Source organism: Plectonema cf. radiosum LEGE 06105 (assembly GCF_015207665.1).
Lineage (GTDB): Bacteria > Cyanobacteriota > Cyanobacteriia > Cyanobacteriales > Nostocaceae > Rivularia > Rivularia radiosa_A.
The window spans coordinates 1-57,671 of record NZ_JADEWL010000018.1 but is presented as its reverse complement, the minus strand read 5'-3'; the positions used below and the strand labels follow the sequence as shown (position 1 = coordinate 57,671).

The window sequence follows — 57,671 nt, the reverse complement described above, 5'->3', positions numbered from 1 at the left end:
CGAATTGCGAGAATTTGTTGAATCTTTCATTTTGTCAGTCATGTGTTGTCTCCCGGTGAATGAATTAGCGGTATTGACAGCTACAGCACCCAATATCTGGTTTCCGCAAACTGAAATTTTCTTTTATCTACAGTTATAACTTTTTGATTTGACGTAGCGACGTAGAGTCTATGTTAATAGTTAAAAGAGGAATAGTACCCATTTGATAAACATCTAATTTTCAATCCGAAATTCCCAAGTTTGACTTTTAGTGCTACCAAACTTTAAATGCATTCCCGATTCTAAAGGTACTTCGCCTCTGTAGATTTGTTGCCAGCCACCGGAGCGTAAAATCCAAGTCGTACCATAGGTGGATAAATCTTGTAAATAGTAAGTTTGCACTTGAGTATTACCTACTAAACTATTGCGACATAAAATTTCAGCATGACGCTTTGAAACTGAAGGTTCTCGGATTACAATATCATTTTCTCTAGTGCGACCGATGCGAGTAACTCCGGGTTTCAATAACCAAATTTTACCTCCTGGTTGCAAAGAACGTAAGGAAACATTTGCACTACCAGGAATAAAAGTTGTGGGTATTTCTGTAGCACCTTCTTCAAAACTCTTGAGCAATTCACCGTCGAAGTGGGGATGTAAGTAAAGAACTGGTAAAGTCCAAGCAGGCTGGTTGAAATGATAAATTGTTAATAATCTTTTTCTACCTTCGGCAACAGCTTCGTCAATGGGTTTGCGACTACGTAAAGCTAAAGCAAAAGTTTGAATAAAACTGTGACTTTCCTCATCAGTAATTTCATCGCGCATTCCCAGTACTGCGGGAACCCCTTGACGTATCAATACTTCTGCTAAACTACTGTGAGCAATAGCCCGGTTTTTATTAGAGAAAGGTTGCGCTCCCCAACAAGCATTGAAAACTGCCAATTTGACATCACTACGGGTTAAAGCTTGTGCCAGTTCCATACCATTAAGAGTCATCTCATTTTGTAAAAATAGAAACCCCCCGTCCGGACCTGGCAACCCATGACCGGCGTAAAAGAAAACATTGTAAGCTTTAGTATCTAATTCCGAAATGAGCTGTTCTGGAGTTGGTTTTACCAGGGTATTTACCATGCAAGGCGCGTATCCGGCAGAGGTACTACCCAGCGAATGACTCCCAGAAAGAGTTTGCTCTAAAATAGCTGCTTCTTTTTCGAGTTGTAGGTTTTCATCTTCTCCTAAAACTAACAAGATATTTAAAGCGTGATCGGTTCCTGAACAAGAAAGCGGTTCAACTTGAGAAGTAGTGCGACTAAACAACAGATGTTGCGAAAGCGACATTGCAGGTTGTCCGGGTTCGCGCTGCATAATTTCCCAAGGAAGAGCAATTAAATCTGGGTCGCGGATTTCCAAACGAAAGCGCAAGCGTGTATGCTGACCCATAGCAATACCGCGACTCCGTTCCAAGCTGCCAAGAATTTCTCCCTCGAATGTCCAACGCCATAAACTAACTCCCATATATTGCATCAAACGGCTGCTATAGCTAGTTTTTTGACCAGAAACGGATGGTAGGGAATTCAACGGAAGTGGATTTATGGTTTCTGATTTATTTTTTGGCGATATATCCAAGCGCGAATGTCCGGCAAACATTTGTTGCCATTCCAGCCAAGCTTGATTTAGCTCTTGCGACCATACACAATCATGTAATACATAACCACTCGGATAGGGAGCATTCACCACCCAAATTGCAAAATTGTCAGTGCCTGTATGAACGAGACGGGCGATCGCCAGGTTAAGGGATGGCATGGATTCTTTAAAAAAGGCTAAATTTTTTTCAAGCAAAATGTTTGCCCAAAAATTATCTTTTCAGGCGATTACCTGTATTATTTTAGTTTCTTATAGTTTATCGAGTTTTGGAATCAGTGCTGTTACCCGTTTGGGGTAATGTTGTTTTATCTCTGATACTATCAGGACTGTTGGGGTTTTGCGAGTCTTCAACAGGCGATGCAGTGGAAGGATCTTCAATTTTGGGAGCTGAACTATCTGCTGTAGAACAGTCCTTGGGTGCCGTCGTTGGGTTGGAAATTGCGACATTTGACGTTGTAAGTTCAGAACGTTTAAGCCATAATTCTTCGCCCGGTTTAGGTAAGGTGGTGTTGGCGGTAGGGGTTAGTGTTGGAGTCGGCAAATCTTTTACCCCCTTTGCATCTCCAACTGAGCATACCTTAATCTGTAACCAATAGTCTTGTGATGAAGGAATCTGCTCTTTTTGCACTACCTGTAATAAACTCGCTGGTGGTGCATAAATTGGTACTGGCTGTTGGGAAGTTGTACTCTTATCAGTAGGCGTTGTTTTACTTCTAATCAGATTAATTTCTGTTTTAGTATTGATTAACCAATTTTGGTCTATTTTGGCGAGTCTTTGGGAATTATCATCAATTAAAGTTTGGGGACTGTTGGGGGTTCTTGTATTTGTTGATGCTACTGGTGTTGACTCAACATTTCTGCTTAATAATGTTTGCCTCCAGAAGTATCCTAATGCACTACCCAGAATCGTTAGTAAAGCAATTATTCCTAACATTAGGGGTAATTTAGAAACTTGAGGAACAACTTTTTTAGTAATTACTTGGGTTTTCTGATTGGAAACATTTTGTGTTGCCCCAGCTATACGGGAAGAATCAACTGCCGGAATTAACGAAATATCCGCAAGACTTGCTTCTAATGGTGACTTTGGCTCGGAATATTTAGTTTGGCAATGCATTAAGCCAATAGTCACATTGTCATGACCATTTTGATTGTTAGCAATCTCTAACATTTGCTTGGTAACGCTAACTACATCACCCTTGTTGTTGAGTAATGGCAAAATTTCCGTTTCCCAGTATTGTTCGATACGGTCAAAATCACTTAACCCGTCGGAACACAATAGAAAAACACAATCTTCATCAAGGATAAACCGCTGTGCTGTTGGGTGTAAAGCACTACTTGCATTCATCCCTAATGCTTGTACTAATGAACCAGAAGCAGCTTGCTGTACAGCATCGCGATAAATCGCGTAGCCCAATCGTACTTCGCGGGAAGCCACATCATCGTCAAGAGTTATTTGGTGACAGTTATTGCGGGTAATTAAGTAAGCGCGACTGTCCCCAACGTGAGTAATATACATGGAATGGGCAACTGGTAATGCTATGACTACAGTGGTTCCCATACGTTGTCGTCCTTGACGATTTTCGCTGTCGTTACGCTGGCTAATTTTATCGTTAGCAGCAGCAGCAGCCCGTTCTAAGTCCGTAAGTAGGGCAGCCGAATTAATATGATCTCCTGGTAAATTTGCTAGTTGACTTACCTGCTGTTGAATCGTCTCAATCGCTAAATTAGAAGCTACATTGCCTCCTTCATGTCCACCGATACCATCACAAACAATAGTTAAAGCCGACTTTGATGGTGGTTTGGAGATAGTAGTACCACTTTGGGGGTAACAAGCATCTTCATTCCGTTGACGGCTAGTTCCTTTATCAGTCACCGTAAACACTTTGATGGTAGAATCGTGGGATTGGCTTAATGATGTTAATCCCCGGTCTAAAAGACCAACTAACTGTTCGCTCGAATGTATTTTCCCTTCAATTAACAAACCACAAACTTCCCCCAGAAAATTGCGAATCGCAGGTTGTGCTTGTGCAAGTAACTGTTGTTGCCAAAACTCTCCTAAAGCTGACAAGGCTGGTGTACTTTCCCCATCAGAACTTAATTCTAATAACCTGACTATCGAACCTTCTACCCGAACCAAATTTTTTGCCAGTAAGCTAGAACCAACACCAAAACTTACCAAAGGTTGCCATAATTGGGCTATTTGCCACAGCCAATTAAGTTGCCGTAGGGACGTTGCATTCTTCCAAGCATCTGTCAATTTGCCACACAATTTTACTTTGAGCGGCGCTTCACTCAAAATAACCGGGGGTTTCTCTAAAAGTAATATTTCTGTAGAGGTGTTACCGACATTTAAAGTCAACAGCCCGTAAACTTGAGGAACGTGTAAGCGATAGGGAATTAATCTCAGATAAGATTTAATCTCATCCAACCTTTGTTGTTCAGGTATTTCTGGCAGAATTCCTGGTTTGGTATCTAATAAAACATTATCTTCAATAATTAAATAACGCTCTTGTAACAATTCCCCAGAATTACCCAAAATCGAATTATCCGCCACAGCCCAGAGATAACGTTTGGGCAGAGGTGTGGAGCATTGCTGGCAAAACTTGTGGGTAAGGGGGTTAGCAGCTTGACAAAGTTCATTTGGACAGTAGAGCGTTGCCGCGTCATTTTCCATAGTTTCCCACCGAGAAGGCGATTGGCAAGTTATTGTTTATTCATAGAGAATGGCTATATGACCATTCGTATTTATATAAAACGATATATTACATTTTGACCGGGGAATGCCGATCAGCTTACTGCCCGCCGTTGCACGGCAGTGTACCGCTGATTCGCAACTTAGAACAGACACGAGAGTAAATAGTATAGCAATTTATAAATTTCGTCCTTGTAATTAGCCATAATAATAAGCCTTTTAAAGAAAGTATATAAAAAATTACCAACTCTGGCATGATGCTCATACCATTTTGTAGGCAAACATTCTCTCAGAAAGAATCTTGCCATACACTTTATTGAATATTATTTCTTAATTATTTATTTGTTTTCTACATATATTTCTACTTTACAAATCATTAGACATTTAAAAAAATAAATATTTATATTTTTTTAGTTATCTAAATATATCGTCCTAATAAGCAGTTCGTCTCTCATTTATTACCTTAGGGTTTGCTCCCCCAAAGTGAGGTTTTGTTTAAATATGTTTAAGTTTATACAATTTTAACAATCTGCTGATGCCAATAAAGATGAATTCCAGTGCAACTTTCCGCCGATGCCTTATCATCACAAAGCATTCGGCAGAAAGGATTATCAACTATACAAAAATTATCTCGGAGCAATCCTTGGATTTTAAGGACTTAAGCATTAATTAAAATTTGTGTACAGTCTCAGTAAACAAGCAATTCTAATTATTTTCATCCGCTGCGAGTCGGGGAAGCCCCATACTGTAATTGCTGACTCGTCCGGATATGTTGTAGCTAATTGAGCCAAGTTGTAGAAGCGAACGCACAAAATGCTCTAAATCCGAGCCAATACGACGTAAATTATAATCAGTTAAGTCCGCACCGCTGTTAGCTTCGACTAATTCATCAAATTTACGATATACAACCTGTAAACTGTCCTCACTCCAGGTGAATTCATTATCTGGGTCAACATCTAAAGTTAACACCTGATTGCTAGGAATTAATTCACCATCTTCAACTTCTGCCGCAAAAATACGGATATGGCGAGTTGTTGATTTGAGCAGCATCTGCTTATCCATAGGAGCTTTTTTTAATAAAGGTTAAGTAACACTGCAATTATTGTAGACTCTAAATTCTTGCTTGAAACCTCAACTACAGCAGTAGCCAAAATAGGACATTTCCCTGTTAAGAGTTAAGACTTGCGGCTAGCCTGTTCCCTTAATCTGGATTTCTCACAAGTAAGTGGTAAGCGTTGAGTGACCGATTGATTTTCCCACTACTCACTACTCACTCTTACTACTACTTCCAACTTCCTTCTTGTTTGTGAGAAATGTGGGTTAAGAACAAAATATGATGTCTTAACCAATATGACCATTGCGATACGATCGCAGATTGTTCAGTCAACAAACCCGTTACCATCATAGACTTTAATCCAAATATTAAATAAACGCCGATGATTGTTTTAATTCCATTGGCTTAAAAGAGCTGGTGTTTTGATCAATTGGGGAACCAGGAATTGAACATAAAAGTCACTCTGGTAAGCTTGAATCGCCGCTTGTTGTAAAGGGATTACAATTACTTAGCCCTCTTATTGATCAAAAATAATTTAGGAGTGGTGTTAATTGATGCTCCTTTACTAAAATTACCCTCAAAATTTTTGGTCTTAACGGTCAATTGTATTTTTTTGATGAATAAAACATACATATAGTAGTTTCACGGAATTGCTAAACAACAACATTAGGCTATAGTCTAATAAAATGATTTCAGCGTTTTTACTTACGTAGTATTACTCTTATTTTAGTTAAAAGTAAAACTGTTGTTGACGTGGAGATAAGTTTGATGTAAAAACCTTTAAAAAGCTCTAGCAAGTTCTTACAGAAACTTCATTGTATAGAAGTTTAAAAACTGAATAATAGTTTATGGTTTGCTAGAACTGTAAGGAGCGCATGAACATCAAAATTATAGACAATCAAAGTCTACTTAAAAACCACCAACCGGAGAGTGAAATGCAACACAAATAAAAATGGATAATTTTTCTTCTTGCAAAGTCAGACACTACTTTCGATTTCAAACAAAATATAAAGAACTTTTGCTTGAGATAAAACTCCTCAACCCTTATGAACAACGAGTAAAGGAATCGTAACAATTATGAACTCGAAAGCATTACCACGCCAAATAAACAACGTCGAAGTAGGTGTTTATGAGTGCGAAATCAATCTCAAATTTCGGCTGATTGAGGAAAAGAGTTTACTGCGCGATCGCGAACAACTCTTGCAAGTACTGCTAGAAGCACTAACTGAAGGCTCCGACGACTTTTTAGAGATATTGCAGCAGGCTGTTAAACTTCATGAGACAACTGAGTTGAAAGCTTCACCGCAAATGCGACGACAGTTAATGCGGTTGCGTAATTCCAACGAAATCAATCAATAGCTAACATTGCTGTACAGAGTAGCGGTAAATTGTGTAGCTAAGAAAGAGAAAAGTTTTGGTAAATGTTTAAGTTTAAATCCGGAACTTAATTTTTTCCCACAACAAACAAACTGGTATCACTCAAGGCTACTGTTGTTAACCTGGGTTTTGCCGAATCATTCTCGAAAGCGTCTACCCAGCATCTACTTTGTTTGTTACGGGGTTGCGTCTACAAGTAACCTCAATGTTGGTGAAAGTAATGTATGGAAGTAATTGGGTGCCTACTAATCATCATTCTGGTCTTGCTTCAAGGCAGGGTTACAATCTACGAAGAATATTGACATACCAGGGAAGAAGATATTTAATCGGCATTGCACGAAAACTGTAGTATTCGTACCCTCCTTTAAGAAGGAATAAAATAACATAGGCAATTCCAGCATACGTTACCTCGAAAAGCATCTCCTAATTTTTGCTCTTTTCTTCATGGCATCAAGATAATAGTTCCCCAATTAAGCTTACCTAGAGTTGAAATAGAAGTAGTGCATGGGATGAGTCAGCATGAGTAAACTTTCATCCCATACATACTTTGATTTATCGACTAGATGACTTTGTTTTGTTTAGATACACGGAGGAAAGATTTTTTCTACTGGATACGTTTAATTTATACGTAAGGTTTGATTAGTTTTAAATTCTCGGTATAAATCATCTTCCCTTTACAGTTCACTACTTAATGATTACCTATCTTTTAATACCTGTAAATACGGTAAATTACTTAACTTTAATTCAGCTTAATTCAAGTAAATCCTTTTAAAATCAAATACAGGGATTTAATTTCAATAATATAAAGGTTAAAAATTTATCTGTTGACACAGGGAAAGCAAAAAGAAGCAGAAAAAAACTGAAAGTTACATTTATTGCTTGAGTAAATACTGAAAATCGAAATTGGTTTGATTAATTAGCTAAACCATGTTCTAAAGCAAACCGCACTAACTCAGTACGGCTATTAGTCCCGGTTTTACTAAACAAACGGCTAACATACTTTTCTACATTGCGAACGCTTGTCTCTAAACGTCTAGCAATTTCTTTATTCATTAATCCTTCAGCAACCAGATTTAAAACACTTTGTTCTCTGGGAGTTAAGTCAATATTGAAAGGTGGACTTGATTGAGTAATGCCAGTTTTTTGAGTCAGTAGAGCCTTGATTTGGGCTATCTGAGAAGCTAGTTCGGCTAAGTCTGGCGTTTCTCCTTCCTCCCCACCAGAGCTTGTTTTGGCAATGCGACGAGCAAGCAAATTCTCTACTATTGCCACTAACTCATCTGGATCGAAAGGTTTGGGTAAATAAGCATCAACACCAGCTTGATAACCTTGAATGCGATCGCCAGTCATTCCTTTTGCAGTTAAAAATATCACTGGTAATGTTTTAAACCGAGTATCATCTCGGAGTTGCTTGAGAAATTGATAACCATCCACTTGAGGCATCATAATATCGGAGATTACCAAATCTGGTGTATTTTGTTGCATCCAATCCCAAGCATCACGGGCGTTACTGGCAACCTGAACTTTGAAATTACTCGCTTCTAAGTAATCTTTCACGGCTTCGCGCAATCCGGGTTCATCATCTACCAGTAACAGTTGTGGTGTCATCTCGATTGTCCTGTATTGTACTTTTCTCAATTTAGCGAAATTTGGCAACAGTTATCAGTGAACAGTTATCTATTATTCATTCTTCAAAGCCATTCAATTTTCTCGGCTTGAGCAGGTAATTGCGCTTGCTGCTGTCCTAAGTAACGCGCTCTGGCTGTCAACAAACCAATTGGTGTGTTTACTAAGTCTACAAGGCTAGCTTTACCAAATAATGCTTTTAAACTGTTTTTAGGTACTTCTTTAACTAACCAACGCGCTAAGCCATAGTAACATTCATTAAGTGTGATCTCTCGCATCAATTCTACGCCGTGTAGCTCATGGAGATAGCTGTTTGAACGCCCATAACGTCGCCATTGACTCTTAAGTTCCTTTAATGTGGTTCGATGACGGTGCTGGACGATTGCTGTGGGCGCAAATTCTAAACTTCCCATCTCAAGCTGCAAAATTCGCCAACATATATCAGCATCACCTCCAGTTGTCAGGTAGGGACGGAATAATCCTGCTTTTTCTAGCCCTAACCGACGAATTGCTAAATTTGCTGTTTGTCCGTAGGCACAAAATTTATTTGCTAATGTATGTTTTTGCGATAAAGTTTCTTGCCGGTCTGCGTATTTCTCCAATAAGCTATTACCAGGTAACGCTGTAATTTCACCAGCGACAATTAGCACATTTTTATTGACAAAAGGCTGAATCAATGCATCTAACCACTGTGGTTGAGGACGGCAATCAGCGTCAGTAAAGGCGATAATTTCCCCTAGGGCTTGACGAATACCCGTGTTGCGTGCAGCGTAAGAACTTTGGATATTGTTTTCACTCAAAGCCCGAATTTTAATTGGGCAATTTTCTAACTGGAGTTTTAATAATTCAGATGTACCATCGCTACTGTTATTGTCTACCAATAAATACTCTACCCGTTGTTTTGGATAAGTTTGAGCGCCGAGACAATTAATTAATTCTGGTATATCTGCCGTACCATTATAAATAGGAACTACTACCGATACCTGCGGTTTAAAACTATTGGTAGCGGTTGTGTTTAATGACTCGTTGTTCATGAATTGAATTTTTTTAAATAGGAATTATTAGTCAAGGAGGAAATAATTACTAATCCTCTAGTTTCAAGTATTCCCAATCAAAAAACCATTATCTATCAATTTTAATAAATCGAGAATGTTCTAGTACTCCACGACATAAGTTTTGAGGGGTTTGTTCGTCTATCGACGTGCTGTAGAGACGTTATACATAACGTCTCTAGACAATTTTGGGAAAAACTAACCATTAATTATGAATGGTTAGCGAGGGTGCGTTCACGTACTTATAGGGGTATCCGATAGAACAGTGAAAATCCCCACGCTTTTAAGCGCAGGGAGTGTCAAATAAATAACCATCTTTAATATGGCAGCAGAAAGCTACCCAAAAAAGTCTAACAATGGGTAGCTTTGACCAGAAATTAAATTACAGTTTTATATCCACTACCAAAGCCTCTAAGACAAATAACCGATAGCTAATAAATTATTTAAGGCTTAGGTAACACCACAGATTTGCGAGAAAGTTGATTTTGCTCCCCAGATGCAAAATAGTTGTTTGATAAAATCGACAGCGCACGGGCATAATGAGGGTCTTGATTTGTTCCCAGCAATTTAGGATCGGAAGCAAGTTGACGTTCCTGCGATGCTGTCAAATCCATTTGTATATCGGGTGTAATTCCCTTTTTATTGATATCAGTTCCTTTAGGAGTATAGTAATGAGCAATGGTAATTGCTACACCAGAACCATCTGCTAGTTGATGGACTGATTGTACTAATGCTTTTCCAAAAGTTTTAGAACCAATTACTGTTGCTCGCTTGTTATCTTTTAGTGCGCCTGTAAGAATTTCACTGGCACTAGCTGAATTGCCATCTACTAAGACTACTAGCGGAAGATTTGTCAAAGCTGTACTGTTAGCTTTGGTCAATTCACTTCCACCTTTACGGTCTTCTGTACGAACAATATCACCTTTATCAAGCCACATCCGAGCAATTTCAATGCTTGCATTTAACAAACCACCTGGGTTTCCTCGCAAGTCTAGCACGAAGCCATCAACGTTACTCGCGTTCAATTGACGGATAGCACGCTGCATTTGCTCTGCTGCATGAGCGCTAAATTCCCGCAAACGAATATAACCAACCTGCCGATTACCTTCTTTTCTAAGGGTATACATCACAGTTGGTACTTCAATAGTCGATCGCGTCAACTTGATATCAAATGGTTTTTGAGTAGGTCTTCCTAAGCGCAAATTGATCGATGTACCCACCTTACCTCGAATTAATTCCGAGGCATCCTCTATTTTCATATTTTTGGTGGTTTTTCCGTCAATAGCCAAAATCACATCACCTGCTTTGATACCCGCTTTTAATGCCGGAGAGTTTTCTAAAGCCTCTACAACTGTTAAAAGCTGGGTTTGTTGATCTACCTCCATGCGAATACCAATCCCGGAAACTTCCCCAGAAGTCTGAGAAGTCAGAGTTTGATAATCTTGGGGATCCATAAAACGAGTGTATGGATCATTCAATTTTTTCAAAGTTTGACGAATTGCACTATAAGCTTGCTCGCGATTAGTATAGTTATTTTTTAACAAAGTCTTTCTGGTAGCTATCCAGTCTTGGTTGTTAAATGAGCCATCCACATATTCGCGATTTACTAATTGCCATACTTGGTCAACAATGGCTTTAGGGCTATCCTGTAGAGCAGCTTGAACGGAACGACACCAAACTGGACCAAATACAGACACTGCTGCTGTGGTGGCTATTGCTCCACTCATCAAAGCCGATTGCAGCGGTGAGTAACGTTTCGCTGATTGTTTCATTTATGTTTGCACGAATGATTGTGTTTTTGACAGTTTAGCAATCAGATAATCCTGAAACTGATAAGTTTTGCCATGAGGAATCTGACTTTTTGAGGCTTATTCTTGAAGTTTTTCTCAAAACACGCTTGTTAGCTCTCAATGCCGGTTTTTTAACTTAGTCGTCGGTACTCCGCCTTTCTTCGACGGAGCCTGCAACAACCGGCGTTCTCCGGTCAATTTCCTCCGCAAGCTTAATTCATTCCTATGCCACTTTCATCAGTGTCATACTAGCACTGAATTTTACTTTGTTTAATAGAGACTATCACTTAGCTATATAAGTTACATTTACTATGGAATTTACCAAAACTACAACAGACTATTTTATTCGGGTTTACCATGAATCGTAAAGTAAAAAATGACCGATTTTTTCAAGTTAGAAGACAATTTCAAAAATGGTGGCGTTTTTTACAAAGATTTACGATTGTTATGAGCTTGATAGTTACTATTTGGTTATTTTTTACTAGTATAACTGTATTTTTTGCCTCTTCCAAGCCAGTAGATGCTTTTTTCGTTTTGGGTGGTAGCATCAAACGAGAGATATATGTTGCCCAATTAGCAGAAAAATATCCGCAAATCCCCATTTTAATTTCTAGTGGTTCTCTCGATCCTTGTATTTGGCTGATTTTTCAACGGCAAGCTGCACCTATGAGTAATGTTTGGTTAGAAAAATGTGCTGACTCCACTTTTGATAACTTTTACTATAGTATTCCAATTTTGCAGAATTGGGGCGTGCATAAGGTGAAATTAATTACTTCTATGACACATTTACCAAGAGCTAAATGGATAGCACAAATACTTTTAGGCGCTCACGGAATGTGGGTAGAACCTGACATAATTCAAGAACAAGGTATTCCAGGAAATCGGGAACATTGGTTGAAAACTGGTTTAGATGTTACTCGTAGCTTAGTTTGGGCAGGATTAAGTCAAATCATCAAACCGCAATGTTCTCATGTCATACAGTTAAATAAAGTTAATTTACAAGAATGGCAAAGTCGTGGTTTTAAATGCGAACGTCAAGGAAATTTGAAAGTTACAACATTTTAGATTTTAGATTTTAGATTTTAGATTTTGGATTTTGGATTGAGAGTTAGGAGTTACTACTACCGGAGTTTGCAGTATTACCCCCAACCCTATTCCCTATCAATTGATAATTGATGATTGATATCGGTACTTTATTGAAATAATGTTTTTGAAATTCTTCTTCCCGTATTGCTGCAATAAATTTTTCGATGGCATCTGTTGTTTTATCAGTAGAATTTTTCTCATCTTTATGGCTAAATATCAAGTAATTATCTTCTGCTTTGATTGTATATCCTAAATTTTTTAAAGCTTGAAAACCTAAATGTAAGGTTTGGTTACTCATTGATAATTTTTCTAATATTTTTATGCGGGTAACGGCTTGATTAGTACGACACAAATATTTAGCTATTCCTACAAGTTTAAACCAAATTTCTTCTGGTGGTTGGGGATTAGTTTTTGACCACGCTAATGCTAAGGGTTGTTGTTTATGAAAGGAACGTCTTAACCATACTCGTAAATCATCCCAACGAGTTGGACATTCTTTAACCATAAGGGGAGAATCGCATAATGATGGATAGTTATTCGGGGGCATATTTCGCCAGTCTAAAATAAATGACAAACTGTTATCAACTGGATTAATTGCATTTTTAGCAGGGCGTACTGTTATCAATCGAATTTCATAACGTTTTTTAAAAGTGTTATAGTCTAGCTCAACTATACAATCACATTTCTGGGGTGGTAATTCATCTTTATAATGTCCCCACCAGATGCCGGAAAAAGTATTTGTAGTCGAGTCGTCTCGGATATTAAATTCTGTTTTGATGTACTGAATTTTTTGACCCCGCGAATCTTCTTGATTACGATGCCAAGTATTTTCAAACCAACAGTTTTTTATCAAAAGTTTTGGTACTGGATTACCCATTCCGCAGGGTTCAAGTAATTTTAATTCTAAAAATAATTCCTTCCCTAAGTCTGCAACGGTAACGATTAAATCTGCTTCGACTGTTGGTTTTGGTGTTATACCTCCGCTTATTTGTCGCAACCGCTGGTTAATTGCTTGTGTAAATAAAGCAATATTTTCTACTGGAATACTCAAACCTGCTGCAAACGGATGTCCTCCGAAACGATGCAGTAAATGTGCTTGATCTTTGACTAATTGATATAAATCTACTGAGTTAACTGAACGTGCTGAACCTCTTGCTAGGGTTAGGGATGGGGGTGATGGGGTGAAATTAATATTCTCTTTGTCGTCTTCTACTACTTCTTCTGTACTTAGTAAAATCGTCGGTCTTCCTGTATCTTGTGCGACTTGTCCTGCAACTAATCCCAGAACACCAACCGCCCATTGAGGGTCTGCGAGAACTATAACACTGGTGGTTGATAAGTCTATTTGAGAAAGCTTTTGAGCTACTTGACTGCCTACGTCTTTTTGCAAAGATTTACGACGGGTGTTTGCGAGTTCGGTGATTTCTGCTAGTTCACAAACGCGCTGATGCTCCCTACTAGTTAGTAATTCTACGCAAAAGCTTGCGTCTCCTTGAATACGACTGACAGCATTGATTCGCGGTCCCAAACCAAAGGAAATATCTGTAGGGCGATCGCCATTTTTCTGACACAATTCTAGCAGTCTGCCTACACCTGGTCTTCTTCTTGCTACTGGTGGTTTTTTAAAGTCCTGTTGTAGTTGTCCAATTCCTAATTGCGCTAAGTAACGACAATCTCCGCTCAATTGTACTAAGTCGGCGATTAATCCGACTGCTACTAAGTCTAATAAATCTTCTAATGGCTGTTGCGGTATTTGTGGCAAGCTGATGTAAAGAGCTTCTACTAGTTTATAGGCTACCGCTACTCCGGAAAGATGAAATAGTTGATGGGATTCGGGTAAATTGCGGGGATTAATAATTGCGGTTACGGGTGGACGTTCTGGTAGTAAGGTGTGATGGTCTGTAACAATAATATCTATATCTAAGTTGTTTGCATAGATGATTTCATCAATATTAGTGCTGCCAGTATCGCAAGTAATTATTAACTGGCATCCCTGCTGTTTAAGCTTTTCGATTCCGTGAATATTCAGTCCGTGAGATTCTGTTAAACGATTGGGAATGTAGTAATTTAACTGCGTATTTTTGGCAAAGAATTGTCCTAAACCATCCCACAATACTGCTGTAGAAGTGATACCATCAGCGTCGAAATCTCCCCAAATTGTCACTTTCTCATGGTTATTTCGGGCTTGTTGCAATCTTTCTACAGCTAAGTGCATTTCTTGTCCAAATTCAAAGGGACTTGCACTTTGATAAGTTTGAGGATTAATATGATTTTCTAACTGAATTTTATCTCTAATTCCTCGTTGCCATAATAATTGTGCAGCAAAATTACCTTTTGATGTAGATATATATGTTTGAACTAATTCTAGGAACCATTTTGGTGGTTCTTCGGTTGATTTAAGAATCCATTGTTGTTCGGACATTATCATATTTTGATCACGGATTGTAAGGGATTTCACGGATTCCACGGATTTAATTACCCATTACCAATTACCAATTACCAATTACCCATCTAAATCTAAATCTAAAATTTTATCAGCTTAATTGATTTTCTTCATCAAATTCTTTCTCTATAGGTTTAATAATCGTTTCACCACCAATTAGTTCTTGTTTGCGTGCGCGGATAGAATTAGAACGTCTGTAACCAGCCCTTTCTGCTTTTTGATGTTCGTATTCTATTAACCTGCCATATTGTTCGTGTTTGCTTAAATTCATCGATAAAAAAATATGTTGCCGTGTATTGCCAAAACCTTTACGATGAAAGAACTTAACCGCTGGAACATTCGCTGGATCTGTATCTGCAAGCATAAATCTTGCACCGTCTTCAATCATACGCGCAATCAGATTATCAACTAACTTATCTGCTACCCGACGACGTTGAAATTTCGGATTTACTCCCAACCACAAAATATAACCATAAGTCCAAGATGCTTTACTAATAATTGTTCCTAAAATAAATCCTGCTAATTCTTGATCAACCTCAGCAACCAAACAATATTCTGCATCTGTATTGTAAAGTCCAATTACCTCCCATTCATCCCAAGTTCTATATAAATAAGGATACAAATCACTAGTGAATAATTGTTCACCCAAATGAAAAACTGGCGCAATGTCATCAATTTTCAATTCACGAACGTAAACTACATTGTTATTTTCTGACTGCATAAAATAATTAAGAAGTTATTAACCTTTGATAGGTACTTCTTGAATGTTAGCTAAGTTAACTAATCTTACATCGACTCCAGGTAAGTTTTCAGACGATGATTTTGTATCAGAAACAACAATCTGTCTTTGACAACGAGAAGCATACTGACAATAATTGCACGTTTTGCTACCTTCGGATAGTTGAGGAAATTGTTCTCCTTGTTGATAAGCTTCCAGCCATTGAGTTAGCCGATTTAAATGTTGATTGAGTTTCTTTTTGGTTTGCTGATGCTGCGAAGAATTATAACTAAATTTAATGTTGTGTGGTTTGCTTTGAGACTGGACAAACCAATAAGTCATGGAAATCTTTTCTGGTGGATAATCGCTGGTTTCTGCTAATAGGTACAAATAAAGACGTGTTTGCCAATTGTATTGCAGTTTACGTTTACTTTCCGGTTTGGGATAAGTTTTCCAGTCAAAAATCTCTGCTTGTTCTGGATTTGCAATCAATAAATCGTAAATAGCCGTCAGTAGATAATTTTCTACTTGCAATGTACGGTAATGTTCGCTTTCGCGAAACGTTTCGCTATTTGCTATTTCTTCTGTTAAAATTTCTGGTGCTGCGATCGCAAAAGCTTTTATCCAATTTTGCAGTTGCAAAATATCATGATCTTTTTTGTCATTCTCATCAGCTTGCAAAAATTTATCAATTTCTAAACCCATTTCTTGCTGCTGCATCAGTAAGTGAAAGCGACTACCCTGCAACTGTTTTTCTTGATTTTCTGGGTTGATTGGGGGACGGAGTTGTTCTAAATAAGTATGTTGAAATTCACGGGGACAACGTTCTAATAAGTTAAGTTGTCCTTGAGAAATTCGCAGTAATTGATTTTGTGGCAAATTAGTTATGGAAATCATAATTTGTAAATTGATTTGTGTTATAAGTACATGGTATTGTTATGTTTGTATCATGAAAAATTTAGTTAGTCGTGTTTGTTTTCTTTTAGTTGTATTACTTGGAATTCAGTCTTCAAAAGCAAATACTCTTCGACATGATTTTGAAGAAACCTTATTTCAGAAGGGAGATGTTTGGAATGCTTTAGAAGCTTGCTGCGAACATTCTTATAAATATTCAACTACTACGTTTTATCAAGGAAAACAATCCGCTAAATTTGAATTGCGAAGGGATGACAAAGAGATTCATGACAGTAAGCGTTCCGAACTTGCCACAAGATTAGAAGAACCTGGGGGTGATAATTGGTATCGTTTGAAAATGTTTATCCCAGATGATTGGGAAACTGATTCCGATTCATTTGAAATTATCACTCAATGGCACAGTTATCCTGATTTTGATAAAGGAGAAAATTGGCGAAGTCCACCTTTATCAATGGGTATTAAAGGTAATAAAATTAATATACAAAAACAATGGGATTCTAAGGAAGTAACACAAAACAACACTCCGGAAGGTAAGTCAGTTTTATGGGAAGGAAACTTAGATGATTTGAAAGGGAGATGGGTTGAATGGACTTTTCATATGAAATGGTCTTATTTACAGGATGGAATCGTAGAAGTTTGGCAAGATAAACAAAAAATTGTGAATAGTAAAGGTGCCAATTCTTATAATGATCAAAAAGGTGTTTATTTAAAAATTGGTATATATAAACCAGATTGGAAATACAATCCCCAAAAATCTGTTGTCGATTCTCGAATAATTTATTTTGATGATGTAGAAGTTGGCTACGGCGAGAAAATTTCTGGCTTTTAATAACACTTAATAATCACTACTTTCAACCTCCAACCTTTAACCTTTAACCTTTGACCTTTCACCTATTCCCTGTATCCATAAAAATAAAAAGGTAAAAGGTAAAAGAACTAAGTTTAGCTTTGTTCCTTTTCCTTTTTCCTTTATTCGTACCTGATGCTTATTTCATATTAGCTCGCGCATCTCGTACTGCGGCAAAGAAAAACAAAATTGTCAATGGAATACTAATTCCCAAAATAATCGCCGTATTTTGCATTCCTAAATCTGGTTGTCCCGAAGTCAGTTCAAAAATTGAACCAACTGCTGCGATCGCAGCAATGCAAGAACCAAGTAAAAACAAACCCGCAATTGGAGTCATCGTGTTCATAAATTTTCCCCCTATGCTATTGATTTTACAGCTTGATGGGAAAAACCATACTTGGATAGCTCTTGGTTCAAAATTAAGGTGTTTTCTACTCGATCTACAAATACCACACCGTTAAGATGATCCATCTCGTGTTGGATACAGCGTCCGAGTAAATCCCCAACTTTCAAACTTTGGGGACGACCATTTTCATCTTTATAGGTAATTTCTACCATTTCAGGACGTTTAACATCCAGATAAACACCTGGAATGCTTAGACATCCTTCTTGTTCTACGCAGATGTTACCGTAGACTTTTTTAATCATTGGGTTAATTAAAATCAATGGCGGATTAGCTGCGTTATCCGGTTCAATATCTATAACGATAAGTTGTTTGTGAACTCCGACTTGGGGTGCAGCTAAACCAATACCGTCATTGCTGTACATCGTTTGCAGCATTTCGCGCACCAATCGACGAATTTCGTCATCCACCCTTGATATGCGCTTTGCAGGTTGTCTTAAAACCTTATCCCCCAAGTAATGAAGTTCCAAGGGCGGATTTTTTAACTTTTTTTTCTCAACAGCGATCGCAGAGGACATAGTTTTCTAACTCACAACTATCAACGTGAAATGGTTCCGCTTTACTTTATATTAGCAACCAGGTGCATCGGCAGGGGGTGGATTAGGAAACTCCGCTTAGGCGATTGTTTGATCAGATTTTTTGAGCATCTTAAGTATTTAATTAGATAATCGGCTAATGAGATATAAATAAGTCATTGGTTATAAGTTTAAAACAGGCAAATATCTGACATTAAGCCTTAGTTATGACATCTATATTTGGATAATAATTAAAGTACAATAATTGAGATTTGATTTAGATTTGACATATTATTGAATTTTACAGGGCGGAAAGTTGATTAATGAATTTAGCTCGTTTTTCTACCGGAATTGTAGGCTTTGATGAAATTCTTAAGGGGGGTTTAATCCCAAAGCGAGCTTATTTAGCAAGGGGTGGTCCGGGTTGTGGTAAAACTATTTTAGGATTGCACTTTTTGGCTGCTGGTATCGCAAAAAATGAGACAAGTCTTTATATTACTTTAGGAGAACCAGCAACACAAATTAAAACGAATGGTGCAATTCTGGGCTTTGATACTGAAGCGATCAATTTTCTGGATTTAAGTCCCGGTGCAGATTTTTTCAGGCAAATCCAAACTTATGATATTTTTTCCGCTGCGGAAGTTGAGCGAGAACCTACAACTCAAAGAATTATCGAGACTGTAGAATCACTTAAGCCAGTAAGAGTTTTGATTGATTCGATGACACACTTTCGCTATTTGTGTACTGATGATTTTCAGTTTCGTAAACAAGTATTATCATTTGTACAATTTTTATTGCAAGCTGGCGCAACGGTATTATTTACTTCTGAGAGTAGTCGAGAAGCTCCTGATGATGATTTACAGTTTATTAGTGACGGAGTAATTGACCTGCATAATTCCTTACAAGGAAGAAGTATTAGCGTTACTAAGTTTCGTGGTTCTAATTTTCTCCCTGGTTTACATTCGCTACGTTTAACTTCTCAAGGAATGCAAGTTGCTCCCAGATTACAACCACAAATTTTTAAACGAGAATTCAATCTTGAAACAATTTCGTCTGGTATACCAGAATTAGATGAATTGCTCCATGGTGGTATTGAACGGGGAACTGTAACAATTGTAACTGGTCCGACGGGTGTAGGTAAAACTACTTTAGGACTCCAGTTTATGAAAGAAGCAGCAGGAAGAGGTGAACGTTCGGTAATTTATAATTTTGAGGAAAATGAAGAAACTTTATTGGCTCGTTCTCAAGGGGTAAATATTCCGATTCATGCAATGATTGCAACTGGTAATTTGTCTATTGTCAGAGTTGAACCTCTAGACTTGACTCCTGACGAATTTGCCAATCTAGTACGTTACGAAGTAGAACAAAATAAAGCTCGTATTGTGATGATTGACAGCATTGCAGGTTACAGACTTGCCATGCGTCGTCGTGAAGATTTGGTGATTCATTTGCACGCTTTGTGTAAGTATTTACAAAATATGGGTATTACGGTAATTGTAGTTAATGAAACAGAAAATATTACGGGTGATTTCCGCGTTATTGAATTAGGTATTAGTTATATTGCAGATAATATTATTTTCTTACGTTATTTAGAAATTGATGGCAAAATGCAAAAAGCTATTGGTGTATTGAAAAAAAGGTTATCTGATTTTGAAAAAAGTTTGCGAGAAATAGAAATTACTCGTTATGGGATTAAAATTGGTAAACCATTAATTAATTTACGAAAAATTCTTAGTGGTACTCCAGAATGGGTAGATATAAATGATAATAAAATATGAATTTAAGCCTTTTTTTTTGATAGTAAGCAGCAATATTCGGAATTTAGAATTAGTTAATCAATTTGTGAGCAGAGGAATTAGGGATGAAAAAGATTTTACTACTTCTCGAACACAAGCAAAATCGATGTTTGCTATCCCATTCTTTGCAAGAAGCAGGTTATGAAATTTTTTATCCATCTGCTAATGATGATTTATTAAAGTTAGATAATTCTTTAAAATTAGATAATTCTTTTGATTTGTGTATTCTTGGTCCTAGAGCTTTAGATAAATTCAGCCATTGGGTAGAAGCAACCAAAAAAGCAGAAGAACCTGTTTTTCTACCGTTTCTTTTAATGACATCCCGCACTGACGTGAAAATGGTAACGCGACATCTATGGAAAATTATTGATGAGTTGATTACTAATCCCATAGAAAAAGTCGAATTGCAGGTGCGTATAGAAGCTTTATTACAAAGACGACAGTTATCATTAAAATTGAAAGCTGCTAACGATAATTTAAGAAATCTCAACGAATTAAAAAGCCGTTTTATTTCAGTTGCATCTCACGAGTTTCGCAATCCGCTGCATATTATTTTAGCCTACGCGCAAATGCTTTATCGTGGAAGTGAAAAGTTAACTCCAGAAAAGAAACACGAATTATTTGGGCGCATCAAAGCATCTTCTAGTAAAATGACTAATACTTTAGATGATGTTTTAACATTAACTAAAGGAGAATTGACACAGCAAAAGTGCAATTTACAATTTTTAGATTTACCAGAATTTTGCCGTCAACTTATCGCAGAAATTGAGGTAGGTGTCGTTACTAACCACAACATTAATTTTACAATTCACGGTGAATATACAAACGCTTATTTAGATGAAAATTTACTACGTCAGATTCTCACAAATTTGCTCACCAATGCAATCAAATATTCACCATCGAATAGTAAAATAGATTTTAATTTGACTTTTCAAAGTACAGAGATTACATTTAAAATCAAAGATAAGGGTATTGGTATTCCTTTAAAAGACCAGCCTTATTTATTTGAGTCATTTCGTCGTGCTTCTAATGTTGGTCAAATTCCCGGTACTGGTTTGGGTTTGGCAATTGTCAAACAATCGGTAGATTTACACGGTGGTAAAATTACTGTTGATACTGAAGTTGGAATCGGTACCACTTTTACTGTTACTTTACCATTAATTGATACAATTGATGAGTAATATTATGTCCGAATGATTTGGTAATTGGTTATTGGTAATTGGTAATTGGTAATTGGTAATTGGTAATTGGTAATTGGTAATTGGTAATTGGTAATTGGTAATTGGTAATTGGTAATTGGTAATTGGTAATTGGGAACTCCTTCAATCCAAAATCTAAAATTGTAAGAGTTTAGAAGGTTGACTTTCTGGTTTGATATCTTTACTTCCAGGAAAAACACCTGCTGCGGATAAAATTTTAATTGCGGATAAAAGAGCTAGTAAACACACTAAAATTAAAATAATTCTATCGCTTCCTAACTCTGCTTTAGATGCATTTAAATTATTTGGGACACTAACTATTTTTGTAGGAGAATTTGATTTAAATTGAGATAATTCTTCCAATACTCTATCAACACAACTATACCTACTTCTATAGTCATAACGTACCATATTATCCAGAATATTTCTTAGCCAATCGCTCACTTCTGCTTGATGATACCAAAGGATTTCTCCGTTGATATCTGTTTGCAAATCTTGCGGCTCTATATCTGTTAACATTTGAATTGCAGTCATCCCCAATGCGTAAATATCGCTGTTATATTGTGGATTTCCTTGAATTTGTTCTACAGGAGCATAGCCCAAAGTATAAATTCTCGTCGGTGGAGTTTGTATTTGAGTAGATATTCTAGTTCTTAAAACTTGTTTAATTCCTCCTGCACCAAAATCAATTAACACTAATTTTTTATCCAAACTACGTCTGATAATATTACTAGGATTAATATCGCGGTGAATGATTTGCTTACTATGTATAAGCTGCAAAATTGTCAAAGTTTCTGTTAATAATTCAATGATATATTCCTCTGATTTTTTACCTTGTTCCAACTCTTCTTGCAAAAGTTCACCAGCAATAAACTCCTCTACTAAGAAATGTTCTTGATTTTCTTCCCAGTAATCAATAAATTGGGGAATTTGCGAATGTCCATTTAAACTCTTGAGAATATCAACTTCTCTAAGAAACAATTTCCGAGCTATAGCGTAGTTATTTGGATCATTATTAGGAAAAGTAAAATGCTTGAGAGCATAGTGATTTTGATTATCTACTGACTTTACCAAGTAAGTAGTTCCAAATCCTCCTTCACCCAACTTCTTAATGATTGCATAACCTCTGTGGGTTATTTGTGACAATCCCCTCATCATGACAATCCCTAGTTTACTATTGCAATATTCATATGAAGTTTTTAATTTAACTTTATAGAATCAATAATTTACCAAATTTTTTCTATTATACTAGTATAATTACTGTTACAGTTAATATTTTGACATTAAATATATTACTTAATTAATTTTAACTATTTTGCCACAAACTTATGTTTCAGATGAATAAGAACTTATTGTTTTATTTAATTATCTTTATCTGTTCTTTGTTATTAGTTTTATCTATATTTTTTCCTAATATTCTTTCTTGGTTAGTAGTAATAATTTTTATCAGTTTGATATCTAAGTTATGCTTTGACGGCATACAAACGAGACGAGATATGCTTGATAATCAAAAATTAGATCGCATTATCAAAACTCTTAATTCAGATTTAGATAGTGCTTTGAGAAAATTTTCTCCAAATCAACTATATAAAATTAATAAACTATCTTTACTAGATAAAATTTTTCGCGAAAATCAAGAATTACAAATTTGGGAAAAAAACCAACGTTACTATCACAACTTACCCAATTTATTATTAGCATTTGGCTTATTAGGTACTTTTGTCGGTATCACGATTAATTTATTTCTTTTAAGTCGTAATACAGGTGGAGAAATACCTTTAGACGAAACTTTAGAAGATATTATTGGTTCAATGGCAATTGCCTTTATTAGTAGTTTAGCAGCATTAGTTAGTAGTGTAATTATTGCAAAATTTTATCCTGGATACGATTTGGAATTATGCAAAAATAATCTATTCAATCAGTTAGAATATTATTTAGAAAATGAATGTCACATTTTACTCAATTTACCGAGTATTCAAGAAAAAATTGATGAGTTAATTCAAAGTTTATTAAATTTACCGCAAAGTATTAAAGAGTTAGAAAAATCGGTATCTGTTTCTTCTCAAAATTTGTTCACAAGTTCTAAAGGATTTCAATCAAAAACTGAGGATGCTGGTAATATTATCAAAAAAAGTTCTCATGTATTGAATGATGCAACAAGTAATTTAGTAAAAGTAACCCAAGATTTTTCAAATTTTAGTTCTACTTTAAAAACATCAACAGTATCCTTGGAAGGAGCTAGTACAGCATTAGCAAGTTATACTGAGAATTTACAAACACTTATTAACGATTTAAATAATAATTCGTCAAGAATACAAAATTTGATTAAAAGTAATCAGAATGAATTATCGAATGTATCTTTACGATTAGAAGAAAATGGCAACTCTCTTTTATCTTCAACTCAAACTTTTAATATCAATGCTTCTCAAGTTAAAGAAGCTTTAAATAATCATACAGGACAAGTTAGTATACACAATTATAACTTACAACAATTATCAATTCAGATTGTTAATAATAGTCAGATTTTACAGCAAATTAATCAGGATTTACAAAATATAGTTAATGCTTTTAAAGCTCAGAATTAATATGTATTTAAGAGTAAAAAACCGCCAAAAACACCGAGTAAGCAGAGTTAAGATATACAAAATTATTCTATTCCCTTTTGACCAGCTTTTATATGTCTAGAAGATTTAGAAGTAATTTAGCTCCAGATACATTTAATATTTGGACTTCCTTTACAGATTTAATGTCCAATGCTTTTATGGTGTTGACTTTACTACTGTTATTAAGTATGTCTAAAATTCCTAGTTTAAACCGTCAGCAACGTTTACAACAGTCAGATAATAGCAAACAAAAAATTATTGTTCTCCCCTCAGAAGAATACAAATTTGCATCTGGTAGTGCTGAATTACCCAGTAATCTCAGCAAAGATATTCAAAATAATCTGAAAGATGGTAAAATTTTACAAGCAATCAAACAGCAACTTGATAATGCTCAAAATATAATAGACATTATCGAAGTTATTGGTCATACCGATGGACAAGAAGTTGGTTCTCTTAATTGTCATCAAAAATTCGGCAGACGTGGTAACTTAGATAAAGAATTAGAAGCAGTCGCTACTCAAGCCAAAAACGTTTCTATTTTGTGTCCTGGTTCTAATACCGATTTAGGATTAATGAGAGCCTTAGCTGTAATTAAGGAGCTACAAAAAGCCCAAAATCAAGAAAAAACAGGACGATTTAAACAAGTTTCATTTCGAGCATATTCATCAGGGCAATTACTATTACCTCAAAATCGTGGCTTTGCTAAACCACAAAGAAAAGAAGATAAACAAAGACGAAGAATTGAAATTAGGTTTACTCAATTAGCTCAGGAAACTACTCCAGAATAATCTATTTTTATATATAGGATTACTCAGCAAGAAGTCGGGTTTTTATCTTAAATATTTGCTATATCAGACAATAATCGTAAAAACCCGACTTCTGATTATGGAATTTATACCCCAAATCCAGTTTTTAAAAACCAGATTTGCGATACTTTTATGGATTATCAAATATTTCTACATTATTGAAGCATCAGACAAGATTTGATCCGATTCTGCTACCATAAATTGGTTTTTATCAGCTTGACTTGTAGATTCTAAAGATTTTAATTGCTGTAAAGCGTAACTTTTATCTTGGGGGGATAAATCATTATTGTTTTCGATACTCTTTTGAATTTGAGCAAAAAGTGCTTTCATTCGTGGTGAAGCTGCTTCTCGCGAACTTTCTATTTCATTGACGACATTTGCAACATCACCACTGGTTTTAGCAAAAACTCCCTCTTGATAATTATCATCACCAATCGAAATTCCCACCGCATCCCCTTGAGGATTAATCGTGATTCCGTTATCTTCAGACATAATATCTCCTATTTGTTGGTAAGTTTGTATGTACAAATTAGGCTTTTTCAAAGCACTTTTCAATATTGCTTCTAAATTATGAATACGAGCATTTTTTTCTTTTAGCTCAATTATTAAAATAAGTAATATCGCTATTAATATATATTGGAAGCAAATTGGTAATTGGTAATTGGTAATTGGTAATTGGTAATTGGTAATTGGTAATTGGTAATTGTTTATCGTTGACTGTCAAATACTACAATCACTATAAAACTGATTTCGGAATAAATATCAAAATCAACACTCAATTCCCCAACACCGATTTAAACGGATTTTAAGGATTTCACGGATTTAATTACCCATTACCCATCACCCATCACCCATTACCCATCACCCATTACCCATTACCCATTACCCATCACCCATTACCTCTTAACCATAATTTGAAACTTTCAATAGAGGATTCATTAACCGATTAAATTCACCGTCTTTAAAACTTGCTTCCCAATTTCCAGGCAAACGTTGGGGATTCGGATCTTCTGGTGTCGGTACCCGTAAAAATATATAATCACAATTAATCGGATATAACACAGTTTGTACAGTTATACTCCAATCTTCTACATATGCTCCTGTTAAATTGGCATTTCTTAAATCCGCTTTGTCTAATTGCGATCGCACTAGTTTCGCTCTGGAAATATCCGCGTTTCGTAAGTTGGTTTCGCTCAGATTCGCTTCAATAAAACTTGCATCTTTCAGATTTGCTCCTTGTAAATTTATTCCTCGCAAGTTCCAACCGTCAAATATTTTATTTTGTAAATTCTTATTGACAACTAACTCGCGCATCTGAATATTTTCTAAATAAGTCGTATTTACTGCTGCTAAATGTACTTTTTTAATTTCAAACCAATTGGTGCGTTTAACTTTGGCTTTGGTGAAATTAGCGCTTTTGAGTTTAGCTTGAGTAAAATCAGCATCTGTTAAATCGGCATTACGAAAACTAGTTCCGTACCTCGTAATTAGAGAAATGGCAATGTTACGGACAAAATTCTGCTTTTTATCTTCAAAAATGGCGCAACAACCGATATAAGCAGACAGAATTACCAAAATTAACGATACGGTACCAGCTGCTATTCCCGCAACCGGGTTTACCATCATCGCATATACCGATACCGTACCAGCAACTAATCCCGCGAACATTACGGTAAGAGTAACCGCGAAAATTCCGGCGATCGCCCCCGTAATTGCTGCTGTAATTGTGACAAAAACTGCTCCTACCGCAGTGACGATGACGGCTACTGTTCCTGTCGCTACCACAGCGACGATTGGGGCAATTTCTATTGCTTGATTAGTGGCGGCTAATCCACTCCAGACAACGGCTACAAAGCCCGCCCAAGCTATTGCTGTAACTACTGCTAAGGCAATGGCTACCGCTAAAAAACCGCAAGCTGTCAATAGTCCCTGACGGATGCTTGATAGAAAAAATACTGATAAGATGATTAAACTTGCTACACCTACATAAAGATTTTCGCGAGCGCTATCAATTAAAATAAATCCCACTAAAGAACCACCAACAGCCGACATTAATCCACTCAGCGCCGATAGCAGTAAGGAAAATAAAATTATAATAATTGCCCAACGACGTTGTAAACCTGCTGTTGTATTGCTGAAATTTGCATCTCTGAGAATAGCGTTAGTGAAGTCAGCACCGCGAATATCGGAATAGGAGAAGTCTACACCTGTTAAATCTTGTCCTTTAAAGGATTTTCCTCTAAGTTTTACACGACGGTATTCTTGAGCCATTTTTAATCAATTACACGTCAAGAGGGGACTGTGTTTTTACTTTTTTCGCTAAATTATATCCGAGATACGCTTATCTAACAGTCAGTCGTTTAGAATCCTACCACAGTTATACGTCAACAATTACCAATTACCAATTACCAATTACCAATTACCAATTACCAATTACCAATTAAAATAAATTATTCAAATTATTACATCCTTCAAACGTGTTGAAATTCCTGACTAAGTTAGATTACCTACTCAAAGAAACTTTTTTAGGTTTGCATCGGGGTGGGTGGATGAATTGGGCGGCTATAAGTACTGTCGCCGTGCTACTATTTTTATTCGGTATTAGTTTACAAACTTCTTGGCAAGTTGAAAAACTACTCAATCAATTTGGGTCTCAATTGGAGGTATCAGTATATCTTGAACCCGCAATACCTGCAGATAGTATTGAAACTTTAATTGCTAAAATGCCAGAAGTTGCCACAATCAAAACTATCACCAAAGAACAAGCTTGGACGCAATTACTTCAAGAAATGGGAATATCCGATATTGAAGGTGCTACTCAACAGTTAGATGGTAATCCTTTGGTAGATGAAATTAAGGTAAAGGCAAAAAATTCTCAAGTAGTACCAGATTTAGCTACTCAACTCGCTAAACTACCTCCCGTCGATACGGTACAGTATGTTGATGAAGCTGTCAGACGTATTGCTCAATTACATAGAGGTTTAAATTGGGTGACTCTGACAATCACTGTGATTTTGACATTAACAGCCGTTGCAGTCACTAGTATTACGATTCGTCTTGTATTGATGGCTCGAACACAAGAAATCGAAATTATGCAGCTTGTAGGTGCAACTTCTACTTGGATTTACTTACCGTTTATTTTACAAGGAATTACCTTTGGAATCGCTGGTGGTGCGGTAGCTTGGAGTTTTATTAGTCTTGTTCAACAGTTTCTCAATCGATTGCTAATCAATCAACCCGAATTTATTCAACTTCTTACTAACGGTTTACAACTTACTTCTTTACAAATCTTATTACTACCAGTCATTCTCTTAAGTTTCGGTGCAACGGTAGGATTAATAGGTAGTTTATTTGCACTGCGACGAGTTTAAAAAGTTAGTTGTTGGTGGTTGGTTGATAGTTGATAGTTGATAGTTGATAGTGGTTAGTTGATAGTGGTTAGTTGATAGTGGTTAGTTGATGGTTGTTAGTTGATAGTGGTTAGTTGATGGTTGTTGGTTGATAACTGATAACTGATAACTGATAACTGATAACTGATAACTGATAACTGATATGATTTCACAATGGAATGCTTTGTTAAAAAATCTTGGTGAATGGGAAGGTTCTTTTACTCGTTTATCTTCTCAAGGTGAATTATTAGAAGATATCCCCAGCATTGTTTCTTTGCAAGGTTTGAATGACAATCAAACTATTCGTCAAATTATCCGTGTTGGAGAAGATGAAAAGGTTTTGGAATACAGTTCCCTGGGTAAGGGAATCATGTTTTTTCAAAATGGTGCTTTTTCCAATGGCTCTATTCAGTTAGCACCCTTTTCTACTTTTGGTGCTGAATTTGGTTTTATTCACGATAATCATCGTTTACGTTTGGTACAGCTGTTTGATCAAAATCTCAAGTTAGATCAGTTTACTTTAATTCGAGAACATCTTGCTCAAACTCAACCTTTACACAGTGCTGTTTTAACCGTCGATGCTTTGTTGGGAGAATGGATTGGTGAAGCTGTAACTATCTATCCCGATTTACAAAAGCCTGATAGTTATTCTACTCAAATGCTTTTACAGCTCGATCAAATGGGAAAATTAACTCAAACTTTAAATTTTGGCGATCGCACTATTACTTCTACTGCTACTGTCAAAGACTCTATTCTCTTTTTTGACCAAAATCAAATACAAGTATTACTCCTCAATAATGGTGCTTCCGTTACTTCTCCCCTTCAAGCCCGCTTAGGTGAATCTTTGTTTTTAGAAGTCGCTTGGTTAATTAACCCCAATCTCCGTCAAAGAATGATTCGCAGCTATAACCATAAGGGAGAATGGCTCAGCTTGACTTTAGTTACGGAAACAAAAATTTGAAAATTCAGGTTTTTTCGTTTTTAAAAGAATTTTTGTTTTCCGCTTCCAAAAATGCGCCTTTTTTGCTATATTTTTATAATGGTAATCTTAGTCAAATTTTTAAGGTAGTCAATATTCCAATTATAAAAAGTCTATTCCATTATCCTACCATTTTTTCGCCGACCATAGTTAAATAATTTTTTTTGAAATCACTTTTTTTAAAAAAAAATTAACAATTAAAGGAAAGAACAATTAAATTGCTCCGGCTTTATCTAAGAGCGTGTTTATAAATAAAATTCTGTCATTCTGAGGAACGTTCGCCTTGGCGTGGCGAAGCCTCACAATCTAGGTTTTGCGGCATAATTGAGAGATGCTTCACCACGCTATCGCTACGTACCCCTCCGGGGAAGCAAGCTACAGCATGACAAATCGCGATTTTTGCCGAATTAATAAACACCCTCTAACAGAAGAATGTTAGTTAGATGGAAGACGCTCCACAATTATCATTTCCAGACCACAGAAGCCGGTTTTTTAGAGTTAAAATCACCTTAAAAGCCAAGAATGGCTCAGCTTGACTTTAGTTACGCAAACAAAAATTTGAAAATTCAGGTTTTTTGGTTTTTAAAAGATTTTCGTTTTCCGCTTCCAAAAATGCGCCTTTTTTGCTATATTTTTATAATGGCAATCTTAGACAAATTTTTAAAATAGTCAATATTCCAATCATTAAAAGTCTATTCCATTATCCTACCATTTTTTCGCCGACCATAGTTAAATAATTTTTTTTTGAAATCACTTTTTTTAAAAAAATTAACAATTAAAGGAAAGAACAATTAGATTGCAAAGCTTTATTTAATAAAAACTGATATTCCTTGTCATCAATAGAGTAAGCACCAAAGCGTTGTAAATGAGGATTCATCATCTGAGCGTCAAAAAAGACAAACTGGCGCTCGCGCAATCTTTCGACCAACTTAACCATGGCGGCTTTCGAGCCTTCGGGAATACGAAAAAACATAGATTCACCAATAAAAGCACCATTAATAACGATACCCAAAATACCTCCAGCAAGTTCGTCACCTTGCCAAGTTTCAAAACTATAAGCCCAACCACTTTCACATAGAGAATAATAAATATCCTTTAACTCCTGAGAAATCCAGGTAGAGTCTCGGTCTGCACATCCATCAACTACCGCTTTAAAGTCGCGGTTAATTGCAGTTGAAAAGCGTTCTTGGTTGATAACTCGTCTTAAAGACTTGGGGTAACGAAACCTGTCATCCAAAGGAATTAAAGTGCGACTGCGACTGCTATACCATCCCAAGTGATTATTTTGATCAGCCATGAGAAAATAGCCTTGAGCGTATCCTTGGATGATAGCGGCGACATCATATTGCATAAAAGTTAGGAACAATTAAAATCAAAATACCGGCAAATTTAAGCGACTTTCTTTTTAGAAGTTAGTTTTGGGTAATTACTTTTTAAAGGCTATTATCTGCCAAATTGTAGGTTTAGAAAAATTCCAAGAAATTAAAATAACTTAAAACAAATTAAAACAAATTAAAAGAACATCAAAAATCAAAAACATGACTCAACCAATACCACCGATAACTTTACCACCTGCATCCAATCCCGAACAAGAAGGAAAATGGTTACAACAGAGCTTGCATTCCTTTTTGGATGAAGAATTTATCCCAGAAACTATTAATCAAACAATAGCCGAACGTGCCGCACAAATTTTCGTCCGACAGCGGATGGAAGGGGAAAACGATTTAGGAGAATTAGTTCTAGCGATTGTCACCGAAATGCAATCCTTTGACTTTTCCAAAAGCTTCTATGGAGAATTTGCGATCGCGAACGCAGTTAGCGACCTTCTTTTGGAAAGCTTGGGAATTGATAAATGTTGCGGACAATAAAAGTTAGGAGTTAAGAGTGAGGAGTTAGGAGTTATGAACAATGTGGACTAAAGGTTAAACCTTGTATTTAAGTCGTAAAGATTCCTCGGATATCACGTTCGGCAATAGTAATAAAAATAATGCTTGATGTATCCTTGGTTTTTATAACTCACATCAAACATGAATTATGAAGTAACTCAAAACTCCTAACTCGAAACTCCTAACTAAATTTCTTTACCAGCTAGACTTAACAACACCAGGTAATAAGCCTTTATGGGCCCAGTCCCGGAGGACATTGCGACATAAACCGAAGTCACGGTAGACAGCGCGGGGACGACCTGTAGCCCAACAGCGATTGCGACGACGATTTGGAGCGCTGTTGCGGGGTAGTTGCTGAATTTTGCGGTGGATTTCGAGTTTTTCCAAGGGGTCTTGCTCTTGTCTAAACTCTTCTAGCAAAGCTTCGCGCTTATCCCAATATTTATCTACCATCTTGGCGCGTTTTTTATCGCGTTCAATCATAGCTTTTTTAGCCATAAAATTCCTAATTATTTTTGAACAGCATTCCCCATTCTAGCGAATCGCACTACTTATGATATCAATATTTTCGTTTTGAAGATTTTGACCATAAATTTTGGGTGCGCTAGCACATAAATCAGCTAACTGGCACTGTCCACAAGCGGGATTACGCGCACGACAAACAGCACGACCGTGATCAATCAGTCGAATTGACCAATTTTCCCAATCTGGTTGCGGTAATAATTTCATCAAATCTCGTTCGATACGAACTGGGTCTTGACAATCAGTTAAACCTAATCTTTGACTGAGACGACTGACATGAGTATCAACAGTCACCCCAGCATTAATCCCAAAACCATGAGCCAGAACTACATTTGCAGTTTTTCGAGCTACTCCAGGAAGCCGCAATAGTTCTTCCATACGTTGAGGAACCTGACCGCCAAACTCACTAACTATCATCTGACAGGCAGCTTTGATGTTCTTGGATTTATTCCGATAAAAACCTGTAGAACGCACCAAGCTTTCCAGCTCTTCAATACTTGCATTACCCAAACTTTCGGCATCCGGGAATTGACGAAAGAGTTCTGGTGTTACTTTATTCACCCGTTCGTCCGTACATTGAGCGGAAAGAATAGTCGCTACAAGTAACTGTAGCGGAGTTGAATAAATTAAAGAGCAAGTTGCATCTGGATACAACCGCTTCAAACGCACCAAAATAGAGAGTGCTTGCTGCTTTTTAGTAGAAGATTTTTTTCGGTTAGTACTCACTGGAATAAATTTTGTACCCATTGCAACTGGGTAGTTTCCTTAACGATTAGAAAAATCCCTAATCCTAAAAGTAGCATTAAACCTGTTTGCATGACACCTTCTTGAATTCGAGAGGGTAAGGGCTTACCGCGCACACCTTCAATCAACAGAAAAGCAAGTTGTCCGCCATCTAAAGCCGGTAAAGGTAAAATATTGATAAAAGCTAAGTTGATGCTAATTAGTGCCGCAAAAAAGAACAAACTACCAGTATCGTTTTGAGCAATACTTGCACCAATTTTGACGATTTTAACAGGTCCTGCGACTTGACCTGCTGTTTCGCCAAAGTTTGTCACTAATTGTCCAAAGCCTTGAACTGTTTGGACGATAATGTTTTGAAATTGAGTCGCCCCGATGCTAAAAGCTTCTACAATATTTTTTGCAGAACGATGTTCTATTTTACGGTTGGGAGAAAGACTAACACCAATGCTTCCCCCACCAGGTTTTGCTTCTGGAACTACCGTTAAATTTATATTACGCGAGTCTCTTTCAATTTTTAATTCAATTGCTTTTCCTGGATGATTTTTGATGATATTCATCAATTTGTCTCTTTCTTGCAGCGATGTACCAAATTCCTGACCATCCGCTGCTAGTATTACATCCCCCGGCTTAATTCCAGCCTCTGTCGCAACATTGCTAACTTGGGGAGCGAGTTCTGGAATCAAAATTCCTGATTGAGGAATTGCTTCGGGTATTCCCACAAACCCTACCTGAGACACCAACAGAAAATAAGCAAAGATTAAATTTGCGATTACCCCAGCACTAATGACAATCGCCCGGTCTAAAACCGGACGGTTACGCAGTAAATTTGGATCTGATGGCTCAATTTCACTATCGGGATCGTCATCAGGAAATCCCACAAAACCACCCAACGGAAACGCACGCACCGCATACTCTGTTTGAGAACCTTGATACTTTAAAAGCACAGGACCAAAGCCCAGTGAAAAGCGGTTTACATAAATACCTTGAGACCTCGCTGCAATAAAATGTCCTAACTCGTGTACAAAAATAAGTACAGCCAATACTGCGATCGCCGCTAAAACTGACATAGAATCGTTAATTTATTTAAACTATACATTTCTTTATTTTAGATTGGGCATTGGAAATTGGGGAATTGGTAATTGGTAATTGGTAATTGGTAATTGAGGATTGGTAATTGGTAATTGGTAATTGGTAATTGGTAATTGGTAATTGGGGATTGGTAATTGGTAATTGAAATATATAGTTAGTTGAAAGTGAAGCGCTCCGCGTATCCGTCAAAACTCCCTGATTATTAATTATTTCCCCGATTACCTATCACCCATTACCCATTACCGATTACCCATTACCGATTACCCATTACCCATTACCCATTACCCATTACCTATCACCCATTACCCATCACCCATCACCCATTACCCATTACCCATTACCCATTACCCATTACCCATTACCCTAAACTTCCAAAATCTCCTTACCACCTAAATAAGGTTGCAACACCATCGGTACGTGTAGAGTGCCGTCGGGTTGTTGATAGTTTTCCAAAATAGCTGCCATTGTCCGTCCCACTGCTAATCCGGAACCGTTGAGGGTATGTAGGAATTGAGTTCCTTTCTTACCAGCTTCCTTAAAACGAATGTTACCTCTTCTCGCTTGAAAGTCTCCACAATTGGAACAGCTCGAAATTTCACGATACTTACCGCTTGAGGGAAGCCAAACTTCTATATCGTAAGTTTTCGTTGCTGAAAATCCTAAATCTCCAGTACATAACTCAATCACTCGGTAAGGCAACTGCAAAGCTTGTAAAATTGCTTCAGCGTTCTTAAGTAATTTTTCTAATTCATCAAAAGAAGTTTCGGGACTAACTAATTTCACCAATTCAACTTTATTAAATTGATGGAGACGAATTAACCCCCGCATATCGCGTCCGTAACTTCCAGCTTCGCGGCGAAAACAAGGACTATAAGCACAATGATATATCGGTAAATCTTCTGCACTGAGAATTTGATTACGGTAAAGATTTATTAAAGGAACTTCTGCTGTCGGGGTAAGCCATAAATCATCATCGGCGCATTTAAAGCTTTCTTCAGCAAACTTAGGTAATTGTCCGGTGGCTGTCATTGACTCAGTATTAACCAAAAATGGCGGAACTACTTCTATATAACCAGCGGCTACTTGAGTATTGAGCATAAACCCAATTAAAGCCCTTTCCAAGGTCGCACCAGCGCCAATCAAAGCGACGAAGCGACTCTGAGCGACTTTTACGGCTCGTTCAAAGTTGAGAAAACCGAGCTTTTCGCCGATTTCCCAATGGGGAATAATATTTTGGTTTTGAGGTAAATACTCATCACCCCAGCGTCGCACTTCGACATTATCTTCCTCACTATGTCCAATGGGTGTAGACTCACTCGGTAAATTAGGAAGTGCGAGTAATGTCAGTTCAATTTCGGCTTTAATCTCTTTTTCTTGGGGTTCAAGTTCGCTCAATTGCGCTTTGAGAGAGTTACCTTCCTCGCGTAAATCTTGAATTTCTGTATCTTGAGGATTGACACCCGACTTGATTTTCTGTCCTACTAACTTACCAATTTCGTTACTACGGGCTTGAAGTTGACTTCGTGTCGTCTCTAACTGCCGCTGCCGCTGATTCAAATCAACAATCGGTTGAATATCGTAATTATCGCCGCGATTATTCAACTTTTCTTGAACCAATTGCGGATTTTCTCTTATTTGCTTAATATCTAGCACAGATAGTTCTCAGTTTAGGATTTAATATATTTGAGTTCACACACAATCTTGAATTGTAATATTTGCTTTGAGTTCAGGGCAAAAAATTTTTCTACTACGCTACAAAATTTAACTTCAACCTTAATCAAGGTGGTTAACAAGCTAATTGCAAAAATACACCAAAAAATTCCGGATCGAAAAGCAAAGTCTAAGTAACAGTGAACAACAAAGATTGCTTCCTCCAATCTTCAACTTCCTCTTGTACTCCAATCATCGTATTACCATATCAGCTTACTTGGTGATACGATTTAGCAACCAAATTGATGCTACAAGTCCTACAAAATGGGCTGTAATTGTATTAGTATTTGCCTGCACTACAAACATATCTTGACCGCTAATGATTCTATTGGGGTCAAATAATTGGGTTGTCACGGCTTGAGGTGATACCGCTCTGACAACTAAAGAACCGACAATCGCTTGCGCCCCTAACAACGTCAACAGCATTCCTAATAAATTAACTATCAGAGCCAATTGTAAAACTTTAACCGTCTCAATTTTGCGAGGACGGTTACTGGGATTGGTAGATTGCAGTTGTCTACCAATGTTTTTGCAACGAAATGCTAAATAAATACTTACTCCTAAAGCAACCAGTCCGCAAATAGCTAAAAACACACCAAAGCCAGTTTCAGCGCTGCTAGAAGCAGTCCCGGGTCTGCGACCAAAGGTGACGAATACTAATAACAGCAAGGTAGAAACTACACCTAGGATTAACTGCAATACAAAGCTAATCCAACCTGTAATACGAAAGTTTTGTCCGATAGAACGGATTTTTGAAGAAGACTGATTGTCGAGCTGTTCTGACATACCAATAAAAAAATTTGTGCTTGCGCTCTTTTACCTGCATTATTGCATTTACTACACTTTCGGATGCAAGGCAATAATTTTACTTTAATTACACAAGGTGTTCACGAATATTTGTTCACCTCCGGGTTATTGCTTACAAACACACCTAATTTAGAGGTTATTTATAAGTCAAATTACCCAGGAGATAATCTTCGTAAAAAAAGTATTTGTTAAGTTTTACAAAAAAGCAGCAATTTACCTTTAAAATTGCTTAGGTGCCATTTTATGCTTAAGCAGTCCTTAGCCGCTTGGCATCAGTTGACACACTGATAGCGATTCTCTTCGCTGTCAACCAACTCCTCACAACGCTAATTTCCGAGTTTAACTAGGGGTGCGGCAAATCTGTACCCTGGTTTTAGTGTGCCAGTACCATGAGTAACAATCATGGGTTTTAATGTAGTGTTTACGATGCTGGCAAATCAGCCTAAGTAGCGTTATATACTTACAAAAACTGGAGTAACACTATATACTCTCTATAGAAATTACAGGCTCAACATTAAGGCATTTTTTTAGCCATTCACTAACCATGAAACTTGAGGATATATATCAATTCTTTGAGAATCCTCCGCCAACCTACCTCTGTCAGGAACTAGCTGTTTGTTATATCTTGTCTGTTTTGCAACAAGGGGAATCTTACGGCACCGAGTTGATCCAAAAACTGGAGACCGAATATCCAACTTATCGGCTTTCGGACACCGTACTTTATAGTGCAATTAAGTTTCTTGAAGACCAGAAAGCAATTACTGGATACTGGAAGAAGCTTGAAGGACGCGGTCGTCCCCGGCGGATGTACCAAGTTTCCCCTGAATGGCAAACTCAAGCTCAAAATTTAGCTGGTCTTTGGCACGAGTACATCAAGCGGAGAACAATTTAGTGAAATAAGGACAATTTAACCAATAATAATGGTAAATGTTTCCCTTATTACACCTATTAATCTGTTATGGATACTGCTATCCTGCCATCCACGTTGTTGTTAACTTTATTAATGTCGGTCGGATTATTTTTCTTTATTAGGGCTTCTACTAAAGACCGTACAGAAACAGCACGACTGGTATCCCCATTAAATGAAGCCTCCTTAATGCCTCGATTAAAGGAGTATTTTCGAGCGCGGTCTTATCGAGTGGCAGCGGTAGACCCGCAACAAAATAAAGTAACTATGACTGGCTTCGTTAAACCCAGCTGGTTTTTAGCTATCTTTTTGACTGTTCTTGCCGCTGTTGGTTTTATGAGCCTGTCTTTAGTTTTATCTCTACTTTTTTCCAGTCAAAGTATACTGTTCTACGGAATAGTCTTCTTATCCCCTTTGAGCGGTATTTTTTACTGGAATAAAGCAGGAAGAGTCGAAAATGTTTCGCTAACGGTTGAAGGCACCGACAGCGAACAAAATACTAAAATTACTGTAATCGCCCATCGGGATGAAATTATCTCCCTAGAACAGGCACTACAGCTAAAAAGAGTATAGATTATCGTTCAATTATCATCCAAACATTTCTTTCAAGGCATTACTTTTGGAATTGCCTTGAGCGAAATGGAGATGAGGAACGAGCAAAACATCCTGCTTTAGTACTGTTAAGTTTTTCCATAACTTCTCGGATGTTCGTGGAAAATAAGTGTTTTTCAAGCAAATACAAATAGTTGATTGAAATCTACCAATTTTTTTTTCCAGAACGAAGTTGATATAGCCCCCACTATAGAAAAGCCATAACCATGTAAAGAAGTTTTACTCAATCCTCTATCTCGAAAATTAATTTATCGAAGGCACTTACGATTTCACCATACAAAATCATTTAACTTAGTATGGAACTAAATCGAATTATCCAGCTTTACTCAACTGATTTGACTGGCAAATAATTTCAAAACCTTAAAAAAACATAAACATTTCAAAAAAACGCATCATTCTGCCAGTTAATGGATGATTGTCTAAAGCTAAATTGAATGCTCAAGACGAAGGATCGCATTTTCTGTGTTATCGAGCTGCTGCTACTGCTAATGCTTCTGGAATCAAAGAAGGTTCCATTGTTCTTAAGCTAGGAAACAGAAAATGATTTTCTTCTACGTACTGAGCGCCAAACAGACCTTTTTCAGCCCAAAAATAGCGGTCTGTGGTATGCTCATTACGTTTTACTAGCAATAAAGCAGGTGGAAGTATACCCTCAGCTTGAATAAATTTTCTTGCTGCTGTCACAGGTTTATCTTCACCACTTTCGATGCTATATTGAGGCACGTGTTCTAAAATACGTCGTCCTTCTTGACGGCGACGGCTTTTGCGTTTCCTTCTCCTTGCCAAAATATTTTCCTCCTCTTGTGAGCTTCCAGATTGTAGTTATAGCTACAAAATCCGAGCTAATTATAAAAGTTTTAGTAAAAAAAATCAATGGTTTTTAACTATATAAAATGAAAAAACAATTTATTTGAATGTAAATAAATCAGAAGTATTGATTAATATAATGCTTTTGAATCAATTATTACAATTGATAATTAGTTAAGCTTTGTAAAAAGGCTAATGCAATTTTTGTACAATCGCTTAAATTTATAGTCTGTTTATGATAATTTCTGCCAGTTCGGAGTTTGTTGCTCTGTGCCGCGAACAATTAGCACTGTTAGCGACAGGGTTAGGAGCATCTTTAAGCGTTGTATATTTAACGCAAGAATTGGCAGACGTACCGTCACATGCAGGGGAAGCCAAGTTAATTCCTGTTGCAGTTTATCCGGAGACAGCTGTAGTAGGATTTGAGCATCAAATAGTTTTACCGTCTGTCAAACCCTATTTATTGAGTGGGTCATCAATTTCGATTAATTCGGAATCACACGAAGAGTCGGCAAATCAAACTGAAGAAGATAATCAAGAATATTTAATGGCTGGTGACCAAATTGTTTTACCTTTGATTCACGAATCGGTGATGATGGGGTTATTGGTAACGGGTAGAGAAGACCGTAGTTGGTCAGAAAGCGAACGCAGTCAAATCGAGCGTATAGCGAAAACTTTGTCGATTGCTTGTATTATGGACAGGAGACGTGCTTGGTTGGCAAGTCAGTTACACCAACATCAAATTATGCAGGAAAGGCAGTTAGATTTGATGGATAACTTGCTGCATCAATTTCGCAATCCTCTGACGGCTTTACGAACTTTTGGCAAATTGCTAACAAAGCGATTGCGACCAAAAGATGCAAATCAAGAAGTCGCTTTATCCATTGTCCGGGAAAGCGATCGCCTTAAAGAATTGTTACAAAAATTTGACGAAGCAATCGATTTGACGACCGAAGATTTACTTCCAGCAAAATTATCGGTACAAAATGAAGTGGAAGTAGAGGCAACTGTAGAAGAGTCATTGCCTTTATTATTATTAAATGGGGCAGAACAAGAACTTGTTGATTTTAATTTAAATGATGTATTGCAGCCGTTATTAATCTCAGCTAAAGCAATAGCACAAGAACGCTATTTACAATTAATTGTTGAAGTTGATACTCATAATTTATTATTAGTACGAGGCAATCCCCAAGCATTACGAGAAGTATTGAGTAATTTTATTGATAATGCTTTGAAATATACTCCTCCAGGCGGTAAGATTTTAATTGAATCTGTAAGAGATAAAGCTAATTTTCTGGGAATTGCGATTAGCGATAATGGTCCGGGAGTTCCGCAACAGGATTTACAGCATCTTGGGGAAAGAGGTTATCGAGGGGTACAAGCTCAAACTAAAATTCCCGGTTCTGGTTTAGGATTAGCTATAGCTAAACAGTTGATAGAACAAATGCAGGGTGAAATGGATGTTCTCAGCCCTGCAATTAGTTTTGCTATTTATACACCGAATACTCCAGGAACTACGTTTATTGTTCGCTTACCGGAAGCCAAGTAAAGGTCAAAGGTTTAAGGTCAAAGGTCAAAGATTTAGAGTTTTTAACTAATTCCTCTTAACTTCGGTGGTATCAATGACCTATGCCCTATGTCCTTTATCGTAATGAAACGTCGAAGCTTCTACCGATGGTCATTTCCAAATCGGTATTTGGGTCGATCACAATTAAGTCAACGCTCTTCTTATTAAAGAAAATACCAGTTATCGCACCGATGGCCGCACCACCTAAAACTTCTTCGGTAGCTACAGCGCGATCGCCAGTTACCGCAGCCACAGCAGCAGCCGCACCAGCACCTAATGCGGTGTTTCTAACAATACCTTTAACGCTAGTACCTTTTCTGATGGTTTCAGTTTTATCAATGATTCCAGAAGTTGCATTGATGTTGTATTCTTTTCCAGTAGTCAAAATCAGTTTTTGAGCTACGAATTGGGAGCCACCACTAGCAGGTTGAAGTTGACCTACAACGCGAGAACCTGCGGGAATTACCAAATTTCCGGTGTCGGTAACGACGTTTTGAGAGATGGTTAGAGTCAAGGGCGCTGTTTCATCCTTGGTGACCAGAATTTTTTCTGCTTTGTCGTATTTAACAGGAAGAACAGTTCCTTCGGGGATGGTAACATTCGCAACGGGTGCAGTCGTATTGATAGCTACGATGTAAGGGGAATTGATGGCGCTAGCTTGATTAGTACTAACTAAAGCTTGGTAAATATAAGCCGCTACATCTGCACGGGTTGCAGTTAATTTGGGATTGAGTAACTTCGTATTGGGATAGTTAACTACCAATCGCTTCTCTGTCGCTGCGGCGATGGGGCTGCGAGCATAATCAGAGATATTATTGCCATCATTATAATATTGCAGAGTGCTTTGAACGTTACCGCTAGCAACATAGTTTAAACCGTTGGAAAGAGAAACCAATACCTGCTCGCGAGGAATATTCTGAGTTGGACGGAAAACTTGACCGGGATATCCAGACAAGAAACCAGTGCTGTAAGCCTCTTGAATGGCGCTGTAAGCCCAATAGTTGCGAGATACATCAACAAAGTTAATTGGCTGTCTTTCTTGGGCTTTGTTGAAAGCTTTACGAACCATTGCAGCAAATTCAGCGCGGGTGACTGCTGCATCTGGACGGAAGCTACCATCAGGGAATCCAGCGATAACTCCCCGCTGTGCTAATTGTTGAATAAAAGGTGCTGCCCAATAGTTAGATGAAACATCATAAAAACTATTAGTTTGAGCGAAAGATGGTGCGGGTGCAACGATTGGTGCTAAAGTAACCGCTGTCATACCCAAAGCCATGAATGCAGCAGATTTTGATTTCCAACGATTTAGGTTAGACATTGAATTTTTCTCCCCAACAATTCCGTTTAATTATGTTAGTTATTCTGACAATTTATCGAGTTAAATGTTCCGAGTTTTTTGAAGTTTTTTATGTCTGTTTTAGACGTATTAGATTGAAGTTAATTGCTTAATAAACTTCACTCAATTAAGAGTATTTTCCTTTAGTTTACTCAGACGTGCGGTGAATAAAATAGTTGCCTAAAATTACACAAAAACAGTAGTGATTTGAGATGGCAGTATTTAACTCGATGTTGCTATTATAAGTAGCTATAAGACATTACTCTTTATAACTTATATCTGGGAAAATTAGTTTAAAGACTGTGTTAATTTGGTTTGTATCTACCTTCTTAATACTGAGACAATAAAATAAATTGATTGACAATTTTATTGATTTTTAGTTAATAAGATGTCATCTGAAATATATTTAAGCAATTCTCCGGAGATATTCGTTTATATTCTTTATATCTATACTTATACACTTAGGGAATTTTAGTATCAGGATAATAGATAAAAAATTAATTGTGGAGAATTGATCAAAAGAATTGCTATCAGCTTAGATAATCGTTATGTGATGATGTGAGATTGAAAGTTAATCTCCTCTGTATGCCAAAAAAAAACAAGCCATCGTACACTTAATAATTTGAAGTGACAATAGCTGTTAAATAAAAGTTAGACGCAAATCGTGCCGCTTTGGAAATCCTAGAAACTAGATAATAATAAATTAGAACGCAAAGTAACATTTAGGTCATTTCTAGGGTTAATAACCACAACTTCTACTTCCTTACGTCGTAACAAAATACCTGCTAAAGCACCCGCAGCAGCACCAGCGATGGGTTCTAAGGTTTCTATCTTACGGTTTCCTGTTAACAGTGAAATAACGGTTGCAGCAGCCGTTCCATAAGCAGCATCTGTCAAAATTTTACCTGTGCTAGAACCTCTTTTAATTGTTTCTTTCGTAGTAACGACTTCAGAAGTTGCATTGATATTCTGCTTTCTACCATCAGGAAAAACTAACTCTTGTGCAACAAATCGAGAACCTTTTTCACCACCTAATGTTGCTGGTTCTAATCTTCCTACAAGTTCGCTACCGCGAGGAATTAATACGTTTCTTCTGCTATCAATAATATTGGTTGCAATTGTTAAAGTTAAGGGTGAAGTTTCATCTGGTGTGACAACAACTTTTTCTTTTTCAAAAGTCACAGGAATTGTCACTCCTGAAGGGATTTCGATTCCTCTTGATTGTCCGAAAATAGCTTGTGCATTAGCGGGATTTGATACTAAAATAGGGGTAGCCGCAGCGGTTGTAATGCTTAGTGCCAAAAATGCAGCAGTTCCAGATTTCCAACGATGAAAGCCAGTCATAATAGAGTTCCTTGAGTCTTGAGACTGTATGTTATGACGAGAATAAAATAATATTGTTTCTAAATTATTTATAAAACAATATTGAATTAATAATTATAATATTGGTTATCGAGTATGGAAGATTGACTGTTGGTAAATAACAATTAGTCAATAATCCTGAAGATGATTTAAAATCTTTCTCCAGGTAGAATTTGTCATATTTAGTCATTTGATGACGCTAAGATTTTTACATTGTTCCAGTTTTCTTGTAACAATTTTTAATTATTGACTTATATTAAATAATTAAAATTTGAAAACAAACGCAAAGGAAAGCTAGCACTTTTACGAGACAATAGAATTTAGCTTAAATTTAACGTTTATATGACGCTTATCTCTCGGATGGAGTTGGTGCAGTCACCGATTATTCCCATTGTTGCAGAATTAATTAAAAATACTAGGGGAACCATATCTTTAGGACAAGGTGTTGTCGCGTATTCTCCACCACCGGAAGTCCTAGAGTTTTTACCTCGGTTTCTTGCAGATACTTCCAATAATTTATACCAAGCAGTTGAGGGAATTCCTTTATTAATAAATACTCTTAAAGAAAAATTAGCTGTCTTTAACAATATCAAAATCAACGAAAATAACCGTATTATTGTTACCGCAGGCAGTAATATGGCGTTTATGAATGCCATTCTGGCGATTACCTCCCTCGGTGATGAAGTAATTTTAAATACGCCATACTATTTTAATCATGAAATGGCGATCGCTATGATTGGCTGTAATCCAGTTTTGGTGGAAACGGATGAAAATTATCAATTACAACCGGATGCAATTCTCAAAGCAATTACACCAAAAACGCGAGCGATAGTCACAATTTCACCGAACAATCCTACTGGAGCGGTGTATTCCCAAGAGTTATTAAAGGAAGTTAACGATATTTGTCGTCAGCGAGGAATTTACCATATCAGCGATGAAGCTTACGAATACTTTACCTACAGCGGGGTAAAACACGTTTCTCCTGGTGCATTTACTGACAGTAGCGACTATACAATATCTTTATTTAGCCTTTCCAAAGCCTACGGATTCGCAAGTTGGCGCATCGGATACATGGTGATTCCGCAACATTTACTAACAGCAGTCAAAAAAGTTCAAGATACAAACTTAATTTGTCCTCCTGTAGTATCTCAATATGCAGCTTTAGGAGCATTGCAAGCAAAACCAGAATATTTAAAAGATAATATTCAGGCGATCGCCGAAGTTCGAGAATTGGTAATTCAATCTCTGAAGCCTCTTGAAGGTATATGTAGAATAGCTCCAGCTTCGTCGTCGGGTGCTTTCTATTTCTTCCTCAAAGTACAGGCTCAGATGGATGCTTTTGAATTAGTCAAACAATTGATTAATGATTATCAAGTAGCAGTACTTCCGGGAACTACTTTTGGGATGCATCAAGGATGTTATTTACGAGTTGCTTACGGTGCCTTGCAAAAAGAAACTGCGAAACAAGGAATTGAAAGGTTAGTAAATGGGTTGAAAGATATAGTTGATTTTAGATTTTAGATTTTGGATTAAAAGTTATTAGTCACAAGCACAAAATTGAAAATAAATACGAGAGCCGAAACTTTGTGCTTACCTTGGCGTTTCTCTGGGTTTCAAAGTCAACTTTCCAGGCATTTTTAATATAATTGGGAATTTGTATCTTAATTTAATATCAGTTTTGTACAGTGCAATATATCAGATGCTATATTTTCCAGCGACGAATATGTAAATTTTACGAATATATGATTAATAAAAATTCAGCAGTTGCGATTCTCGGTGCGGGTGCTTGGGGAAAAGCACTGACAACTCTTGCAAGAAATAATGTTGATGATGTACGGTTGTTTTCGCGTCGCGGTTGCCAAACTTTAGCACAAACGGTGGAAGGTGCCGATATTATTCTCAGCGCTGTTTCAATCAAAGGAGTTAGAGATATTGTTTCCCAATTAAAATCTTTATCTATTCCTCCTCAAACTATTTTTGTTACCGCTACTAAAGGTTTAGACCCCGAAACTACCTGCACACCTTCGCAAATTTGGCAAGAAAGTTTTCCGAATCATCCAGTAGTAGTTTTATGCGGTCCGAATTTATCCAAGGAAATTACCCAGGAATTACCAGCCGCGACTGTAGTTGCTAGCAAGATTGAAAGTGCAGGCGAATCTGTGCAATTGGTATTTAATTCAACTCGATTTCGCGTTTATACAAATTCCGACCCCTTGGGAGTAGAATTGGGCGGAACATTAAAAAATGTGATGGCGATCGCCGCTGGTGTATGCGACGGTTTACAGTTGGGAACCAATGCGAAAGCGGCGCTACTGACTCGCGGACTGATTGAAATGGTTCGCATCGGTGTAGATTGGGGTGCGAAACCGGAAACATTTTACGGGTTATCAGGTCTGGGTGATATATTAGCAACCTGTAACAGTCCTTTAAGTCGCAATTACCAAGTCGGATACCAGTTAGGACAAGGAAAGACGTTGGTCGAAATTCTTTCCCATCTCCAGGAAACCGCAGAAGGAGTAAATACAGCAAAAGTTTTGGTACAACGGGCTAAACAGCAAAATATTTCGATGCCGATTACTCAGGAAGTTTATCGCTTACTTAAAGCCGAAATTACCCCACGACAAGCATTGTTGGATTTAATGACGCGAGATATAAAGCCGGAAGTTGATAGTTGATAACTCCTAACTCCGGTGGTACTACCTCCTAACTCCTCACTTCTATCCAAAATCACAAGATTCCCTGACGATAAAAAAAAAATTCGTCAGGAAATAACTTTCATAGCTATGTATATATAACTATGACTATGATTTATAACTTGTTTCTTTGTCTATCTTTATACCATGTTGTATTCATTACTGTCAATATTTTGAAGCTATAAATTTAACTGACTCAGCCGGTTAATAGCAGTCTAGTTAAAGATTTGAATTGCTGTTGGTTCAAATTAATTACTGGGCTGAGACGCTTAACTAAAATGAGTATGAAATAAAACCAGTATTATTTTATTTCAAAAAAAACCAAATTAATTTCTAAATAATGTTAGTTCTCCGTTAATAGCGGGAACAATAGCAACAGTTGATTAGCAATCAAAAGCTAGTAATTGTTACCTGGAGCCATTGAGAAATTCTTATGCCAGCAACATCTTTTTATGCCGATGCCGATACCGCTTACGAATCTCAAAAATCCCCTCAAGATTTTGAACCGGAATTAGTCGTTGATGACGTAGAAATTCCTAAAGATGAGGACTTAGAACAGTTGGAGATCACAACTTCAGACACTGCGAATTTGAATGCTACGACCAAAACCCGCAGTACGGATTTAGTTCGTTTATATCTTCAAGAAATTGGCAGAGTTCGGTTATTAGGTCGAGATGAAGAGGTTTCAGAAGCTCAAAAAGTTCAACGTTATTTGAAGTTACGGATACTATTGTCTGAAGCTGCAAATCAAGGTGATGAATTACTTACTGATTATTTGAGAATAGTTGAAACTCAAGAACGTTTGACATCCGAGTTAGGACATCGCCCTTCGATGAAAAGATGGGCAAACACGGCTGGGATTGAGGAGTTCGAGTTAAAAGGCGCTTTATCCCAAGGTAAACGCCGTTGGGCGCAAACCGCTCAATTGACTGTACAGGAGTTAGAACAAACTCAAACTCAGGGACTCCAAGCCAAAGAACATATGATTAAGGCGAATCTTCGTCTTGTAGTTTCTGTTGCCAAGAAATATCAAAATCGCGGTTTGGAATTATTAGATTTAGTTCAAGAAGGTACTTTAGGTTTAGAAAGAGCGGTAGAAAAGTTTGATCCAACAAAAGGTTATCGCTTTAGTACCTATGCTTACTGGTGGATTCGTCAAGGTATTACCAGAGCCATTGCGACTTCTAGCCGTACTATTCGTCTGCCAGTCCACATCACCGAGAAGTTAAACAAAATCAAAAAAGCTCAACGTAAAATTGCTCAAGAAAAAGGTCGGACTCCGACTTTGGAAGACTTGGCTGTTGAGTTAGAAATGACTCCTGCTCAAGTACGAGAAGTTTTGCTACGGGTACCTCGTTCTGTTTCTTTGGAAACGAAAGTAGGTAAGGATAAAGATACTGAATTAGGTGAGTTGCTTGAAACTGATGGTGTAACACCAGAAGAAATGCTCATGCGAGAATCACTTCAAAGAGACTTGCAAAATCTTTTGGCTGATTTAACTAGCCGCGAACGGGATGTAATTCTGATGCGTTTTGGTTTGGCTGATGGTCATCCCTACTCTCTTGCTGAAATTGGACGCGCTCTCGATTTATCCCGCGAACGTGTTAGACAAATCGAATCTAAGGCTTTACAAAAGCTACGTCAACCCAAGCGACGTAACTTGATTCGCGATTACTTGGAATCCCTCAGCTAGAATACTGTTTACAAGTGAATGAATCAGCGCGGCTTTGGGAAGCCACTCGTAATCGAGACTCTTGGGTGTGGTTTCCCCGTTCTCACAATATTCCACTCCGCCGCGCCAGTCACTTATATACATAAACTGACTAATCTGTCAACGTGTTTTTGATATATTTATTGCAAAAATTAATCATGTTTTTTAATTCTCACACTCCCTTATAAATCTTGTATAAATTTGAAAATAGCTCGTGATGGCAGCTTTTTCTAATTGTGTTGATCGAAAGCTTGCTGATGATTTATCTTAAAATATCCACAGCAACGGGAATTGCAATTTTAACTTCTTCTTTGATGTGCATTTCGATCTCGATAAAGTAATTCAGAATGATTATCAACAATCCAGAATTATTGCAAACAGGTGGATTTATTTGCTATATTCGCAATTGATAGGGTTTGTTGAGAAAAATTAGTATGACTATTTACACAACTGCTTCGCTTAAGGCAGAACTCAACGAACGAGGTTGGCGTTTGACACCTCAGAGAGAAGTGATTCTACACATTTTTCAGGAACTTCCTCAAGGGGAGCATCTGAGTGCTGAGGATCTTTATCAAAGGTTACAAGTCGATAATGAAGGAATAAGTCTTTCAACGATTTATCGCACTTTAAAATTGATGGCACGAATGGGAATTTTGCGGGAATTGGAACTGGGTGAAGGTCATAAACATTATGAGCTAAACCAACCTTATCCCCACCATCACCATCATTTAATTTGTGTTAGGTGTAACACGACAACCGAGTTCAAAAACGACTCAATCTTAAAAATTGGGTTAAAAACTTCTCAAAAAGATGGTTATCATCTTCTTGACTGTCAATTGACTATTCACGGAGTATGTCCCAAGTGCCAGCGGGCATTAATGCCTTTGTAACATCTGGGAGTATTCTACATTTGAGTAGTTTTATCGGATGTGTTTCTTGGAAAAAGGTGAGCAGTTGTTTTACTAGCTCACCTAGGACTAAACGGATGCTAAAAACGTCCGTTTTTCACATCCTTCAAACTAACCCCGTAAAACTCCTGAGCCTGTTTAATGGCGTTTTGAGTATCTTTATTCATTACTCCGTTCAAAGAACCCTTATAGAAGCCCCGCGCTTGCAAGCGTCTTTGGATTTCCAAAACATTAAACTCCGCTTTTTCGGCATCATTTACTGTTCGGTACAATTTACCGCGAGTAGTCGGTCCGGCAATACCGCTAGCTGCTAAATAATTGCTATTTTGGAATCGCTTCACTGCATCAGCAGTATAAGGACCGAAATAACCGTTTGGTTCTCCCTGCAAATATCCGGCTTTGATTAATTGTGCTTGCAAGATTCTTACAGGTTCACCGCGATCGCCTAACCCAATAAATTCTTTATTTTGTCTGGTTGCAGCGATAGTCATAGCTTGAGGAGCTTCTTCATCCCCATAACCAACACCGATTGGTGGTAACTTAGTTAAGGTTTCTGCTCCTACGATACCGTCAACATTCAAACCATAAGCTCTTTGGAAGCGCTTCACGGCATCTTCGGTAATCGGTCCGAATATACCCGTCGAATTACCGTAATAAAATCCCGACACTCGCAGCCTTTCTTGTAAAGCTTTAATGGCTTCACCTTCATCACCTTTAACTAACAAGTTGGGATTGCTGCGCTTAGTAGTATTGGTAGCAATCTTAGGAGAGGTTTTTGGCGGTTGGTTTTGGTTTGTTGTCGCAACAGGCTTTTCGGTGGCTACTCTATTAGTATTTACCGTTACAGCAGCACGCCAACCGTCTAATTTTTGTAGCGTAGCAGGTCCGGCTACACCATCAACGCCGATGCTAGCAGCTTTTTGAAAGCGCTTCACAGCATCTTCTGTTTTGACATCGTATACTTGAGTAACTGGAGCTTGATAAAAACCAGCCCTTTTCAAGTCTTCTTGTAAATTTCTCACAGATGGACCTCTATCTCCCTTTTGCAGCGCTAAAGCGCTACTAGCAATGCTCAGAATGGAGATAGTCAAAACTAGAGGTAGCATATACCCCCAAGCTTTACTCGAAAAACGTTTCAAATCTGGAGTTTGTGAGGTTTTCAACCAGGAAGAATGGTAAACCAATTCACTGGTTGAGGGGTCTTCATAAACTCCAGCTAAGTGTAAATACGCAAGATTTTCCATATTTTTCTCTTACACAACCGATTTTTCTTCAATTGCTGCTTCTGCTTGGTGAACCAGGTTTCGTAAATTATCTATTGTTGATATATTTACATCCTGCCATAAACCGCGCTGGTATGCTTCTAATAATCTTTCAGCAATATCACGCAGAGCATGAGGATTGTTGTTCTCGATGAATTCACAGACATTTGGCTCAAAAAGGTAAGCTTGGGCAATTCCCTGATACATATGGTTTTCTACACAGTTGGCAGTAGCATCGTAAGCAAATAAATAATCTACTGTCGCCGCAATTTCAAATGCACCTTTATAACCGTGACGCATGACTCCTTCAATCCATTTGGGATTGACAACTCGCGAACGATACACCCTGGCTATTTCTTGTTGAAGCTTGCGGACTCGCGGTTGAAAACTTTTGGAATTATCGCCAAAATATATTTGAGGATTTTTTCCTGTTAACGATCGCACTGCTACTGTTAGACCACCCTGAAACTGGTAATAATCATCGGAATCTAGTAAATCGTGTTCGCGATTATCTTGATTGTGCAGTACAACTTGCATTTTTACTAGACGTTGCTCGAATGCTTCGGGTGCTGCTTTACAAAAGCCCTTACCTGTGTAAGCATAGCAGCTCCAGTTGATGTAAGCACGGGCTAAATCTTGATCTGTGTTCCAATTTTGAGATTCAATCAACCCCTGTAAACCTGCACCATAGGCTCCTCCCTTACTACCAAAAATCCGATACTGCGATCGCGTTTGTGCGGCTTTTTTATTTAATCCTTGTTTCATCCAAAGTTCTGTTTCAGAGCTTACTTGTACGGCTAAGGGATTATACTCTGGAGATTCATCTAAGGCTGCTACTGCTATTACTGCTCGATCAAACAGTTCGATTAAGTTGGGAAAAGCGTCCCGAAAGAAACCAGATATTCTCAAGGTCACATCGACGCGGGGACGTTGTAAAATCGATATCGGTAAAATGTCAAAATCCACCACTCTACGAGAAGCGCCATCCCATACTGGCTGTACTCCTAATAAAGCCAAGGCTTGAGCGATGTCATCACCCCCCGTCCGCATTGTCGCTGTTCCCCACACTGATAAAGCAAGTGTCTTCGGATACTCCCCATTCTCCTGGGTATATGTTTCGACCAAAGTCTCTGCGGCTTTTCTACCTACATCCCAAGCTGATTCTGTAGGAATAGCACGAATATCAACTGAGTAAAAGTTATTACCTGTAGGTAGAACCTCCGGACGACCCCGTGTAGGTGAACCGGAAGGGGCGCTTTTAACGTATCTACCGTCAAGTCCTCTTAACAAATTTTTAATTTCTAAATTGGTTTGCTCTAATGAAGGTAAAAGATTTGAGCGAATCCATTGTAAAACTATTTGAGTTTGGGATTCAGGAGCTTGGATTTGCAGGGGTATAACACAATCATTATTCAAAGAATTTTCCGTTACCTGTTCAACAATACGATTCGCGTATTCTTCCAAAAGTTCAATTGCATCACCTACATTTCGACAAGGTACAGTACTTTCGTTGCTAAATGCTTGAGCGGGGTTATCTGTCAAGGGGTCAAAATCCCAACCTAAATCCTTGGCGATCGCCCTAGTTAATCCAGCATGATGACGATTCGGATAACGTGCGATCGCAATAATCAAATCCCTCAATTGTCTTCCCGTGGGACATTTGCCAAATATATGTAACCCGTCGCGAATTTGAGCTTCTTTTAATTCGCATAGATAGCCATCTAAGGAATTCAGAATATGGTTGAAAACACTATTTTGGATTTGATTTTCAAATTTATCAGGATTAAATTGCAAGTCTAAATGTAAATTTTCTTGAAGAATTAATTCTCTAATTTTTTCGTTAATTTTTGTTAAACGTTTGGGGTCTAAATTTATTGCTTCGTAATATTCATCTACTAAATTTTCTAACTTTACTAAGGGACCATAAAGTTCTGCACGAGTTAAAGGAGGGGTGAGATGGTCTACAATTACAGCTTGAGCGCGACGTTTTGCTTGAGAACCTTCCCCAGGGTCGTTGACAATAAAAGGATAAAGGTGTGGAAGTGTCGATAAAGCCACTTCTGGATAGCAATTTTCTGATAAAGCGATGCTTTTACCCGGTAGCCATTCCAGATTTCCATGTTTACCGACATGAACTACAGCATCAGCAGCAAAACATTTTCTGATCCAATAATAAAAAGCTAAATAAGCGTGAGTAGGTTCTAAATCGGGTGCATGATAATTTAAACTGGGGTCGATATCGTAGCCCCGTGCTGGCTGAATTCCGATGAAAATATTGCCGAGTTGAATACCCGATATTGGAAATTGGGAATAGGTAATGGGTAATGGGTAATGGGTAATGGGTAATGGATAATTATCCCCTTGTCCCCTTGTCCCCTTGTCCCCCCATCTTTGACAAATACCTTCCTGGACTGCTTGTGGTAGGGAAGTGAAGTATTCTTGATATTGATCAAAAGAAAGACTTTGACGTATTTTTCTTAAATCTCTGGCTTCCGAGTCGTTTGTAACTCCTGCAATGAGTAATTCGATTAATTCATTGCCGTTTTCGGGTATATTTTCTATGTCATAGCCAGCATTTTGTAGGGCTTCCAAAATTTCGATGCAGCTTTGTGGTGTATCTAATCCAACTCCGTTTGCTAAGCGTCCGTCACGGGTGGGATAATTAGCTAAAATCAAGGCTATACGGCGTTGTGTGGGAGATTTAGAACGTAGTTTAACCCAATTAGCTGCTAAATCCGTGACAAATTCAATCCGTGAAGCTACTGGTTGATAAACTATGACATCAGTTTGTAAAGCGGAATTGTTATTTTGTACTGTTTTGAAAGAGACAGCACGGCTAATAATGCGTCCATCGACTTCGGGTAATGCTACATTCATGGCAATATCACGGGGTGAAAGTCCCCCAGAGGAAGATTCCCATTCTTCTATGGAACTACTGCTGAGGATAACTTGCAACACCGGAACATCAAGTTTTTCCCACAATTCTACAGATGGTCTTTCTGTTTCTAAACGTGCTAAAGAGAAACTGGTGGTGTTGAGTATGAAAGAAATAGTTGCTCCATTTTGAGCTTGAAAAAAATCGCTTAACTGTTGTTGGACATCAATTTCACGCAACGAAGAAACAAAAACCGCAACTGGTTGGATATTTCGTTTTGCTAAAGCTTGACATAAAGCATCGATAACTAAAGTATTTCCGGATAAATAATGAGCGCGGTAGAAGAGTATGGCTACTTTTGGCAATTGAGCATTGTTAATTATCTCATGTGCTTTGCCCAAATAATCATACAAACCAAATTTTGGTACTTCCACAGGAGGTGGAGGGTTAAATGATGAGGAAAAGCACTTGTCAGCAATAAATTTAAAAGCGTGAGCAAAATTATCAACCCCACCTTGACTAAAATAGCGAGATATTTGATTGACCGTAGTTAGGGGTAAAGTGGAATGAGAGATTAAATTGAGGTCGAGAGTATCTTCTCCTGGGATTACAATTAAATTAGTGCCATTGCGCTGCACAATTTCCAGCACAACTTCTAAACCATAAGACCAATAAGAACTTCCTCCTAGTAATCTTAAAATAATCACTTGGGCAAATTCTAAAACTTGCTCTGCATAATTATCAATACTTATTTGATGCTGTAAATTTAGTAAGTTAGCAACTCTAATTGCATCGAAGTTAGGAGGTAATTGTGAAACTGCTGCTGCTATAGTTTGAATATCTGTATCGGCTGAAGTTAAAAATACAAACTTTGCGGTAGTTTGTTCTAGAAATATTAAGTCTTCTGACTGTAAGTTAAATTCTTTATTACTGGCACTGATTCGATGCATAATTCTTTATTACCGTTTTACACTATTGGTTAGAACATTCATGTATTAAAATTTTTTCTAAAAATTTTTGGGCGACGCAAACAATCTTCTCACTTCTATTTTGCCGGAAAATGCTTAGTTCTCCTGATTTAAGCTTTTGTGAAATATTAGCTAGCAATACATTTAGTCAATTAAGAGAATTATTGCAGCAAATGGTTACTTCCGCAGGGAATGAAGCAATGATAATTACAGAAGCTATTTTGACACCCATCCCGACTCCGGGAGACTGGCAGATATCTTACTTTACAGTGGTGGTTTCCCCTCAATTCAGCGGATTATTAATAGGTTCACTACCCAGAGTATCTACTGACGTAAGTTATGACGATTTATGTATAAATACTAAGTTAACCTTTGAACCAGGAGAAATTATTAAGTTTGTTGAGACGTTAAGAGATTTATTTGCAAGTGATTCTTATACTTATCAAAAACTGGAAAAATATTGTCAAATCCCGGTTCTCAATGATGCCATCCTACAAAGTAAATTTACACTACTATTATTAAAACACCTGACGACACAGCAGAATCAAGAAGAGGTATCACATAGTAGTGATTCACCCTCAGTTTGTCTGCACGTTGAAAATGCCTTAGAAAAACAAATTGCTCAAGAAAGATTGTTAAATCAGGTGATAACGCAAACTCGTAAAAGCTTTAATTTATCAGTAATCATAACCACTGCAATCAATCAAGTTAGAGAGTTTCTGGAATTGGATAGATTAGTAGTTTATAAGTTTAATGAACTAGAACTTAATCCTAAAAATGTAAATATAAATAACTCCCACAGTTCGCTTCCAAGTTTACAAAATCCATCCACTTATACTGGTTGTGTAGTTCATGAGGTTTTAGCAAATGATACCATTTCTTCTGTATTAAATTATTCTGAAGAAAGATGTTTAATCCCGTCAAGTAGATGCTGGGATAAGTTTCGACAAGGTTTTACTTTAGCCGTCAGCGATGTTGAGAAAACTTATGCTCTCGAAGAGTGTTTATTAAAATATCTCAAAAAAAGTCAAGTCAAAGCAAAGTTTGCTGCACCAATTGTCTTTGAAGAAAAACTTTGGGGTTTATTAATTGCTCATCAATGTAATGGTACCCATGATTGGACTCAAAGCCAAACAATTTTGTTGACTTCAGTAGCCGAACAATTGGCGATCGCCATTCACCAATCGGAGTTAATGGAATCTTTAGAATCGGATAAACTAATTTTAGAACAAAGAGTCAACGATAGAACAGTTGAATTACAAGATGCTTTAGTAGCCGCAGAAGCTGCAAATCGTCTCAGAAATGAGTTTCTCGCGACTATCAGCCATGAATTATTAACTCCGTTAACTTACGTAATCGGAATGTCTGCTACATTACTAAGGTGGTCTTTTGGAGAATTAAGTCAACGACAGCGAAATTACCTGCAAACCATTCATGATAATGGTGAACGTTTATTAGCAATGATTAACGACATCCTGGAAATATCCCAGATAGAAGCAGGAAAAGCAGTCTTAAATATCACGGAATTTTCTTTAACTGATACAGTGAGAAAGACTATAGATAATGGTTTAGCTGAAAAAGCAATCAAAGAACAAGTAAATTTAAAACTTGATTTGCAAATTAATCCTCAAAAAGATAAATTTACAGCTGATCTTAGAAGAGTAAATCATATTTTATCCAATTTATTGAATAACGCGATTAAATTTACACCCGAAGGTGGTAGCGTTACTTTACGAGTTTGGATAGAAGCTGAAACAGCAGTATTTCAAATAGAAGATACTGGTATTGGTATTCCCGAAGAGCAGTTATCTTTACTATTTGAAAAGTTTCACCAACTTGATGCATCCTATCACAGACGCTATGAAGGTACAGGATTAGGTTTAGCTTTGACAAAACAACTCGTACAACTGCATCGGGGAAGAATTGATGTCGAATCTACTGTTGGTAGAGGTTCAATTTTTACTGTATGGATACCGTCACAAAGGTTAAAGGTTAGAGGTTAAAGGTTAAAGGTTAGAGGTTAAAGGTTAAAGGTTAAAGGTTAAAGGTTAGAGGCAAGAGGTTAATTGTCAACTGTCAACTGTCAACTAACTCCCATAGGAGGAATATGCCAAAGGTTGATTATCAATTTTTGATTATTCATCGATAATTGTTGATTGTTGATTGTTGATTGATAATTATGGCTAACCTTGTTGAAACTGCTACCAATGCAGGAAAATTTGAAACTTTAATTAAAGCCGTGCAAGCAGCAGGTTTAAAGGATTTTCTTACTACTTCAGATCCACATACTGTTTTTGCACCGACTGATGAAGCTTTTGCTAAGTTACCGGAAGGTACAATAGAATCCTTGTGGCAAGATATCCCTAAATTGAAAAAAATTTTAACTTATCATGTTGCATTTGGTGATGTTCGCTCTGATGATTTAGCGCAGATTGACGAAGTACCAACTGTTGAAGGGTCAATTTTAGCGGTTGAATCACACTCAGGAAAAGTAAAGTTAAATGATGCCAATGTTGTTGAGAAAGATATTTTAGCAGATAATGGCGTAATTCACGTAATTGACTCGGTTTTGATGCCCGCTATTGTTGCAGGAAATTGATATCTAAATAACTAATTGTTGAATTTAAAAATACGGAGACGTTGCACTGCAACGTCTCTACATGATTAATATGTACAAGGTGAAAGGTTGATTATCAATTGTTTGTTGTTAATTAATAATACATCCCGTTCGTGCAGGAATATTCAACGATAATCCCGAATCTCCTTGATTATCCCATTTCACTTCATCACTACCATATAAAAGTTTATTCGGTTGCGACGATCGCAATTCACTCATATCTAAATCAATTGTTACAGCAGAAGTACCAACGTTAATCGCTACAATTAATTTTTCTTGTTTTAAAGTCCGGGTAAATACGTATACTTCTCCTTGGGCAAATAATACTTTGTAATCACCAGTCCGTAAACAAGGGTAAGCGTGACGTAAAGCAATCAATTGACGATGAGTTTGGTAAATATCCTTGTTCCAATTAGCTTCTAGGGGAAAACCACGTCGTGAATCTGGATCGATGGCACCCGGTAAACCAACTTCATCACCGTAGTATATACTGGGCGCACCGGGAAAGGTAAGTAATAATAAAGTTGCTAATTCAACGCTTTTTTGGTCTCCATCCGCAATAGTAAGCAAGCGGGCCGTATCGTGTGATGCTAGTAAATTTAATTGAGTCAGTTGAATTTCCCAGGGATAAAGTTTTAATAATGCTTGAATTTTCTCCGCGTATTCAGCAGCAGATAAAGCCGGATATGGTTGATAAGAACGGTCTTTTACTTGTTCGAGAACAACGCGATCGCCAGCCGTAAAAGCAATAGTTGGTGCAGTAAATAAATAGTTCATTACCCCGTCAAATTGGCTACCATCGAGCCATTGACGAGCATCAGTCCAAACTTCACCAACGATATAAGCATCACTGTTAATTGCTTTAACTCTTTCCCGAAACTCTTGCCAAAAACCAGGAGTTGTAATCTCGAAGGGAACATCTAAACGCCAACCATCAATACCGAATTTTAGCCAATATTCGGCAATTTCCATGATATATTCCCTTACTTCAGGATTATCATGATTAAATACTGGTAAGGCTCGATTTCCATCCCAACCTTCGTAATTTGCAGGCAAATCGCCAGTGTAAGGAGCCAAAGGCCAATTTTCAATCTTAAACCAATCTAACCAAGGTGAATGAGGTCCATTTTCTAAAATGTCGTGAAAAAAGAAAAATCCGCGACTGCTATGATTAAATACACCATCTAACACAACTTTAATATCTCTAGCATGAGCAGCTTCTAATAATTCTTTAAAAGCTGGATTTCCACCTAACAAAGGGTCTACCTGATAATAATCATGGGTATGATAACGATGATTGCTAGCTGATTGAAAAATTGGAGTAAAGTAGATAGCATTAATACCCAAATCCTGCAAATAATCTAACTGTTCCATTACACCCCATAAATCCCCTCCTTTATAACCTTGGAGTGTAGGCATTGTATGCCAATCTTCCCAACTCGCATTACGTAACAACCGTTTGCGAGGCTGTTTACTAATAGCAAATCTATCTGGAAAAATTTGATAGAAAACTGCGTGCTTAACCCAGTCTGGTGTTTGAATTTGCATTTTTCCTTGGTATATCTTCAGAAGTCATATTTACAGATAACGGGTTCAAAAACACTCACACCATAGAAATAAATTTTATTTCACAAAATTAGAATATTATTTCTGATGCATCGAAAAAATCACATCAAAATATTTTTTCCCAATCCCCAATTACCAATTATCAATTACCAATTACCAATTCCCATCTTTAGATAGATTTATTTTTGTAAACTTGTAAGTACCAAGAAACTATTTATGAAGCGATATTACAATTATTTCAAAAATGTTTAGAAATCGCCTAAAACTCAAACATAGTTTTAACGTAGAAGCATATATAGAATTGAGGCTAATTAAATGATTAACTTACAAAAATATCGCTTTGTCTGTACTCTAACTTTCGGCGATATCTACGGTCAAATAATTGTTTGGCTGATAACTATTACCCTCAGTTTGGCATCAGCTTTAGCCTTAATGGGTGCAAAAAGACCTGTTTACGCTTTAGCTACAGTCGGACTCGTAGTGCTGTTATCTTTACCTTTCTTGCTATTTGCGTTTGTTACCACATTATTAAATCATATCGAACTGTCCCCCGTAGAACCAGGAACAGCTATGGAACCAATGCCTGGTAACGTTTCCCAACAACAACCAGTACAAGCAGGTTAAAGGTTAAAGGTTAGAGGTTAGAGGTTAAAGGTTAAAGGTTAGTTGATGGTGGATAGTGGTTAGTTGATGGTTGATAGTTGACAGTGGTTAGTTGATGGTTGATGGTGGTTAGTTGTTGGTTGATAACTGATAATTGATGGTTGATAGTGGTTAGTTGACAGTTAATTTCCCCCCATCCCCCCATCTCC

General features: G+C 37.4%; 48 protein-coding genes (1 of these 48 running past the window's edge). 20 read left to right on the top strand and 28 right to left on the bottom strand.

Annotated elements, in window-relative coordinates; all coding sequences use genetic code 11:
* The 4 genes from IQ247_RS08640 to IQ247_RS08625 all read right to left on the bottom strand — a co-directional run.
* Positions 1-42 carry the start of a hypothetical protein gene (locus tag IQ247_RS08640; RefSeq protein ID WP_193918969.1) on the bottom strand. It extends 615 nt beyond the left edge of the window, so the window shows 42 of its 657 coding nt (coding positions 1-42); the start codon lies at positions 40-42; the stop codon falls past the left edge of the window.
* A 171-nt stretch (positions 43-213) separates the two neighbouring features.
* Positions 214-1,815, bottom strand: a complete 1,602-nt coding sequence (locus IQ247_RS08635) for a CHAT domain-containing protein (RefSeq protein WP_322745463.1) — start codon at positions 1,813-1,815, stop codon at positions 214-216.
* A gap of 61 nt (positions 1,816-1,876) precedes the next feature.
* Entirely contained in the window at positions 1,877-4,294 is a 2,418-nt protein-coding gene (locus IQ247_RS08630) for a protein phosphatase 2C domain-containing protein (protein WP_193918966.1), read from the bottom strand.
* A 723-nt stretch (positions 4,295-5,017) separates the two neighbouring features.
* A complete protein-coding gene (locus tag IQ247_RS08625) occupies positions 5,018-5,362 on the bottom strand; it encodes an NAD(P)H-quinone oxidoreductase subunit M (RefSeq protein ID WP_193919003.1) in 345 nt (114 codons plus the stop codon).
* A gap of 1,081 nt (positions 5,363-6,443) precedes the next feature.
* On the opposite strand from IQ247_RS08625, the gene IQ247_RS08620 reads away from it, so the two are divergent.
* Positions 6,444-6,725, top strand: coding sequence for an Npun_R1517 family heterocyst differentiation transcriptional regulator (locus tag IQ247_RS08620; protein ID WP_193918964.1), 282 nt, complete (start codon positions 6,444-6,446; stop codon positions 6,723-6,725).
* A gap of 930 nt (positions 6,726-7,655) precedes the next feature.
* On the opposite strand, the gene IQ247_RS08615 is transcribed toward IQ247_RS08620, so the two are convergent.
* The 3 genes from IQ247_RS08615 to ctpB all read right to left on the bottom strand — a co-directional run bounded on the left by IQ247_RS08615 (position 7,656) and on the right by ctpB (position 11,193).
* Complete coding sequence (locus IQ247_RS08615; RefSeq protein ID WP_193918962.1) at positions 7,656-8,351, bottom strand: response regulator transcription factor; 696 nt, start codon at positions 8,349-8,351, stop codon at positions 7,656-7,658.
* 83 nt (positions 8,352-8,434) lie between these two features.
* The gene (locus tag IQ247_RS08610; protein WP_193918961.1) at positions 8,435-9,403 is read right to left on the bottom strand and encodes a glycosyltransferase family 2 protein; all 969 of its coding nucleotides are present in this window, start codon (positions 9,401-9,403) and stop codon (positions 8,435-8,437) included.
* Between the two features lie 461 nt (positions 9,404-9,864).
* On the bottom strand, positions 9,865-11,193 hold the full coding sequence (gene ctpB / locus IQ247_RS08605; protein ID WP_193918960.1) for a carboxyl-terminal processing protease CtpB: 1,329 nt from the start codon (positions 11,191-11,193) through the stop codon (positions 9,865-9,867).
* 375 nt (positions 11,194-11,568) lie between these two features.
* Here ctpB and IQ247_RS08600 point away from each other — a divergent pair, with 375 nt between their 5' ends.
* Complete coding sequence (locus tag IQ247_RS08600) at positions 11,569-12,276, top strand: YdcF family protein (protein ID WP_193918959.1); 708 nt, start codon at positions 11,569-11,571, stop codon at positions 12,274-12,276.
* 43 nt (positions 12,277-12,319) lie between these two features.
* Here the strand turns inward: IQ247_RS08600 and recJ are convergent, their stop codons facing one another.
* From recJ to IQ247_RS08585, 3 genes are all read right to left on the bottom strand, one after another.
* The gene (gene recJ, locus IQ247_RS08595) at positions 12,320-14,719 is read right to left on the bottom strand and encodes a single-stranded-DNA-specific exonuclease RecJ (protein WP_193918958.1); all 2,400 of its coding nucleotides are present in this window, start codon (positions 14,717-14,719) and stop codon (positions 12,320-12,322) included.
* Positions 14,720-14,831: 112 nt separating this feature from the next.
* Complete coding sequence (locus tag IQ247_RS08590; protein WP_193918957.1) at positions 14,832-15,461, bottom strand: GNAT family N-acetyltransferase; 630 nt, start codon at positions 15,459-15,461, stop codon at positions 14,832-14,834.
* 18 nt (positions 15,462-15,479) lie between these two features.
* The gene (locus tag IQ247_RS08585; protein WP_193918956.1) at positions 15,480-16,355 is read right to left on the bottom strand and encodes a PD-(D/E)XK nuclease family protein; all 876 of its coding nucleotides are present in this window, start codon (positions 16,353-16,355) and stop codon (positions 15,480-15,482) included.
* Positions 16,356-16,407: 52 nt separating this feature from the next.
* Here IQ247_RS08585 and IQ247_RS08580 point away from each other — a divergent pair, with 52 nt between their 5' ends.
* Positions 16,408-17,202, top strand: coding sequence for a polysaccharide lyase family 20 protein (locus IQ247_RS08580; RefSeq protein ID WP_193918955.1), 795 nt, complete (start codon positions 16,408-16,410; stop codon positions 17,200-17,202).
* Positions 17,203-17,359: 157 nt separating this feature from the next.
* Here IQ247_RS08580 and IQ247_RS08575 read toward each other — a convergent pair whose 3' ends face one another.
* The gene (locus tag IQ247_RS08575; RefSeq protein WP_193918953.1) at positions 17,360-17,566 is read right to left on the bottom strand and encodes a hypothetical protein; all 207 of its coding nucleotides are present in this window, start codon (positions 17,564-17,566) and stop codon (positions 17,360-17,362) included.
* Positions 17,567-17,577: 11 nt separating this feature from the next.
* Entirely contained in the window at positions 17,578-18,141 is a 564-nt protein-coding gene (def, locus tag IQ247_RS08570; RefSeq protein WP_193918951.1) for a peptide deformylase, read from the bottom strand.
* Between the two features lie 320 nt (positions 18,142-18,461).
* Here def and IQ247_RS08565 point away from each other — a divergent pair, with 320 nt between their 5' ends.
* Together IQ247_RS08565 and IQ247_RS08560 are read left to right on the top strand one after the other, a co-directional pair.
* Positions 18,462-19,916: an ATPase domain-containing protein gene (locus IQ247_RS08565; RefSeq protein WP_193918949.1), complete on the top strand. Its 1,455-nt coding sequence runs from the start codon at positions 18,462-18,464 to the stop codon at positions 19,914-19,916.
* Positions 19,917-19,999: 83 nt separating this feature from the next.
* Complete coding sequence (locus IQ247_RS08560; protein ID WP_193918947.1) at positions 20,000-21,115, top strand: ATP-binding response regulator; 1,116 nt, start codon at positions 20,000-20,002, stop codon at positions 21,113-21,115.
* Between the two features lie 153 nt (positions 21,116-21,268).
* Here the strand turns inward: IQ247_RS08560 and IQ247_RS08555 are convergent, their stop codons facing one another.
* Entirely contained in the window at positions 21,269-22,291 is a 1,023-nt protein-coding gene (locus IQ247_RS08555; RefSeq protein ID WP_193918945.1) for a serine/threonine-protein kinase, read from the bottom strand.
* Between the two features lie 179 nt (positions 22,292-22,470).
* Between IQ247_RS08555 and IQ247_RS08550 the strand changes: the two genes are divergently transcribed.
* Positions 22,471-23,718, top strand: a complete 1,248-nt coding sequence (locus tag IQ247_RS08550) for a hypothetical protein (RefSeq protein ID WP_193918943.1) — start codon at positions 22,471-22,473, stop codon at positions 23,716-23,718.
* 92 nt (positions 23,719-23,810) lie between these two features.
* Complete coding sequence (locus IQ247_RS08545) at positions 23,811-24,524, top strand: flagellar motor protein (RefSeq protein ID WP_193918941.1); 714 nt, start codon at positions 23,811-23,813, stop codon at positions 24,522-24,524.
* Positions 24,525-24,692: 168 nt separating this feature from the next.
* On the opposite strand, the gene IQ247_RS08540 is transcribed toward IQ247_RS08545, so the two are convergent.
* Positions 24,693-25,034 carry a hypothetical protein gene (locus IQ247_RS08540; protein WP_193918939.1) on the bottom strand — a complete coding sequence of 114 codons (342 nt, stop codon included), beginning with the start codon at positions 25,032-25,034 and terminating at the stop codon, positions 24,693-24,695.
* A gap of 411 nt (positions 25,035-25,445) precedes the next feature.
* A complete protein-coding gene (locus tag IQ247_RS08535; protein WP_193918937.1) occupies positions 25,446-26,813 on the bottom strand; it encodes a pentapeptide repeat-containing protein in 1,368 nt (455 codons plus the stop codon).
* Between the two features lie 209 nt (positions 26,814-27,022).
* Between IQ247_RS08535 and IQ247_RS08530 the strand changes: the two genes are divergently transcribed.
* Together IQ247_RS08530 and IQ247_RS08525 are read left to right on the top strand one after the other, a co-directional pair.
* Positions 27,023-27,913, top strand: a complete 891-nt coding sequence (locus IQ247_RS08530) for a cell division protein FtsX (RefSeq protein WP_228059581.1) — start codon at positions 27,023-27,025, stop codon at positions 27,911-27,913.
* A gap of 181 nt (positions 27,914-28,094) precedes the next feature.
* Complete coding sequence (locus IQ247_RS08525; RefSeq protein ID WP_193918933.1) at positions 28,095-28,892, top strand: DUF3598 family protein; 798 nt, start codon at positions 28,095-28,097, stop codon at positions 28,890-28,892.
* Between the two features lie 793 nt (positions 28,893-29,685).
* On the opposite strand, the gene aat is transcribed toward IQ247_RS08525, so the two are convergent.
* Entirely contained in the window at positions 29,686-30,261 is a 576-nt protein-coding gene (gene aat / locus IQ247_RS08515) for a leucyl/phenylalanyl-tRNA--protein transferase (RefSeq protein ID WP_193918929.1), read from the bottom strand.
* Between the two features lie 187 nt (positions 30,262-30,448).
* Between aat and IQ247_RS08510 the strand changes: the two genes are divergently transcribed.
* A complete protein-coding gene (locus IQ247_RS08510; protein WP_193918927.1) occupies positions 30,449-30,778 on the top strand; it encodes a DUF8822 family protein in 330 nt (109 codons plus the stop codon).
* Positions 30,779-30,991: 213 nt separating this feature from the next.
* Here IQ247_RS08510 and rpsN read toward each other — a convergent pair whose 3' ends face one another.
* The 6 genes from rpsN to IQ247_RS08485 all read right to left on the bottom strand — a co-directional run bounded on the left by rpsN (position 30,992) and on the right by IQ247_RS08485 (position 35,647).
* The gene (gene rpsN, locus IQ247_RS08505) at positions 30,992-31,294 is read right to left on the bottom strand and encodes a 30S ribosomal protein S14 (RefSeq protein ID WP_193918925.1); all 303 of its coding nucleotides are present in this window, start codon (positions 31,292-31,294) and stop codon (positions 30,992-30,994) included.
* A gap of 36 nt (positions 31,295-31,330) precedes the next feature.
* Positions 31,331-32,065 carry an endonuclease III gene (gene nth / locus IQ247_RS08500; protein ID WP_193918923.1) on the bottom strand — a complete coding sequence of 245 codons (735 nt, stop codon included), beginning with the start codon at positions 32,063-32,065 and terminating at the stop codon, positions 31,331-31,333.
* Positions 32,041-33,129 carry an RIP metalloprotease RseP gene (rseP, locus tag IQ247_RS08495; protein WP_193918921.1) on the bottom strand — a complete coding sequence of 363 codons (1,089 nt, stop codon included), beginning with the start codon at positions 33,127-33,129 and terminating at the stop codon, positions 32,041-32,043. The genes nth and rseP overlap by 25 nt, the downstream gene beginning before the upstream one ends.
* 38 nt (positions 33,130-33,167) lie before the next feature.
* The gene (locus IQ247_RS33570) at positions 33,168-33,251 is read right to left on the bottom strand and encodes a hypothetical protein (RefSeq protein ID WP_375341220.1); all 84 of its coding nucleotides are present in this window, start codon (positions 33,249-33,251) and stop codon (positions 33,168-33,170) included.
* A 263-nt stretch (positions 33,252-33,514) separates the two neighbouring features.
* Positions 33,515-34,804 carry a serine--tRNA ligase gene (gene serS / locus IQ247_RS08490; protein WP_193918920.1) on the bottom strand — a complete coding sequence of 430 codons (1,290 nt, stop codon included), beginning with the start codon at positions 34,802-34,804 and terminating at the stop codon, positions 33,515-33,517.
* 270 nt (positions 34,805-35,074) lie between these two features.
* A complete protein-coding gene (locus IQ247_RS08485) occupies positions 35,075-35,647 on the bottom strand; it encodes a DUF3611 family protein (RefSeq protein ID WP_193918918.1) in 573 nt (190 codons plus the stop codon).
* Positions 35,648-36,212: 565 nt separating this feature from the next.
* Here IQ247_RS08485 and IQ247_RS08480 point away from each other — a divergent pair.
* Together IQ247_RS08480 and IQ247_RS08475 are read left to right on the top strand one after the other, a co-directional pair.
* Positions 36,213-36,560, top strand: coding sequence for a PadR family transcriptional regulator (locus IQ247_RS08480; RefSeq protein ID WP_193918916.1), 348 nt, complete (start codon positions 36,213-36,215; stop codon positions 36,558-36,560).
* Between the two features lie 66 nt (positions 36,561-36,626).
* Positions 36,627-37,148 (top strand): cofactor assembly of complex C subunit B, encoded by a 522-nt coding sequence (locus IQ247_RS08475; RefSeq protein ID WP_193918914.1) that lies wholly within the window; start codon positions 36,627-36,629, stop codon positions 37,146-37,148.
* A gap of 504 nt (positions 37,149-37,652) precedes the next feature.
* Here the strand turns inward: IQ247_RS08475 and IQ247_RS08470 are convergent.
* Entirely contained in the window at positions 37,653-37,973 is a 321-nt protein-coding gene (locus tag IQ247_RS08470; protein WP_193918913.1) for a DUF3155 domain-containing protein, read from the bottom strand.
* Between the two features lie 256 nt (positions 37,974-38,229).
* On the opposite strand from IQ247_RS08470, the gene IQ247_RS08465 reads away from it, so the two are divergent.
* The gene (locus IQ247_RS08465) at positions 38,230-39,543 is read left to right on the top strand and encodes a sensor histidine kinase (protein ID WP_193918911.1); all 1,314 of its coding nucleotides are present in this window, start codon (positions 38,230-38,232) and stop codon (positions 39,541-39,543) included.
* A 94-nt stretch (positions 39,544-39,637) separates the two neighbouring features.
* On the opposite strand, the gene IQ247_RS08460 is transcribed toward IQ247_RS08465, so the two are convergent.
* Positions 39,638-40,879: an S-layer homology domain-containing protein gene (locus IQ247_RS08460; RefSeq protein ID WP_193918909.1), complete on the bottom strand. Its 1,242-nt coding sequence runs from the start codon at positions 40,877-40,879 to the stop codon at positions 39,638-39,640.
* Positions 40,880-41,578: 699 nt separating this feature from the next.
* Positions 41,579-42,241: a conjugal transfer protein TrbI gene (locus tag IQ247_RS08455; protein ID WP_193918906.1), complete on the bottom strand. Its 663-nt coding sequence runs from the start codon at positions 42,239-42,241 to the stop codon at positions 41,579-41,581.
* Positions 42,242-42,601: 360 nt separating this feature from the next.
* Here IQ247_RS08455 and IQ247_RS08450 point away from each other — a divergent pair, with 360 nt between their 5' ends.
* The 4 genes from IQ247_RS08450 to IQ247_RS08435 all read left to right on the top strand — a co-directional run bounded on the left by IQ247_RS08450 (position 42,602) and on the right by IQ247_RS08435 (position 47,553).
* On the top strand, positions 42,602-43,780 hold the full coding sequence (locus IQ247_RS08450) for a pyridoxal phosphate-dependent aminotransferase (protein WP_228059580.1): 1,179 nt from the start codon (positions 42,602-42,604) through the stop codon (positions 43,778-43,780).
* Positions 43,781-44,001: 221 nt separating this feature from the next.
* Positions 44,002-44,934, top strand: coding sequence for an NAD(P)H-dependent glycerol-3-phosphate dehydrogenase (locus IQ247_RS08445; protein WP_193918904.1), 933 nt, complete (start codon positions 44,002-44,004; stop codon positions 44,932-44,934).
* A 451-nt stretch (positions 44,935-45,385) separates the two neighbouring features.
* Positions 45,386-46,645, top strand: a complete 1,260-nt coding sequence (gene sigC, locus IQ247_RS08440; RefSeq protein ID WP_193918903.1) for an RNA polymerase sigma factor SigC — start codon at positions 45,386-45,388, stop codon at positions 46,643-46,645.
* 452 nt (positions 46,646-47,097) lie between these two features.
* On the top strand, positions 47,098-47,553 hold the full coding sequence (locus tag IQ247_RS08435) for a Fur family transcriptional regulator (protein WP_193918901.1): 456 nt from the start codon (positions 47,098-47,100) through the stop codon (positions 47,551-47,553).
* 98 nt (positions 47,554-47,651) lie between these two features.
* Here the strand turns inward: IQ247_RS08435 and IQ247_RS33360 are convergent, their stop codons facing one another.
* Both IQ247_RS33360 and cobN read right to left on the bottom strand, forming a co-directional pair.
* Positions 47,652-48,815, bottom strand: a complete 1,164-nt coding sequence (locus IQ247_RS33360) for a peptidoglycan-binding domain-containing protein (RefSeq protein ID WP_193918899.1) — start codon at positions 48,813-48,815, stop codon at positions 47,652-47,654.
* Between the two features lie 9 nt (positions 48,816-48,824).
* Positions 48,825-52,658 (bottom strand): cobaltochelatase subunit CobN, encoded by a 3,834-nt coding sequence (gene cobN / locus IQ247_RS08425; protein WP_193918897.1) that lies wholly within the window; start codon positions 52,656-52,658, stop codon positions 48,825-48,827.
* A gap of 110 nt (positions 52,659-52,768) precedes the next feature.
* Here cobN and IQ247_RS08420 point away from each other — a divergent pair, with 110 nt between their 5' ends.
* Positions 52,769-54,679, top strand: a complete 1,911-nt coding sequence (locus tag IQ247_RS08420) for a GAF domain-containing sensor histidine kinase (RefSeq protein ID WP_193918896.1) — start codon at positions 52,769-52,771, stop codon at positions 54,677-54,679.
* Between the two features lie 176 nt (positions 54,680-54,855).
* The gene (locus tag IQ247_RS08415) at positions 54,856-55,275 is read left to right on the top strand and encodes a fasciclin domain-containing protein (RefSeq protein WP_193918894.1); all 420 of its coding nucleotides are present in this window, start codon (positions 54,856-54,858) and stop codon (positions 55,273-55,275) included.
* A gap of 108 nt (positions 55,276-55,383) precedes the next feature.
* On the opposite strand, the gene IQ247_RS08410 is transcribed toward IQ247_RS08415, so the two are convergent.
* Positions 55,384-56,841 (bottom strand): glycoside hydrolase family 13 protein, encoded by a 1,458-nt coding sequence (locus IQ247_RS08410; protein ID WP_193918892.1) that lies wholly within the window; start codon positions 56,839-56,841, stop codon positions 55,384-55,386.
* A 333-nt stretch (positions 56,842-57,174) separates the two neighbouring features.
* Between IQ247_RS08410 and IQ247_RS08405 the strand changes: the two genes are divergently transcribed.
* The gene (locus tag IQ247_RS08405; RefSeq protein ID WP_193918890.1) at positions 57,175-57,483 is read left to right on the top strand and encodes a hypothetical protein; all 309 of its coding nucleotides are present in this window, start codon (positions 57,175-57,177) and stop codon (positions 57,481-57,483) included.
* Positions 57,484-57,671 lie beyond the last annotated feature (188 nt).

Excerpts from the sequence above, each read along its gene's own strand:
- IQ247_RS08460 (WP_193918909.1), bottom strand. The coding sequence starts at position 40,879 with ATGTCTAACCTAAATCGTTGGAAATCAAAATCTGCTGCATTCATGGCT.
- rseP (WP_193918921.1), bottom strand. The coding sequence starts at position 33,129 with ATGTCAGTTTTAGCGGCGATCGCAGTATTGGCTGTACTTATTTTTGTA.
- IQ247_RS08420 (WP_193918896.1), top strand. The coding sequence starts at position 52,769 with ATGCTTAGTTCTCCTGATTTAAGCTTTTGTGAAATATTAGCTAGCAAT.
- IQ247_RS08455 (WP_193918906.1), bottom strand. The coding sequence starts at position 42,241 with ATGACTGGCTTTCATCGTTGGAAATCTGGAACTGCTGCATTTTTGGCA.
- cobN (WP_193918897.1), bottom strand. The coding sequence starts at position 52,658 with ATGCATCGAATCAGTGCCAGTAATAAAGAATTTAACTTACAGTCAGAA.
- IQ247_RS08555 (WP_193918945.1), bottom strand. The coding sequence starts at position 22,291 with ATGATGAGGGGATTGTCACAAATAACCCACAGAGGTTATGCAATCATT.
- IQ247_RS08560 (WP_193918947.1), top strand. The coding sequence starts at position 20,000 with ATGAAAAAGATTTTACTACTTCTCGAACACAAGCAAAATCGATGTTTG.
- IQ247_RS08600 (WP_193918959.1), top strand. The coding sequence starts at position 11,569 with ATGAATCGTAAAGTAAAAAATGACCGATTTTTTCAAGTTAGAAGACAA.
- recJ (WP_193918958.1), bottom strand. The coding sequence starts at position 14,719 with ATGTCCGAACAACAATGGATTCTTAAATCAACCGAAGAACCACCAAAA.
- IQ247_RS08465 (WP_193918911.1), top strand. The coding sequence starts at position 38,230 with ATGATAATTTCTGCCAGTTCGGAGTTTGTTGCTCTGTGCCGCGAACAA.
- IQ247_RS08480 (WP_193918916.1), top strand. The coding sequence starts at position 36,213 with ATGAAACTTGAGGATATATATCAATTCTTTGAGAATCCTCCGCCAACC.
- IQ247_RS08580 (WP_193918955.1), top strand. The coding sequence starts at position 16,408 with ATGAAAAATTTAGTTAGTCGTGTTTGTTTTCTTTTAGTTGTATTACTT.
- IQ247_RS08615 (WP_193918962.1), bottom strand. The coding sequence starts at position 8,351 with ATGACACCACAACTGTTACTGGTAGATGATGAACCCGGATTGCGCGAA.
- rpsN (WP_193918925.1), bottom strand. The coding sequence starts at position 31,294 with ATGGCTAAAAAAGCTATGATTGAACGCGATAAAAAACGCGCCAAGATG.
- IQ247_RS08510 (WP_193918927.1), top strand. The coding sequence starts at position 30,449 with ATGACTCAACCAATACCACCGATAACTTTACCACCTGCATCCAATCCC.
- IQ247_RS08405 (WP_193918890.1), top strand. The coding sequence starts at position 57,175 with ATGATTAACTTACAAAAATATCGCTTTGTCTGTACTCTAACTTTCGGC.
- IQ247_RS08610 (WP_193918961.1), bottom strand. The coding sequence starts at position 9,403 with ATGAACAACGAGTCATTAAACACAACCGCTACCAATAGTTTTAAACCG.
- IQ247_RS08540 (WP_193918939.1), bottom strand. The coding sequence starts at position 25,034 with ATGTCTGAAGATAACGGAATCACGATTAATCCTCAAGGGGATGCGGTG.
- IQ247_RS08535 (WP_193918937.1), bottom strand. The coding sequence starts at position 26,813 with ATGGCTCAAGAATACCGTCGTGTAAAACTTAGAGGAAAATCCTTTAAA.
- IQ247_RS08475 (WP_193918914.1), top strand. The coding sequence starts at position 36,627 with ATGGATACTGCTATCCTGCCATCCACGTTGTTGTTAACTTTATTAATG.
- IQ247_RS08485 (WP_193918918.1), bottom strand. The coding sequence starts at position 35,647 with ATGTCAGAACAGCTCGACAATCAGTCTTCTTCAAAAATCCGTTCTATC.
- IQ247_RS08450 (WP_228059580.1), top strand. The coding sequence starts at position 42,602 with ATGACGCTTATCTCTCGGATGGAGTTGGTGCAGTCACCGATTATTCCC.
- sigC (WP_193918903.1), top strand. The coding sequence starts at position 45,386 with ATGCCAGCAACATCTTTTTATGCCGATGCCGATACCGCTTACGAATCT.
- IQ247_RS08575 (WP_193918953.1), bottom strand. The coding sequence starts at position 17,566 with ATGAACACGATGACTCCAATTGCGGGTTTGTTTTTACTTGGTTCTTGC.
- IQ247_RS08585 (WP_193918956.1), bottom strand. The coding sequence starts at position 16,355 with ATGATTTCCATAACTAATTTGCCACAAAATCAATTACTGCGAATTTCT.
- IQ247_RS08630 (WP_193918966.1), bottom strand. The coding sequence starts at position 4,294 with ATGGAAAATGACGCGGCAACGCTCTACTGTCCAAATGAACTTTGTCAA.
- IQ247_RS08565 (WP_193918949.1), top strand. The coding sequence starts at position 18,462 with ATGAATTTAGCTCGTTTTTCTACCGGAATTGTAGGCTTTGATGAAATT.
- IQ247_RS08620 (WP_193918964.1), top strand. The coding sequence starts at position 6,444 with ATGAACTCGAAAGCATTACCACGCCAAATAAACAACGTCGAAGTAGGT.
- def (WP_193918951.1), bottom strand. The coding sequence starts at position 18,141 with ATGTCCTCTGCGATCGCTGTTGAGAAAAAAAAGTTAAAAAATCCGCCC.
- aat (WP_193918929.1), bottom strand. The coding sequence starts at position 30,261 with ATGCAATATGATGTCGCCGCTATCATCCAAGGATACGCTCAAGGCTAT.
- IQ247_RS08625 (WP_193919003.1), bottom strand. The coding sequence starts at position 5,362 with ATGCTGCTCAAATCAACAACTCGCCATATCCGTATTTTTGCGGCAGAA.
- IQ247_RS08545 (WP_193918941.1), top strand. The coding sequence starts at position 23,811 with ATGTCTAGAAGATTTAGAAGTAATTTAGCTCCAGATACATTTAATATT.
- IQ247_RS08550 (WP_193918943.1), top strand. The coding sequence starts at position 22,471 with ATGAATAAGAACTTATTGTTTTATTTAATTATCTTTATCTGTTCTTTG.
- IQ247_RS33360 (WP_193918899.1), bottom strand. The coding sequence starts at position 48,815 with ATGGAAAATCTTGCGTATTTACACTTAGCTGGAGTTTATGAAGACCCC.
- IQ247_RS08435 (WP_193918901.1), top strand. The coding sequence starts at position 47,098 with ATGACTATTTACACAACTGCTTCGCTTAAGGCAGAACTCAACGAACGA.
- IQ247_RS08445 (WP_193918904.1), top strand. The coding sequence starts at position 44,002 with ATGATTAATAAAAATTCAGCAGTTGCGATTCTCGGTGCGGGTGCTTGG.
- IQ247_RS08415 (WP_193918894.1), top strand. The coding sequence starts at position 54,856 with ATGGCTAACCTTGTTGAAACTGCTACCAATGCAGGAAAATTTGAAACT.
- IQ247_RS08590 (WP_193918957.1), bottom strand. The coding sequence starts at position 15,461 with ATGCAGTCAGAAAATAACAATGTAGTTTACGTTCGTGAATTGAAAATT.
- IQ247_RS08525 (WP_193918933.1), top strand. The coding sequence starts at position 28,095 with ATGATTTCACAATGGAATGCTTTGTTAAAAAATCTTGGTGAATGGGAA.
- nth (WP_193918923.1), bottom strand. The coding sequence starts at position 32,065 with ATGGGTACAAAATTTATTCCAGTGAGTACTAACCGAAAAAAATCTTCT.
- IQ247_RS08410 (WP_193918892.1), bottom strand. The coding sequence starts at position 56,841 with ATGCAAATTCAAACACCAGACTGGGTTAAGCACGCAGTTTTCTATCAA.
- ctpB (WP_193918960.1), bottom strand. The coding sequence starts at position 11,193 with ATGAAACAATCAGCGAAACGTTACTCACCGCTGCAATCGGCTTTGATG.